The sequence below is a fragment of the Aquirufa sp. genome, from assembly GCF_964796385.1.
In genome coordinates, this window is sequence record NZ_CBAUBA010000009.1 from 1 (window position 1) to 57,671 (window position 57,671).

General features: G+C 38.2%; 37 protein-coding genes (1 of these 37 running past the window's edge). 16 read left to right on the forward strand and 21 right to left on the reverse strand.

The window, feature by feature from the left end:
* A partial coding sequence (locus tag AC1W6K_RS04540; RefSeq protein WP_481946600.1) for a SusC/RagA family TonB-linked outer membrane protein occupies positions 1 to 1,409 on the reverse strand: 1,409 nt, incomplete at its 3' end.
* A 743-nt stretch (positions 1,410 to 2,152) separates the two neighbouring features.
* Between AC1W6K_RS04540 and AC1W6K_RS04545 the strand changes: the two genes are divergently transcribed.
* Positions 2,153 to 3,541, forward strand: a complete 1,389-nt coding sequence (locus tag AC1W6K_RS04545; protein ID WP_481946601.1) for a sulfatase — start codon at positions 2,153 to 2,155, stop codon at positions 3,539 to 3,541.
* A gap of 154 nt (positions 3,542 to 3,695) precedes the next feature.
* Here AC1W6K_RS04545 and AC1W6K_RS04550 read toward each other — a convergent pair whose 3' ends face one another.
* The 13 genes from AC1W6K_RS04550 to AC1W6K_RS04610 all read right to left on the reverse strand — a co-directional run bounded on the left by AC1W6K_RS04550 (position 3,696) and on the right by AC1W6K_RS04610 (position 25,618).
* Positions 3,696 to 4,736 (reverse strand): hypothetical protein, encoded by a 1,041-nt coding sequence (locus AC1W6K_RS04550; RefSeq protein ID WP_481719411.1) that lies wholly within the window; start codon positions 4,734 to 4,736, stop codon positions 3,696 to 3,698.
* 474 nt (positions 4,737 to 5,210) lie between these two features.
* Entirely contained in the window at positions 5,211 to 5,804 is a 594-nt protein-coding gene (locus tag AC1W6K_RS04555) for an SCO family protein (protein ID WP_481946602.1), read from the reverse strand.
* Positions 5,805 to 5,814: 10 nt separating this feature from the next.
* Entirely contained in the window at positions 5,815 to 6,219 is a 405-nt protein-coding gene (locus tag AC1W6K_RS04560) for a toxin-antitoxin system YwqK family antitoxin (protein ID WP_481946603.1), read from the reverse strand.
* Positions 6,219 to 6,983, reverse strand: a complete 765-nt coding sequence (locus AC1W6K_RS04565) for a YHYH protein (RefSeq protein WP_481719414.1) — start codon at positions 6,981 to 6,983, stop codon at positions 6,219 to 6,221. The genes AC1W6K_RS04560 and AC1W6K_RS04565 overlap by 1 nt, the downstream gene beginning before the upstream one ends.
* Before the next feature lie 153 nt (positions 6,984 to 7,136).
* Entirely contained in the window at positions 7,137 to 10,973 is a 3,837-nt protein-coding gene (locus tag AC1W6K_RS04570; RefSeq protein WP_481946604.1) for a PVC-type heme-binding CxxCH protein, read from the reverse strand.
* Positions 10,974 to 11,344: 371 nt separating this feature from the next.
* The gene (locus AC1W6K_RS04575; protein WP_481719415.1) at positions 11,345 to 12,226 is read right to left on the reverse strand and encodes a sugar phosphate isomerase/epimerase family protein; all 882 of its coding nucleotides are present in this window, start codon (positions 12,224 to 12,226) and stop codon (positions 11,345 to 11,347) included.
* 261 nt (positions 12,227 to 12,487) lie between these two features.
* Positions 12,488 to 14,680: a polysaccharide lyase family 8 super-sandwich domain-containing protein gene (locus AC1W6K_RS04580; RefSeq protein ID WP_481946605.1), complete on the reverse strand. Its 2,193-nt coding sequence runs from the start codon at positions 14,678 to 14,680 to the stop codon at positions 12,488 to 12,490.
* A gap of 153 nt (positions 14,681 to 14,833) precedes the next feature.
* Positions 14,834 to 16,270 carry a BNR-4 repeat-containing protein gene (locus tag AC1W6K_RS04585; RefSeq protein WP_481946606.1) on the reverse strand — a complete coding sequence of 479 codons (1,437 nt, stop codon included), beginning with the start codon at positions 16,268 to 16,270 and terminating at the stop codon, positions 14,834 to 14,836.
* A 20-nt stretch (positions 16,271 to 16,290) separates the two neighbouring features.
* The gene (locus AC1W6K_RS04590; protein WP_481719418.1) at positions 16,291 to 18,111 is read right to left on the reverse strand and encodes a heparinase II/III domain-containing protein; all 1,821 of its coding nucleotides are present in this window, start codon (positions 18,109 to 18,111) and stop codon (positions 16,291 to 16,293) included.
* Between the two features lie 36 nt (positions 18,112 to 18,147).
* Positions 18,148 to 19,290 (reverse strand): glycoside hydrolase family 88/105 protein, encoded by a 1,143-nt coding sequence (locus AC1W6K_RS04595; RefSeq protein ID WP_481946607.1) that lies wholly within the window; start codon positions 19,288 to 19,290, stop codon positions 18,148 to 18,150.
* A gap of 20 nt (positions 19,291 to 19,310) precedes the next feature.
* Positions 19,311 to 20,402 (reverse strand): hypothetical protein, encoded by a 1,092-nt coding sequence (locus AC1W6K_RS04600; RefSeq protein ID WP_481946608.1) that lies wholly within the window; start codon positions 20,400 to 20,402, stop codon positions 19,311 to 19,313.
* A 211-nt stretch (positions 20,403 to 20,613) separates the two neighbouring features.
* Positions 20,614 to 22,380: a RagB/SusD family nutrient uptake outer membrane protein gene (locus AC1W6K_RS04605; RefSeq protein ID WP_481946609.1), complete on the reverse strand. Its 1,767-nt coding sequence runs from the start codon at positions 22,378 to 22,380 to the stop codon at positions 20,614 to 20,616.
* 19 nt (positions 22,381 to 22,399) lie between these two features.
* Positions 22,400 to 25,618, reverse strand: coding sequence for a SusC/RagA family TonB-linked outer membrane protein (locus AC1W6K_RS04610; protein WP_481946610.1), 3,219 nt, complete (start codon positions 25,616 to 25,618; stop codon positions 22,400 to 22,402).
* 410 nt (positions 25,619 to 26,028) lie between these two features.
* On the opposite strand from AC1W6K_RS04610, the gene AC1W6K_RS04615 reads away from it, so the two are divergent.
* The gene (locus AC1W6K_RS04615) at positions 26,029 to 27,630 is read left to right on the forward strand and encodes a hypothetical protein (RefSeq protein WP_481719423.1); all 1,602 of its coding nucleotides are present in this window, start codon (positions 26,029 to 26,031) and stop codon (positions 27,628 to 27,630) included.
* A 459-nt stretch (positions 27,631 to 28,089) separates the two neighbouring features.
* Here the strand turns inward: AC1W6K_RS04615 and AC1W6K_RS04620 are convergent, their stop codons facing one another.
* A complete protein-coding gene (locus tag AC1W6K_RS04620) occupies positions 28,090 to 29,385 on the reverse strand; it encodes a carboxypeptidase-like regulatory domain-containing protein (protein WP_481946611.1) in 1,296 nt (431 codons plus the stop codon).
* Positions 29,386 to 29,536: 151 nt separating this feature from the next.
* Here AC1W6K_RS04620 and AC1W6K_RS04625 point away from each other — a divergent pair, with 151 nt between their 5' ends.
* On the forward strand, positions 29,537 to 30,766 hold the full coding sequence (locus tag AC1W6K_RS04625; protein WP_481946612.1) for an AGE family epimerase/isomerase: 1,230 nt from the start codon (positions 29,537 to 29,539) through the stop codon (positions 30,764 to 30,766).
* A gap of 61 nt (positions 30,767 to 30,827) precedes the next feature.
* Here the strand turns inward: AC1W6K_RS04625 and AC1W6K_RS04630 are convergent, their stop codons facing one another.
* The gene (locus AC1W6K_RS04630) at positions 30,828 to 32,219 is read right to left on the reverse strand and encodes a sulfatase family protein (protein WP_481946613.1); all 1,392 of its coding nucleotides are present in this window, start codon (positions 32,217 to 32,219) and stop codon (positions 30,828 to 30,830) included.
* 261 nt (positions 32,220 to 32,480) lie between these two features.
* Complete coding sequence (locus tag AC1W6K_RS04635) at positions 32,481 to 33,725, reverse strand: S8 family peptidase (protein ID WP_481946614.1); 1,245 nt, start codon at positions 33,723 to 33,725, stop codon at positions 32,481 to 32,483.
* Positions 33,726 to 34,255: 530 nt separating this feature from the next.
* Between AC1W6K_RS04635 and AC1W6K_RS04640 the strand changes: the two genes are divergently transcribed.
* The 5 genes from AC1W6K_RS04640 (at position 34,256) to AC1W6K_RS04660 (ending at position 41,699) form a co-directional block, all read left to right on the forward strand.
* Positions 34,256 to 35,893: a M1 family metallopeptidase gene (locus AC1W6K_RS04640; protein ID WP_481946615.1), complete on the forward strand. Its 1,638-nt coding sequence runs from the start codon at positions 34,256 to 34,258 to the stop codon at positions 35,891 to 35,893.
* Positions 35,893 to 37,533 (forward strand): M1 family metallopeptidase, encoded by a 1,641-nt coding sequence (locus tag AC1W6K_RS04645; protein WP_481946616.1) that lies wholly within the window; start codon positions 35,893 to 35,895, stop codon positions 37,531 to 37,533. Before AC1W6K_RS04640 ends, AC1W6K_RS04645 begins: the two co-directional genes overlap by 1 nt.
* Positions 37,534 to 37,641: 108 nt before the next feature.
* Complete coding sequence (locus AC1W6K_RS04650) at positions 37,642 to 39,195, forward strand: sulfatase (protein ID WP_481946617.1); 1,554 nt, start codon at positions 37,642 to 37,644, stop codon at positions 39,193 to 39,195.
* 117 nt (positions 39,196 to 39,312) lie between these two features.
* Positions 39,313 to 40,710 (forward strand): hypothetical protein, encoded by a 1,398-nt coding sequence (locus AC1W6K_RS04655; RefSeq protein ID WP_481719432.1) that lies wholly within the window; start codon positions 39,313 to 39,315, stop codon positions 40,708 to 40,710.
* Between the two features lie 125 nt (positions 40,711 to 40,835).
* Complete coding sequence (locus tag AC1W6K_RS04660; RefSeq protein WP_481719433.1) at positions 40,836 to 41,699, forward strand: bile acid:sodium symporter family protein; 864 nt, start codon at positions 40,836 to 40,838, stop codon at positions 41,697 to 41,699.
* A gap of 33 nt (positions 41,700 to 41,732) precedes the next feature.
* Here AC1W6K_RS04660 and AC1W6K_RS04665 read toward each other — a convergent pair whose 3' ends face one another.
* Both AC1W6K_RS04665 and AC1W6K_RS04670 read right to left on the reverse strand, forming a co-directional pair.
* The gene (locus tag AC1W6K_RS04665) at positions 41,733 to 42,803 is read right to left on the reverse strand and encodes a polysaccharide deacetylase family protein (protein WP_481946618.1); all 1,071 of its coding nucleotides are present in this window, start codon (positions 42,801 to 42,803) and stop codon (positions 41,733 to 41,735) included.
* Positions 42,804 to 42,984: 181 nt separating this feature from the next.
* Entirely contained in the window at positions 42,985 to 45,120 is a 2,136-nt protein-coding gene (locus AC1W6K_RS04670) for a glycoside hydrolase family 31 protein (protein WP_481946619.1), read from the reverse strand.
* Positions 45,121 to 45,163: 43 nt separating this feature from the next.
* On the opposite strand from AC1W6K_RS04670, the gene AC1W6K_RS04675 reads away from it, so the two are divergent.
* The 7 genes from AC1W6K_RS04675 (at position 45,164) to AC1W6K_RS04705 (ending at position 54,558) form a co-directional block, all read left to right on the forward strand.
* Positions 45,164 to 47,314: an outer membrane protein assembly factor BamB family protein gene (locus AC1W6K_RS04675; RefSeq protein WP_481946620.1), complete on the forward strand. Its 2,151-nt coding sequence runs from the start codon at positions 45,164 to 45,166 to the stop codon at positions 47,312 to 47,314.
* A gap of 24 nt (positions 47,315 to 47,338) precedes the next feature.
* Entirely contained in the window at positions 47,339 to 48,514 is a 1,176-nt protein-coding gene (locus tag AC1W6K_RS04680) for a PQQ-dependent sugar dehydrogenase (RefSeq protein WP_481946621.1), read from the forward strand.
* A gap of 138 nt (positions 48,515 to 48,652) precedes the next feature.
* Positions 48,653 to 49,987: an ethanolamine permease gene (gene eat, locus AC1W6K_RS04685; protein ID WP_481946622.1), complete on the forward strand. Its 1,335-nt coding sequence runs from the start codon at positions 48,653 to 48,655 to the stop codon at positions 49,985 to 49,987.
* A 7-nt stretch (positions 49,988 to 49,994) separates the two neighbouring features.
* A complete protein-coding gene (locus AC1W6K_RS04690) occupies positions 49,995 to 51,350 on the forward strand; it encodes a glutamine synthetase family protein (protein ID WP_481946623.1) in 1,356 nt (451 codons plus the stop codon).
* 1 nt (position 51,351) lies between these two features.
* Positions 51,352 to 52,500, forward strand: coding sequence for an iron-containing alcohol dehydrogenase (locus AC1W6K_RS04695; RefSeq protein ID WP_481946624.1), 1,149 nt, complete (start codon positions 51,352 to 51,354; stop codon positions 52,498 to 52,500).
* A 3-nt stretch (positions 52,501 to 52,503) separates the two neighbouring features.
* Positions 52,504 to 53,190 carry a gamma-glutamyl-gamma-aminobutyrate hydrolase family protein gene (locus tag AC1W6K_RS04700; protein ID WP_481946625.1) on the forward strand — a complete coding sequence of 229 codons (687 nt, stop codon included), beginning with the start codon at positions 52,504 to 52,506 and terminating at the stop codon, positions 53,188 to 53,190.
* Positions 53,191 to 53,193: 3 nt separating this feature from the next.
* Positions 53,194 to 54,558 (forward strand): aldehyde dehydrogenase family protein, encoded by a 1,365-nt coding sequence (locus AC1W6K_RS04705; protein WP_481946626.1) that lies wholly within the window; start codon positions 53,194 to 53,196, stop codon positions 54,556 to 54,558.
* Positions 54,559 to 54,586: 28 nt separating this feature from the next.
* Here AC1W6K_RS04705 and AC1W6K_RS04710 read toward each other — a convergent pair whose 3' ends face one another.
* Together AC1W6K_RS04710 and AC1W6K_RS04715 are read right to left on the reverse strand one after the other, a co-directional pair.
* The gene (locus AC1W6K_RS04710) at positions 54,587 to 55,642 is read right to left on the reverse strand and encodes a bile acid:sodium symporter family protein (RefSeq protein ID WP_481946627.1); all 1,056 of its coding nucleotides are present in this window, start codon (positions 55,640 to 55,642) and stop codon (positions 54,587 to 54,589) included.
* Positions 55,639 to 56,523, reverse strand: a complete 885-nt coding sequence (locus AC1W6K_RS04715) for a helix-turn-helix domain-containing protein (RefSeq protein ID WP_481946628.1) — start codon at positions 56,521 to 56,523, stop codon at positions 55,639 to 55,641. Before AC1W6K_RS04715 ends, AC1W6K_RS04710 begins: the two co-directional genes overlap by 4 nt.
* 200 nt (positions 56,524 to 56,723) lie before the next feature.
* Between AC1W6K_RS04715 and AC1W6K_RS04720 the strand changes: the two genes are divergently transcribed.
* Positions 56,724 to 57,671: the beginning of a SusC/RagA family TonB-linked outer membrane protein gene (locus tag AC1W6K_RS04720; protein ID WP_481946629.1), read on the forward strand. 2,226 nt of this gene lie beyond the right edge of the window; only the first 948 of its 3,174 coding nucleotides appear in the window; it begins with the start codon at positions 56,724 to 56,726; its stop codon lies off the right edge, out of view.

The window sequence follows — 57,671 nt, forward strand, 5'->3', positions numbered from 1 at the left end:
CTTCCAAGGTTAAGTTTGGCATCTAATCCTGGTAAGACCGAATAATTAAAGTTCACGTTTCCAAAAGTTCGGTTAGTTTGTCCTTTAGAATCTATCCCAGCAATTAAACTTGCTGGATTCGGGGTAGTTAAATTGGACGAATGGTTAAAACTTCCATCTGCTTTGTAAATTGCCTCTGTAGGATCGTACAAGACAGCTGCATACACGGGCCCTTGAGCTTCATTAGTTTCAGCATTATCCAAAGCGAAATCATCAAACTGCACTGATGTGTTAAGATTTACCCCAATTTTAAATTTGTCATTTACCTGATTGGTCATGTTAAGCCGTCCGCCAAATCTTTTCATACCCGTTTCCTTTACAACTCCTTGCTGATCAAAGTAATTTAGCGATGTAAAAAAAGTGGTTTTAGCAGAACCACCAGAAAAACTAATGTTTTGATTACTAATCGGGGCACTTCGAAATACCTGCGATTGCCAGTCCACGCCCTCACCTATTCTGGCGATTTCAGCAGCTGAAAACACTTCTCTGCCTAATTCTTGTTTACCGATTTCATTCATAACTTGTATATACTCTGACGTGTTTAGGGTTTCGAGCCGTCTGGGTGCCTGTTGGTGCCCATAATATGAATCATATTTTACTTTGGTTTTACCCGCTCCTCCTGTTTTAGTTGTAATCAAAACTACACCGTTTGCACCCCTTGCACCATAAATAGCAGTAGCAGAGGCATCTTTTAAGATTTCTACGGAGGCAATGTCCGCCGGATTCAATGAGCTTAATGGATTTCTACCAACTACAGTTGAACCAGTTGCAGCAGCACCACCACCTTGAATTAAATTGCTATTATCTATCGGAAATCCATCGATTACATAGAGTGGCTCATTCCCGGCAGTAATTGAATTGGCTCCACGAATTCGAATTGAAACACCTCCACCTGGTTCAGAGCTGGTTTGTGAAACTTGTACGCCCGCTGCACGCCCTGTTATCAACTGGTCAATGGAATTGTTTACCCCCTTGTTAAAATCTTTTTCCCTTAAAGAGGAAACTGAACCAGTCAAGTCACTTTTCTTAATCGTTCCATAAGCTATCACAACAACTTCATCAAGGGTCGAAAAGTCTTCCTTTAGCTTAACATTAATTACCTTTTGATTTCCAATGGTTACTTCCTGTTTAATAAAGCCAATATTTGAAAAAATTAGTGTAGTGGCTGATGCTGGTGCATTAATTGAATACTTACCATTCACATCAACAGTTGATCCTGTTGAGGTTCCTTTTACAATTACACTGGCTCCAATGAGTGGTTCTCCATTTAAAATATTAGTCACCTCACCAGTGATTTGGGCATTTGCTATACTACTAAAAAGTGTAACCAATACAAATACCTTCGATAACAAATAGAATTTAATTCTCATACTTTGTTGCGTTTTAGTTTATAGCTTTAAATAATATAATTATTTTTAAAACTTATATGATTATATATATTTGTAATACAATTTTATACTAAATAATTTACAAAGTCAATTTTTTTATTTTTTATCCTTGTATAGTTACATTTTTCAACCTTGTTAGACATCAAACTAATTGGAATTTTATTTAAATAGCCTACTACGTTATATTTAATTTCACTCTAGCATTAATCATTTTATAAATAAAAAAATGATTTTAAACAGTCTAAACAAGAAAAAAACAATTAGCGAAAGATTGCACAGAAAAAAAGTACATTTAAATTCAAGTTTAAATCAATATCAAACACTTGTAAAAAAAATTTCTAAGAGTTTGACGAAGTACTTATGAAACTGTTTTGAAAAAAAGACATTTGACAAATAAAAAATTTATAGTCTGTAATTGAGTTGGCAGGTGGCCTAGAAATAATCTTGAGCTACAGGTAAAAGAATAAAAGCAAAGGTAGCAAGCTGTTGTGATTTGAGTAAATTGTAATCCACACGCAAACAGCGAGTAGAAAAAATAAGTGCAGTTATTGAAATTTTATAAATAAATAAGTGAAGGAGCTAGTGGATTAGTTATTTGGATAATGTAAGATCGCTTCATTGATAGTGGGATAGTACTTTGTTTATTTGATCTTTTTTGAATACCAAATATTATTTTTTAATTGATTGACTTGCTTGTGTGGATTATAAAATTTAAATATTAAACGATGAAAACTACTTTTATTTCGATTCTATTTTTGTTCATAAGTTTAAACCTTGTCGCTCAAAATCTGCAAAACCGCAATGTGCTTTTCATCGCAACAGATGATTTGAATATGGCTATAGGTTGCTATGGAAATGATTTTGTAAAAACACCCAATATTGACAGATTAGCCAAAAGAGGTGTTAAATTCACAAATGCCCATTGTCAAATACCTTTTTGTAGCCCTTCCCGCTCATCTTTATTAACGGGCTTACGTCCTGATTCAGTTAAAATCTTTGACCTTAATACCCATTTTCGTCAAACTGTTCCAAACGTTGTTACCCTCCCTCAGCATTTTAAAAATAATGGTTATCATTCAGCTAGAATTGGAAAAATTTTCCATTATAATAATCCCTCAGGTATTGGAACTAATGGCCTTGACGACTCCCTTTCATGGAATGAAAGGGTCAATCCAATAGGCCAGGGTAGGTTGGAAGAAGACAAAATCATCAACCTAACCCCTAAAAAGAGCCTTGGCAGTGCCTTGGCTTATTGGCCAAGTACTGGCACTGATGAAGAACAAACCGATGGCAAAGTGGCAACTGAGGCCATTCGGATCATGAATGAGCGTAAAAACGAGCCATTTTTTTTAGCAGTTGGTTTTTTTAGTCCTCATGTGCCATTCGTTGCGCCTAAAAAATACTTTGATTTATACGATGCAAACAACATAGTGCTGCCTATAGTAAATCCTGCTGACTCTGTAAAATATCCCAAACCTGCTTTTAACCAAACTCACACTTCTTACCTTTGGCAAGATAGGCCCGATTTGAAAAAAGAAATTATTCATGCCTATTATGCCAGCATAAGTTTTGTTGACGCACAAGTTGGACGCCTTTTAAATGAATTGGATAGATTGGGATTGGCAGAAAATACAGTTATTGTTTTTTGGAGTGACCATGGCTATCAATTATCTGAACATGGTCAGTGGATGAAACAAACTCTTTGGGAAGAAGCCACTAGATCACCCTTGATTGTAGTTGATTCCAAATTGGCTCTTCAGGATCAGGGCTGTTCAAGAACAGTGGAGTTGTTGGATATTTACCCAACCTTGACAGACTTATGCAATCTATCCAAGCCCGATCACTTGATGGGGGTAAGTCTTAAACCACTTATGATAAACCCTTTACAAAAGTGGGATAGAGCAGCTTATACTCAAATTTTACGGATACAAAGCAATGTCATGGGCAGATCTGTACGAACTGAAAAATGGCGCTATACAGAATGGGAAGATGGGGAAAAAGGCATTGAGTTATATGATTTGACCATTGACCCTAAAGAACAAAATAATTTAGCCAATAATGCTGATTTGAAAAAGATCCGAACCGATATGAAAAGTTTATTACATAAAAAATAAGGTCTGAAAAGTACCCGCTTACTTTTAAATCGTTAGTAAAATTAGACCGGTAGAGTCTATTTCTTAGGTTGTGAAAGCAAAATAGGTAACACGAGTGTGGTTTTAGATCAAAACGGGGGTTTGTTAAATTTTAAACGAAGTCAAGAAATAACCTCTATCGGTCCACTTTTTGCTTTCGATTTACAATAACACTGTCAATAAAATTACGGTCCGGTTGTAAATTATCTTGATTTCTCAACATAGTACCATGGAATCCGTCCATCAACAAAATACTTCTACCAGCATTCCAAGCATCTCTCAATCCATTAACTTTAGAATGTAAAGGCCAAGCGTGATCAGTATCAAGGATTTGTGGACCTTTGAATCTAGGTAATTTTTGTGCACCAGCTGGAGCAATCCAGTCAGCATCAATAGTAGTCAACCAATCTTGAGTTCTATTTTTAGATTCTTTCATTCCTGTGGCATAAGATGCCCCAACAGGTTTATCAGTAAAACTTTTTACCCATTCGATAACTTTACCCTGAAACCATTTTGTTGATTCACGATGCAACTCATTTCCTACCTCATACATTACATTATCATACTTTTCAAGTCGAGATGTAACCTCTTTTACATGAGCACGTTGATATTCATTCCATGGTCCTTTACTATGAACTTGCCACGATTCAGTTGGTCCATTCTTAATACCATTGAACGGGTGAAGTTTCCAAGAATCACCACTAGCCCCAAAGTAAGGAACAATACTTCCCTCGAACAAGCAAACACTTACAATAATACCTTTTTTGTTTGCTGCTCGGACAGTTCTTTCCAGAGCAACATAATATCTAGGATTCAAAAGCCCACTTTTATCATTTTTCCATGGCACATTTCGAATCTTTACAACTCCAGGTGAGTTACTTCCCCAAGTAGAACCAGCAAAAACTGCTCCTTTTGTTTCTATAGTCCATAATCGAGTGAAGTTACCTGTAATTTTATTCATACTAATACGTTCACCATTTATATGTTGAACTGTATTCCAAGTATGATTGCCGGCAAGCTGAATTTTCTTGCCATCCACATAAAAATCATCGCCTTTGATTGTAATTCCAGTTGGAACATCTTTTATAAAGTTCTCCTTCGAGTTTTTTACTTGTGAAAAACTATCAAATGTGAAAAAAAATGATGCTATCGAGTAAATCAAAATTATTTTTTTCATTTTATTAGATTAAAAATTATCTCCCTTATTAAAGTCGTCAAACTAATTGGACTTTTCCCTAAGGAGTGTTTCACTTTAACTCCAAATTAGAAATAAATTTATTTTAAATAAATTGTTTATAAAAAAATAGAACAGCAAATAAGCGAGCCATACCACTCTATTTCATCTGATTTTAATGTGTTTCAAAAATCAAAAAATATAGATAGATTAATAAGGTTTGGTTTTGATCCGATTTAGATACGATAGGGTAGGGTTTCCTTAAACCGTATGGACTACTTTGGTAGGCAAAAAACCAGTCAGGCGAGTAGTCTTTTTGTTATCAACATGTTAAGCTCTCCAATTATATTCAATCAATTGATATTGGTCGCTTTGAGTTAATAAACAAAATTTTGCGACTTGAAAATTCCATAACTTATTAATTACTAAGTAGGAACTTTCTTCAAACTAACTGAATTTTTTCGATAAAATAAGCCGCTATTTCTCCAACAGCAACTTCATATCCTCGATGCATTGTTCAGCGTCTAGCGGAATTGTACCATTATAAATACCGCGAATACGCCCTTTTTGATCAACTAGCACGATATGCTCTGTGTGTAAAAACTCTTTGGTATCCTTATTGTAGCCTATAGATTCCTCCGCAAAAAACGACTGACGAGCGAGGGTATAAATGGAGGCTTTGGGGCCAGTTAATAAAGACCAATTCGCTGATGAAATTTGGTATTTTTCTCCAAACTTATGCAGCGTATTTACATCATCTAGCCAAGGTGTAACGGTAAAAGAAAGGAGTTGAACTTGTGAGTTAGAATGAAAGGCTTTCTCGATGCGCTTCATTTGGGCAGTCATGTCTGGACAAATATTACTGCAGCGGGTGAAAATAAAATTCGCCACGTAGACTTTTCCTTGCAGGGATTTGCTATAAAATAAGGTGCTGTCTTGGTTGTAGAAAGCAAAGGCTTTGATGCGGTGCGTAATTTTAGTAGCTGCCTCCAACTCGCTAATAAAGTAGGGGGTAAAATCGGGAGTAGTGTAATAGGGAATTTCAGAAACCGAGGTTTCTGAACATGACATCAAGAAAAGACTAATAATCAAGTAATTTCTCATTGATATTCTTGCAGTTTTTAGTTCCTAATAAGCCGTATCGGCGGCCTTGTATAATGATAAAATTAGAACGGATTTTGCCGTTTGCGTGCCACATTTTTTGAACACCTTCTTCCTGCCCATTTTTGTAATGTGCGAGGTGAAATAACAGCCCATTCTCTGCCCATTCTTTTAGTTCTCCCTCGTAGGCATTATTCACGGCAGTATATTCAAAACGCTTTTTTCCATTTTCCCAAAAAGCTGTTTGCAAACCTTGCCTCACCCCGTTTTGTATATGACGAATTTCTTTGATCTTGCCAGAGGTAAAGTAATTCTTTTCGACCAGGGTTTCTGGCTCTGATTTGGCACAGCTCCATACTAACAAAAAAAGCAACGTATATTTCATTATTGCGAAACCGTTCCCGGGGTGCCATAGTAGCCGTTCCCGTTTAAATAGGGTGCCTCCGTGGTGAAATGGTAATGGTAGATACCATTCGGATAATCTACCGTTGCGTGCGTGTGACCGTGATAGACATCTAAATTTGCGTTCGTCACTGCGGAGCCTGTTTCTTCTTGTGGACCATAAACAGGAAAGCCGTCTAATAAGAATCCCATCAGCCCAGATTTAGTTGACTTAACCGTCGTGAGGTGAAGCGGTTCTACATGGTAATGGTAAACTCCAGACTGCTGTGGATGGCCATAAAACTGATCGAAACTAGCCATTTCTCCCTTCAATTCTTGGTTGTTCGGTCCTGCATATTGATTAAATAAGGGTATACCATTTAACGTAATTCCAATGGCTCCCAAAGGAGTCGCAGGGTGATTTGCTGACGCCTTTGGATTGATGGGTATTTTGAAAGTTGCTGATTGCTCGATAATGGAATTAGGGTTTTTGGCAAAATTTAAACCACCAAACGTCGTACCCGAATACGCTTGATGTAAGGCATTCGTAGTTGGATAATACGGGCTTTTGTGATCAGGTAAATCTTTTGTTTTAATCGTAATAAAGGTGCCATCGCTCGTAACGCTTGTAGCACCATAGATTTTCTTGTAAATGGCTGGGACTTCCGCATTAGGAGCAGGTGTGGGAGTGATGGGCGTTACTGAATCCGTTTTAGAACATGATAGGATTAGGACGCAGCCTACCGCAATGATAAATCGATTTAACATGAAAAAGGAGTTTGTGCTAACAATTTTAATAAATTTTACTCAAAACGTATATTTATCATTTAGTAATTCGCTTTTTTTTTTAAAGTCAATTCCTTCTTTTGATCAACTTATTAGGCAAGAAAACTTTTGAATTATAAGGCATCCTGAAACCAATCAAGGTTTAGGCTTCATCGTTTGCATGTATTTCACTAAATCCAACACTTCATTTTCTTGAATGGTTTCTAAAATACCCACTGGCATTAACGAGCTAGGCATAACTTCCCTCGATTGAATGTCGGACTTATTAATTTTGGAGGATTCTTTGCCCACGATTCGCATGGTGACTTGTCGGTCATTTTCAGCGATCACGTTGCCGGAGTAGGTGCGACCATCACGGGTAGTAATAACGACCAATTTATAATCTTCTTGTATTTCGCCCGATGGGTTTAACACGTTGAATAAAAAATAGTCCAAATTAGCACGGTTTGATCCGGTCAATTCAGGGCCTATATTACCCCCATTTCCATACATTTTATGGCATGATCCACAGCTTTTTTGAAATACGATTTCACCTTTTTTTGCATTCGCTTCTAAAATAGCAGTAGGCGTGAGGATATTACGGTACTTGATGTACGCCTTTTCTAATGATTGTTCTTGTTCGATAGGACCCCAATATTCGATAAATCCACTACCAACGACACGAAGTAGTTGGCGCGCCGTATAAGCCGGAATGTCAGATTTAGGAATTGTTTGGTTTTTGAGGGCTTGTGTTAATTGCCAACCGTATTTTGGTCTAGCAGAAAGTGTTTCTATGGCCCTGCGTTTTTCAGCAACGTTTAAAGCGCGGTAGTTGCTAATAATCAATGCGCCTAAATAATCTTCATTGTAATTGGCAATCGCAGAAATAACATCCATTCGCAATGGAAGTTGACTAAATAAGGTCGGTATTTCATTTTTCAACTCCACCTTTTTTCCAGCAGCAAGGTAATTGATGGCTTCTTTTCGTTGGCTTATCGATGATTTGGTATTCTTTATCAATGCAACGTATTTTTGCGTCGCATCGGTTTCACCAAATCGCTGAGATATCTGCGTCGCCAATGTAGCTACAGTACCTTTTTTTAAGGTCAATTTTTTGAAAACACCACTCCAGTTTTCAGGTGCACTGAGGTCAAATCGTCCTTCTAAACCGTCCCTCATTCCTTCTAAAACGTGGGTCAAATTCGTATTGATATTTCCGATATAACTAACCAACAACTCATGTTCATTGGCATCCACAAGTCTCCTGGCGATGTAATTTGCGATCAAGGGAACTCGACAGTTTTTCAATAATTCTAAGCCTAATTTCGGGTTGGATTTAACGAAGGGTTCAAGCCCAAACCAAATCATTTTAGGTACGTTATGGTCTTCGCTATCCTCTGCGTGCTGGGTTAATTCACGCGCGATTTTCCACGCAGATGCCTCAGAAATTCTTTGTAGCGAAGAGGCCAAATACAAGCGAACCACGGGTGATTTATCTGCTTTGGCCATATTGACAAATGCACTTAGCGCTTCCGCGGATGGCGATTTATCTTCGCATAAGAGCTGTATGGCCCACGATCTGATATACTCGTCTGAATCGGAAAGCAAATTTTCTAATTGGCCCGCAGCCAAACTTTGGGTCACATGCAAGGCCCATAAAGCCCGTAAACGGTAGTCGGAATTTGAGTTAGTTTTTAAGATGTTTTGTAATTCAGAGATTGCATTTTGATCTATTTTACCTTTTGAACTTCTATTTTGAAGAATAACCCGCGCTCTACGTGAATGCCAATCGCTATTATTTGTTTGAAAGGATGCTAATTTCAAATCGCTCAATGCATTTAAATCGTCGAATCGTCCGGCCCAATTTTCAGCTAAATTTTCTGTAGGCATCACGCGGTATACGCGGCCAGTTTCTCCATTTAAAACCTCTTTTCCACATATGTCTGCATCATGCCAATCCAACACATATAAACCTCCATCTGGTCCTACCTCCATGCTAAAGCCAACCCATTGTGCGTTGTTGGCCAGTAGTAATTCATCTCCGTGTTTGGCCACAAACCCTGAACCTGATTTTGCCAAAACATCAGATAAAATAGCATGTTCATGGATATTGGCCATGAAAATTTTTCCTTTTTGGTCAGCAGGAAAAGCGTCGGATTGATATACTCGAGCACCTCCATGGGCAGACCGGTGCGTGTGATCTGCAATGGTTCGAATGTCGCTATACAAATAAGGATTAAAATGCTGGCCTCCTTGGCGATGATATACGCCTCCAGGAACGACATGCCACATGTGAGGAATGACGCAAGCGGAAATGAATAGTTGGCCCTTCGAATCGTAATCGATCCCCCAGGGATTGCTGAAGCCGTGTGCGACGACCTCAAAAATATCTTTGGTGGGATGGTACCTCCACACGCCTCCGTTAATGTCGACTCCTTCTCCTTCTAAAATATTCTCAGGAAAAGGGTCATTTTGCTTGTAAATTTTTCCTTTGCCATTCGGCTTTCTTACTTTAGAGGGAGTGGCAAATCCTTGCAAGCCATAAAGCCAACCATCCGGTCCCCAGTGCAAACTATTTAACGTCTCGTGCCGATCGCGAATTCCCCAGCCCGTTAGTTTCACTTCGATATCTGCCATGTCCGCCACGTCGTCATGGTTCTTGTCTGGGACAAAAAGCAAATTAGGTGGGGCACCTAGATAAAGTCCATCAAAACCAACGGCAATGGCGGAAGGGAAAGCGATTCCCTCTAAAAAAACCTTTTTTGAATCAGCGATACCGTCATGATTTGTATCTTCAATGATTAAAATACGGCTATTTCCCGCTTTTGAAAAACCATATCCTCGTGACTCATAGTCGCGATTTTCAGCAATCCAAAGTCGGCCTTTATCATCCCAACAAAAAGCCATGGGCTGTGTAATCATAGGCTCAGCTGCCCAAGCGTTTACCTTAAAACCAGGCTTTAACGTCATGGCGGCCGTGGCTTCTGCTGGGGTTAAAAACTTAGCATCCCGTCCTTCTTGTTGGGCCACCCCCCAAAGTGCGGGAGAGCCGCCTCCCACATTAAATGACATGTCTTGTCCACTGTAGTTAGCCCAAAGCTTATTGATTTCTGTGTCCGTGAGATTTCCGGTATAGACAAGGATTTCATGCTTGATCGTCTCGATCTTACCCTTTTTTATTTCCCAATTGCCCTTTTTTGCTCGGGCCACCCCGATGCCCAATTGGTTATCTACCCGCCAATGCTGCGGAAATCCATTATTTTCAGGATGATCGAAAACAGCTATGTGGGCGCGGTCTTTTCGGCCTTCTATTTGAATGCCCACATCGACCCAATTTGATCTTTGGCCTTCCGCTTTTTCATTTTTTTGTCTTGCCCCATTTATCACTTCTCCGTCGATGCCTTCCTTCCATGGCATGCGGACAAATAACCCACCATAATCATACATGCCGATGGTGACATCTGTTTTTGCCTCGCCAGTCCAAATCAATTTGAGGAAATATTTGCCATTTTCTTCGCGCATGGACCACGTTTGCGTTTCGGTTAAAACTGCATTTCCTTTCTCGTCTAGTAAATCGTAAACGGTTTCCCACTTCACTTCATTGCCACTGTTTTTAATGACACTGGCTTTGGATTTACGCCAATAGTCACCTTCCGGATGATGGAAATAATCACGGCCGTTTACGCGGGTATATCCCCAGTAAATTCCGGTTTGGTGTTTATGGTGCCCTGGACTGTATTCGGTTAACAGGCCATTGCCATCTGGCGCCACGATGGGATGGAGGAATGGACGGAAATTATCTTTGGCTACTTGCGTTAGGATGGGTGATTTTCCATTTTTTCGAAAAATGGAAATTGAGCTAGATTTTACATCTTGAACGATGTATAAGCTAGTTATTTTCGATTTACTTGATTTTGTATTTAGGTCTTGAGCCAATGTTAATTGATTCAATAGTCCCCAAAGTACCAATAAGTAAAGGATCATTTTTTTCATATAAATCAGATTAATCTCTAGATAAGAATTGGTTGTATGCGAGGTGTTTTGGTTCGAATTTAGTGATTATTTTAATTTATAAGGAGCATTTATTTTGAATATAGTGTACTGAAATTGGTCATTTTTTGGTATCATCTCTAAAGAAAAAAGCTGAATTTAGATAAATAAAAACAACCTAAGATTGCAAAGAAACAAAGAAAGTTTACTTTGTTTAAAAAACGAAATACGCTTCAAGAAGAAATATCACTTATGTTTGACGATGTAAACTATATCTTTCATTTGACTTATTTTAAATTAACAAAAATAAGTAGTCTCTCAAATTTATTTTTTTCAATGCCAATGTAACCTGCGCAAAAAATCCTTGAAGAACCCTAAAAAATATAGGGTTTAATTTGAGCTAAAAACTCAGGAATGATTATTTTAGGGTCATCCTTTCTTAAAGTTTCAATGGGAATATATCCCCTGTAATTAGATTCTTTAATAATATCAAAGGTCTTTTTTAAATCGATGGGAATTTCTGTTTTGCCTAAAAAAACGGTTTCTTTTAATTGCCAGTTTATCGCATACGGAATAGCTTTTTTGATTTCTGCGTATACTTCTTTTTCGCGAAAACTTCCTACATCTAAAATGAGACCACACCATGGGCTGTTGACCCGCTGAATAATATCAATTGCCTGGTCGGCCGTTTTTATAAAATCATTATGATTTTGAATACCAATAATCACTCCTTTTTTTGCTGCGTATTCAGTACATTCTTTGAGCGAATCGACAACCCAGCGAGAAATTTGTTGCCAAGTATATCCTGGTAAATTACTTTTTCCAGCGAACACGCGAAGTACCGGTGCTCCTAATTTTGCGGTGGCATCTACCCAGTTTTTAACTAGTTCGATTTCTCGGTCTCTAGCTATTTGATCCTCAAAAACAAAGTCATTCCGACAACCTGTACCGCTTAATTCCAGACCAATATGATGGCATTTTCTTTTTAGCTTAAACAAATATTCATCTGTAGGGACCAAGGGATAGTCGGGTAAATAGTACGCAGTTAAATCCAATCCTTCAAAACCCTGTTCGGAACAAAAATCCATCATATCCTCCACGCTCATTCTCCCCGCCATTAACGGACCATTGAAGGAGTAGGCATTTAGGCTGGTTTTTAATCTTTTGGATGGTGCTAAGCTGACCTGTTGTGCCGAATGTTTACTAGCAAATAATGGGCTCGTTAGTAAAAAGCCTAGGATATTTCTTCTTTTCATTCGGGGTATGTTTTCATATTAAATGTAATAAAAAAATAAAAAAATTATCTAATAGCTAAATTTTAAAAATAAGTGGTTTCAAACTAATGTGGACTTTTTCGTTAAGAGAGTTTACTATAAACTCAAATTAGGCAATAAATTTAATTTTAATAAATCTTATACGAATTAAAGAGTTTAGTAAACTAGGGAGTAAAAAAAAGTAAATGCAACTCACCCCAATCCAATGGAATGAATAAATCAAAAATCAACATAAATAATGAATTAGAGCTTTATGTGGACACTTTTTCCTGCGAAAACTCCTTGAGGTAGGTCGACAATAAATATGGTATGTTTACTTTTTGCATCGGGAAGGCTTAATACCCTCTCCCTTTTTGAGGTATAAATGCCTGGTAAAGTAATCATGATTTTATTCAAATTTCTGGAAGGATCGGCAAGGGTCAACTCAGCAATTTTTCCATTTTTAATTTTTATTAGCGCCAAACCTTGGCTTTCCATTTTTACTTTTTCTCCCTTATCTATGACTATTTCACCAGCTTTGTAAAAGGCTAATTGCACCTGTCCCAATATGTGGTGCTTGACCACCTGAAGATCCTCAGTATTAGCTAATATTTCGATTCCTCTATTATTTTGGCTAGTTTCTTCCAAATTTTCAACACTTACATTAGGCACCACAATGTACTCATAGGTAGGTCTATTCTTCATTATTCGGCTTCCATGAATATCGGTTTCATTAATTTTATCGCCATGGTTGAACCAAAGTTTGAAAATATCAGTGCTTACTAGCTCTTTACTTATATTTTTTTGGTCGGTAAGGTCTGACCAACGGCCAGTTTCTGTCTGGTTAGAAACATGTATTTTTGTAGATGTAGGAAACAGGTATCCCACATTATCTTGATGGACCCACTTTACATTTTCTGCTAATCTATTGCCATTTGGAAGTATTTTTATCTCCCCATTTTGCTTGATTTTTACATCGCTTTTTAATAAAACTTGGTTTACTGTGGTTGCGACAGGCAGGTTTGATTTTGGTTTTATACCTGCTCCGAGGCAAACATATTCTTTGTCGAAAAAGAACCAAGATTTTTTCGTCTCCAACATATCATGCGGGCTTTTAAAGTCAAATGCCACTGCTCCATATAGGCCGTCGGTCACGGCACCTACAAAATTTGTTAAACCATCTTTTTGAATTTGAGTAGCGTCAGGCAGGGTAGGCTTTTGCATTATGGTGGTGCCGGATATTTTCTGCCAGTCGTAAGACGCCCAAATATTATGGTATTCATCACCTTTCATAACCAAATAGTTGGTGCCATCAGCTCGGTGATGCGTCGTTTTTCCGGGGCCATTGTATGGCTCCTCCATGTTTCGATTTCTAGTTGAAAACATTCTTACGGAGGTATAAAATTCTGGCCTTTGAAATACAAAATGTTCTGTTTGCCAAAAAAACTTGGCGAAAGATTGTGTGGGACTACCTTCGCCTTTTCTTAATTTTATTATTTCCTCAAGTTCTTTTTTACGATAACTTGTGCTAACAAACAACCTTTCGATTTCACGCGTATCTTTGGGTTTAAACAAAGTTTTACCTGCAATACTTCTATTTTTAACAGACACGTCGTCATATACACCATATACTTGCTGTTTGTAAATGCCATCGAGGTAATAGTCTATTAGCATATTTATTTTTTCAATGGGAAATTTATATACTGTTCCAGCTACATACTGCGACCATTCGCCATAGGCATTGGCAAATTTACCGTAACCATACGAGTCGGTATTATTCACCCTGTCTGGCCTATGGTGAAAACTGTAATCGTGCTGAATACCCCTTTGACCCGTTGAAAATTTCATTTCATCAGCTATTATTTTTATTATGTCGTCAAATGCTGCATCTTTCCCTAAAAACAGGCAATTCTTGGCCACTAAGCCAGCTATTACAATTCTATCACCACTGGGCCGGGCACCTGAAGCGCCCATATTGGCCCTATTAATCATCGGCTGTGCCTTGTTTACTAATTCTTTAGGTAAATCATTTCCCATGGCAAGCATCAAATTTACTAGATTGGTTGGGGTAGTTATTTGATTATCATGCCAATTATCACCTACAAAATCATTTTTCACCCAAAACTCTAGGCCTTTTATGACACTACTTTTTACTCTTTCACTTTTATAATACACAGAGGATTTTGTGTTGAAAGCCTTACCCATACTAGCTAAATTGTTGGTATGTTGTCCATGTGGGAAACTTGCTGTTCGGCTGAGGTCAGTATAATTGATACCAGTAAAACTACCATCTTCACTTTGTTTTGACAATATTGTTTCGATAGCTTTATCATCAGGTTTGATTAAAAATAACTCTTCAATGACCCTTTTTTTGATGGTAACAAGGTCGTTAGTTTGAGCTATTCCCACTTGTTGAACAAGTAGAATCAGTAAAAGTGTGATTTTGATTTTTTTCATTTTTTTTAATTTTAAAGAGTCTTTTTAGTCCCCCAAAAGTCAATATTTCATGTATATGTTTTTTTATAATTTGATCAATTTGAAAGGGAAATAAATCTCGTTGTATCTGCTAAAAAACCCATTTAGTAAAAAAGCCAGAAAAAGGTAATTTTTTCATTGCTTCGAAAGTTTAATTGATTGAGTCTTGAATTGATAGGGTAATTGAAAAACTTCTCCTTTGTTATTGGAAATATAAAAAAATGATTTGCTGGCTTTTCTTGGATTTCCATCCGCCCAAAAAGCCTGAAAATCAGCCTGGTAATTAATGGGTTTTCGAGGATACGAATGGTTAGTTTTGCTATTTTTAGTCAATGAATTTGACAGTTCCCATTTAGCTTTTTTTGTGGCATATTTCCATAGTTGAACCTCGCCACCAGTATTATAGGCAAAAGGTACATTTCCTGTCGGGGCCAATAAGCGCCATTGGCCATTAATATAATATAAAGAGCCAAAGTCATAATTATGGTCCACGTCAGTTACTTTTTTATAGAGCCACTCTTGCCCATTAAAATAAGCAGTTTTCAACTCGTAAGGACCATTTTCTGGTCCTGGTTCCGGCCCCAAACTTGAAATATATGAAAACATTGGATTTCCTTTTTCGTCAAAACCAAGATCATTGATATAAGCTAGTTTTTTATCTTTCTGTGTATCGAGAACTAGAGCTGGGTTTAACGCGGCTTTTAAAGGGAGATCCATATTTTCTCCTTTGTAATTTTGCCAACTTTGACCAAAATCTGTGGTTTCTAAGTAGTAGATGTTTGCTCTAAAATCTAAACCGGCACCCTTTTCTGTATCAGGATGATAATTGAATATGGTAACATACCTCACTTGACCATTAGGTAGCTTTGTATAACCACTAGATTGATAGTGCCCTTCTTGTATAGCACCAATATCCTTTATTTCAGACCAAGAAATACCATCTTTACTTGTAATAAAAGCAGAGGTTCTTCTAGGTTTAGATGTGCCATATTTAAGTACACCAACGTCATAATGGGTCATAAAGCCCATAAATCCGTTTTCGTTATCATAATAAATTTGTAAGTAAGAAAAATTATCAAAAGGTCTTTGCTTACCATCTTTATAATAAGTCGCTTTTACCAATTCGAATTTTTCTATATCAAAAGGTTTAACACTTTTGTGGATATATGAGGGGCGATTTACTCCATGAGAGGTCGAAAATAGCCAAATATAGCCGTCCTTATCGATACTAATCACCGGGTTGTCATGGGCATCATCTGTATTTTTATTCAAAACTATGGTAGGGCGGCTTACCGATTTTGTTTTATGATCAAAATAGGCCACCTCATGTAATAAGCTTGGCTTGGTGTCTTTCGAAGCCCCTCCGTAACAAAAAAAGGTTTTGTTCACTTTAGCAGAATATATTGAAAACGGATAATGATTGGCTGGATAGGTTCCTAAGCCACCGCTGTATTTATGAACATACGCGTTGTTAGTTTTACCAATAAAATACCAAATCCCCCTAAAACCATCGTCTTTTTGATTTAAAGTGACCATTTCTTGAGCATTTGACCCAAAAATAATCAAGTTCAAAAACAAAAAGGTTATAGGCCTTATCTCCATTGAATTAAAGGTTTTACTTTCACATTTTTGTTAGTTGATGATATAAGAACGGTAAAATCAACCTTTTGACTTGCTTCCAAGTTGGCCAAAAAACCAATTCTACTAGTACCGGGATTTGGGGCATCAAAAGAATTTACAGCATCCATGTTCCATGTTTTTAGTTCAATTTTAGTATTTGAAACTACTTTCAAGTACATTATTTTGCCATTCTGGGTTAATTGAAAAGTATTAGCATTTAAAATTTTCACGTCGGCTTGTGTTACCATAACCCATTTCATTTGAGTAGGCTTATCTTTATTCGTAATTTCATCTTTAATAACTACAATATTATTATCTAGTATCGCCAGCCCTCTTTTTGCTTCTTTAATTTTGTTTTCATAAATAGGGCTGAGGTCTGTTACTGCACTCATAAAATTGGGTGTTGTGGTACTTTGAATGATATTGGCCTTAGCATCAACCAGTTGTAGTTCATTGTCAAAGCTTAAGGTATTATGGTAATGATTGTTGTATCTCATAATTTCCCAACGCTGTCCATTTTGGGTTTTGTCCCATAACTTTACGCCTTTGGACTCCAGTGATTCATATTCTTGCATACCCAAATCCATGGCCCAACGTTCGCCATATGCATCCATGACGAAAGAACCAATATCCATATGTGCATGATTTACAGCAGCAGATCCTGCTTTTAATCCGGTATAAATGGCATTTTTATCTGTCCAAGAGGTGCGCATCATAGCCACCGGACTTTTCCCTTGGCCCATCCAAGTTTTTTGAGTTGGGACATCATTTTGATTCAATTTCAGGTCTTTCCCCCAAATCATCGCAGCTGGTAAAATTCTGTTTCCACTCATTTTTGAAGCATCATCCAAATATTTTTTTTCGTTGAAAAGCAGGCTATTATTTTTTGCTTGATGAGCAAACCAAAACATGGCCGCGTTAAGGCCTGACCCATTGCCAGCATCTGAATAATTAAAGCTTTTACCAGAAGTACCCAACATATTTTGAAAGTAAGATGCCGTTTTAATTAATCCTGTATCTATTTGGTTATCAATTAATTGTGTGGTTTGTAAGGCGCTTAAAAACAATATATGAAAGCTGGTGCCATAGCCCCAATACCCGTAACCTTCAGGGTATGCGCCATCAGGATGATAGTCTTCCAAAGGTAATTTTATTGATTCCTTGGCTCGATCGATAATTTGTTTTGAAAGGCTTGGGTTTTCCTCATAAATAGCTAAAGCACCATATGTCATTCCAGCATTACAAACTTGATTCCAATTGTGGCTTACCTTGAGCCACGAATTGTATTTTGGATCAAGCGATGGCTCAATACCTTTTTTCTGTATAGCCTCTTTAATTATATTTCTAGATTTTTCTGATAAATCAGCAAAAAGCCAATCATAGCCTATGGCTACGCCCAAAGTCATTTCGGCAACGTCTAGAAAATGACTAGGATTCCAGTCTGAAAATTGGGAAACTTTCAATAATTCGGCTTCACATCGGTCAAAATATTTTTTCTCCTTTGATAAACGATAAGCGTAAGAAAGATAAAATATCCTTCGCAAACACTCTCTCGATTTATCTAATAAACGTCGTCCTATTTGGATACGCTCCAAAGTGGGCAAAAGGATAATCTTATCGCTTTCAGCCAAAATAGTTTGATGCAGTTTTGCCCAGTTTTCATCATTTTTTATGTTAGCTTCAATATTGGCTTCTTCATTTTTTAGCAATAGTATTCTTGGATGGTCGGGTAAAATTTGTGAATGCGCGCTGAAAAAAGTGAATAATGAAAGAATTACAAGTATATTTTTCATGACTTTAAAGGATATTTATTTAGTATTGAAAATAATTTATTTATCTAATTTCATTTTTAGCATCTCACTTCCAGCTAGTAAAAAAGCACCTGTTCCAAAATTAAACCAAGAGTCTTTGTCGGCAGGTTTTGGGTCAAAACCAATAGCTTGCACCCAGCCAATCATACCGTTTTCTTGTTGGCATTTTTCTAATGCTGTCCACGCCTTTAACACACCTGGCAGATAGTTCTCCTTCGATAAAATACCTTGATTAATTCCCCAGGCCAAAGCAAAAGTATGGAATCCACTTCCACTTGCCTCGCCATGCATAAAACTCTCGGGATTAAGCAAGCTAGTACGCCATAATCCATCGTTCGGTTGCAACGCTATTATTCTTGCAGACATCGTTTTAAATAGATTTACGTAGAAAGGACGATGAACATAATTTTTAGGCATGTCGTCAAGAATCAATGCAAGGCCCGCCAAAACCCAACCATTTCCTCTTGACCAAAAAACTTTTTTACCGTTTCGTTCCAGTTTATCTGAGGTATCTCCTTTTATGAAAAAACGATTATCTCGATAAAATAACTTTTCCTCTTTGTCATATAAATACGCATAGGTTTGCATGTAATATTTATGCATTTCGTCCAAATATTTACTATCCTTTTTTAAATTCGAATAATTGACCAATACGGGTGGCGCCATAAAAAGTGCGTCACACCACCACCATAGTATTTTTTGCTCAGCATTTCCTATCCCTGATTTCCACTCATGAGGTTTAGTTAAATGGTCGTATATCCAAGACTCTGTAGCTTCTAAGTTCACTTCACCATTTCCATTTTTTTTGAGATAAATATATGATGCGGCAATGGCGATATCATCAGCATGAAAATATCTACCGTAGGTTTTCCATTCATTTTGACGCCCCATCTTAATCATTGCGTCTTCAAAAACAGTATTTTTTGTGGCTAAATGAGCTCGCATTACTCCTGTATAAAAAGCTCCATTTGTCCAATCTGTTGGTCCTTTACCAAATTTCAAATTTTTCTCTTGCCATTGCATTGCTTTGATCATTGCAGATTCAATCCTCGGTTTTTCAAAGGTCCTTACAGGAGGATTAGTCGCACAAGATTGCAAAATAGTTAAGCAGAATATCATTGCAATGCCGATATTTATTTTAGTTCTAGTTATTATAATCATTTTAAATTTTGATATATCTGTTAATTGCTTTCTGTTATTTCTTTCAATTTGGCAAAAAAAGCTTTTTTTCTTTCAGAGCTTATTCCCCAATTTACAGGAATTGTTTGGTAGCCCTCATTAATCTCTGTTTCGCCTTTAAATCGAAAATCAAAATAGCCCCAAGAAACGTTATTTTTTATGGAAACTATCATGTTATTAGTTTCCTTTTCAAAATCATAATGATCGTCTTCATTATTTATGATGGGTATAGTCCGGTAGGCTTTCGATGCTTTTGTATTATCTATTAAATTTTGAATGTCCGCTGTATTTTTTGCTCCATTTCCATGAATCAGAAGAAAATCTGAAGCTTTAATTACGGGGTCATTAGGCACTTTTCGCCCCGTGAAGCTTGTACTTACCAGTAAACGATTGCCATTTTTCTTTTTATCTTTCACTAGATTAATTAGTTCAGAAATTCGATCTGGCCGAAGAATGGCATGGTCATAATCTTTGTGATCACATTCGTTGGCAATTTCAATCATTACATTTTGATAGCCTTTTTTCAATAGCCAATTTCTTACGCCTCGCACCGCATTTATTACTGCCTTTTCATCCTTTAGGAATTGGTCTTGTCCAAAATAAAAAAGACCTAAAATGACAACCATGTTTAATTCGTCTGCTTTTTTAAGAATATTTTCAAGCCGGTTCATGTAAGGTTCCATTAGGCGACCATCCGAATGAAAACCTGGATTAATACATTTTTTGTTACCGTAGCCATACGGGCTGCCGCCTTGCATATTTAATGTAAAGGCAAGTAGGCCATTGGCTTTCCATTGGGGCATAGCAGCTACAAACTCAGTATTATTTCTTTTGGCATCCCATGTTTGAGTATCGGGGTATTGAAACTCAGGAGAGACCTCGGTGTTGAGATCATCAAATACACCCTGTACCATTCGGGAATTCATTAAAAGACCTTCAATTTTATGGTTTTGCCAATATCTACCTTGGTAGGTTGGTTTTCCATTGATATAGAATTGATCAGCTAAAATACTTACTATGGTTTTTTGTGCAAAAATTTCACCAATCGATACAAGTAAAAGAGTAAGAAGAAATTGGATTTTTTTTGCGTTCATATTTTAGAAATTTTTTATTATTTGGAAAAAGAATTCGAACCCAATTTTAGATGGGAAAGAACAGAATTTGCAATCTTGTTTTTGTAAAGTTTCAATAGAATTTTGGAAAAATTGATTTCAATTCAAGAAACTTGCTTTAAACAGCCATGCCACACTTTTCGAAAGGTGTGGCATGGCTGTAGTTTTAAATTAATTTATAATAAGATAATTATTACCAACCAGGATTTTGCTTAATAGCTGGATTTTGAGCTAAAGTATTGAGCGGAATCGGCCACAGGTAGTGCTTAGCTTCATCAAATACTGGAACGGCAAAATCTGATCCTGCATAAGGTTCTAAATAATCCTTGCCATTAACGGGATCTTTAAATAATCTAACTACCGAGCCTGTGTATCTTGCTTTTTGAGAGGCATTTATCGCCAATCCTAAAGCCTTATTTCTTAATTTGGCACCTTGTTTCCAGCGCCTCAAGTCATCATAACGAAAACCCTCGTTAAATAACTCAATTCTCCTTTCTCTTCTAATTTCAGCTAAAATTGGTGAAATTCCATCTATCGTATATCTTGGATCTACAGGAACTTTATCCAACTTCAAATGCGGCATTTTTACCCGATCTCTTAATTTATTAATTGTTAAATCTAAATCGCCTTGCGTAATTTTACCTAACTCGGCTTGAGCCTCTGCATAGATTAAAAGAGCTTCGGCAAATCTTAGGGTAATAGCTGGAGACTCGGCTGTATTAAATGCTTTACCAATCATATCGTCAGCATTATAATTTTTTATAACATGATATCCAGTATTTGATACTCTACCACCAGCCATTCCATTTAGTCTAGGATATGCTCGCCCATCATTTAAATGAAATTTATAGAAAGCCACATCATTTGGATGAAGGACAGTCTGACGCATGCGGGGGTCTCTGTTTTCAAAGGAATCTTCTATCTTATCGTCTCCTTTATATAGCGGAGAAAGTGTAATTGGAAGTCCATCTGTACATAAATAATCCTCCACAAAATCTCTAGTAGCTCCACCGTGGTATTCAAAGTAAGATTGTACGTGGTTGGTAATGACACCAAGTGTATATTTTCTCCAGTACATTACTTCAGGATTACCAGATAAATTTAATGCCCGCATATAAGAATTGTAATCCGTGGATGGATTTCCTGTATTAAATAGACGGTAAGGTCCTTTTTCGATTAATTCTTTTGATGCACTTGCTGCGGTCTGTAAAAATTTCTCTCCACCGGCTATACCATGATATTTCCGCCAAGTTCCTTCAAATAGACAAACTCTGGCTTGAACTAACAATGCGCACCAACGGTTTAACCGACCAGGCGCTCCTCCATCTCCCCAGTTATCAGGTAAATTCTTAGCTGCAAATGCTAGGTCGTCAAAAATTTTATCCATCGCTTGTACACGAGGCATTCTTGCCGCAAATAGCTCTTCAGATTCGGTGTCAAGCTCTTTCTCAACATATGGTACATCACCGTACTTATTTACTTTATCGGCATAAAACCATCCTCTAAAAAGACGAGCTTCACCGATATATCTGTTACGTATAGCATCTGAAACTTTTGCTTTGCTGTAATTGGCCAAGCCAATATTTAATGCTCTTACAAAATTCCAACCTCTATACCCATAGTTATCAGGATTCACAGTGGCTATATGCCTTCCTGCCCGTATTTGAGCATAGAAATTATGGCGGGGATGAACTGAAGTTGCATTATCACTCATCTCATCTAAATACCATATGCTTAAAAAATTACTATTAAATCCCTCGTCATGTCCTAACATAATAGGTACATTATTGTCATTTCGAGCTAAATTATAAAAACTGTTGTTATAAACAGACAGATCACTTTCCGTATTCCAAAAAGTATCAGACGTGATAGAATCTAAAGGAATTCGCTCCAAAAATTCATCGTTACAACTTGTGCCCACAAAAAGTAGAGCAATAAATATAATTAGTTTATTTTTCATTGATATTACATTTTAAATGTTAGAGGGATATGTTAACTCCGAATGTAAATAACCGCTGCATGGGGTATTCAATTGCTCCACTTTGAATAGATTCGGGATCAAGTGGTTTTCTAAGTTTAGTATACTCCCAAAGGTTAGCTCCTACTACAAATACCTGAACATTATTCATACCAATTTTCTTCGCAACTGTATTGGGCAAATCATATCCAAATCTCAAGTTTTTCAATCTCATATATCCTGCATTTTGTAAGAAACGGGACTGTTGGATTTTATTTTTTCCATCATTTGTAGAAACGTGTGCTGCAGGAAAGTATGCATTTCGATTCTCCTCCGTCCAAGTATCAGTGATATAATAACGTTCCACATGACCTGCGTTGAAAGGGAAAAACCATGTCCAGTTTCCGTCAGATGGCCAAAAATCTTGACTTCCAATTCCTTGGAAAAAAATGTTTGCATTAAAATTTTTCCATCTAATACTGCTGTTTATTCCAAACGTGTACCTCGGTGTGGAATTACCAATAATTTTACGATCCCCTGGATCTGTAATTGTGTTAGCTCCATAACTAATTATTTTGTCTCCGTTCAAATCGGCATACTGAATATCGCCTGCTCTCCAGTTGTTTCCTAATCTTGATTGATTAGCTGCTGAGCTTACTTCAGCTGCTGTTTGAAAAATTCCTACAGTTTCAAAGCCCCAAATTTCACCTAGTTTCTGGCCTACTCTATAGGTGTTATTAATTGCACCTGTTGGATTCATAAACTTAGTGATAGTGGCAGTAGCATCGGATAGAGCGAGCGTCACATCATAGCTAAAGTCTTTTCCTTTGCTGTCTTTCCAAGTTATACTAGCTTCCCAACCCTTAGTACGTAAATCGGCAGCATTTTCTTTGGGAGCATTTGTTCCTAATAAATCTGGGTAAGCCACATTCATTAACATATTTTTTGTGTCCCTCGTATATAAATCAAATGATGCATCTAATTTGTTATTCCAAAGAGAAACGTCTAATCCTATATTTTGTGAAACAACAGTTTCCCAGGTAAGAGCTGGGCTAACTAAACCTGGAGCTGCAACAAACGGAATCATTCCCGATCCAAATTGGTAAGGTGCACGTCCTGCTCCAAAAGTAGCAATGTATGGGTAATATTCTTCCCTTCCTCCGTCTCTTAAATTTTGATTTCCTAATGTACCATAAGAAGCTCTGAGCTTTAAATTAGAAAGCCAAGAAATATCTTTCATGAACGACTCTTCGCTTATTCTCCATCCTGCTGATACGGAAGGAAAAAATCCAAATCTGGATTCCGTAGGAAAACGGGACGAACCGTCATAACGTCCGTTAAATTCTAACAAATAACGCTCATCAAAATTATAAGCTAAGCGATAAAAAACACCTCTTAATGAAAAATGTTCTTCTGAACCAAAAGTTTCTTGGTTGCCTATTGTAGCACCAATATTAGGAATTAATGGAGTAATTAATCCTCTAGCACGTGCTCCTGTATATCTGAAATTGGCTGATTCTTGGTTAAAACCTGCCAATAGGTTTAAACTGTGTTTCTTTGGTAAAAATGGAAACGTATAATCTCCGTAGATATTCACAACGTTGTATCTATTAATTCTACTTTCATTTCTTACCCAATCGTCTCCACTGAATCCGTTACTGATTGGCCTTGGATTTCTCAAATCGGTGGAAACTACATCCACTTTACTTTGAACGTCTTTGTATTCACGTAAAAAAGCATTGTGCGAATAAGAACCAATGATTTTTAAACCGTTTAATGGCGTTAGGGTCAAACCTTGCGTCAGCCAAAGGTCATTATTTGTGAAAGTCTCACGGCCGCCGTCCATTAGATAAGGAAACCAGTTAGTGCCTTCAAAATACTTACCGGCTAACGCTGCATATTGATCTCTGTCTCCTTGCACTTGATAAAAAGGCAAATCAGGGAATTGAATGGGCTGAATAGGATTAACACGCGCCAATGTATTTATATTAACGTCCCAGTTATAAAAGTGAGGTTTATCACTATTTTGTTGATTGAATATAACCTTTTCGTTTAGAGTTAGCCATTTATTTATTTTAAAATCGGCCTTCATCATTAAATTATAGCGCTTAAATTTTTCATTATTTGCAGGTTTAATATAACCGTCTTTACTTAAATGGCCTAAGGAAAGATAATAACTGCTTTTATCCGAACCACCAGAAACCGAAATATCGTGCTGCTGTGTTGGAGAAAAATCAGTCATAATTTGGTCTTGATAATTGTTATACCCATAAAAGCGTAAAGTACCATTATAAACACCCCATGCATTTGCTTCTGTTGGATTCTCCGACCATCTTTTGGTCTTTTCCAAATAATCGGCATCAAAAGCAGGTACACCATTGGTACGTATATTTGCTTTATTTCGAGCGACAACAAATTCGTACGGATCGGTAACCACATCCATATTAAAAATAGGCTTTGCCAATGAAACCTGGGAACTTATATTAACTTGGACTTTACCTGACGAGCCAGACTTGGTCTCAATTAAAATAACACCAAAGGCTGCTCTAGCACCATATACAGCAGCAGCAGCAGCATCTTTTAGTACAGATACGCTTTTAATATCATTCGGGTTAATTCGGTTTATATCCATAGGAACGTTATCAACTAAAATTAGTGGTGAGCCACCATTAATAGACTGAAATCCCCTGATATTAAAAGATGGCGACTGGGAGGGGTCACCATTTCTAACGTTTACATTAAGGTTAGGAATTACCCCTTGTAGACCTTCCCCAGTATTGGCAATAGGTCGACTTTGAAGCCTTTCAGAGGTGGCTACACCCACGGCGCCCGTAAGGTTTACTTTTTGTTGCGTTCCATAACCAACCACTATAACTTCATCCAATGCTTTAGAATCAGGCTCTAACCGGATATTAAGTGTTGATTGCGAACCTATTTTCATTTCTTGAGTTTTATATCCAACAAATGAAAATACAAGTACATCACCTACATTTACTTCGATACTAAATTTTCCATTGGCATCAGAGTTAGTCCCCAAGGAACTTCCTTTTTTTGCAATGCTGACTCCCGGCATTCCGGAATTGTTTTCATCGACAATCGTACCACTAATTTTTTGTGGAGCAACGTTTGAAATAAGCCCAATTTTAGGTGCAATCGAGGCTGCTAGTGGCCAACTTAAACCTAGGCCAATGACCATTCCGATTAGGAATACATGGCTGTAATTAATAAGATTTTTTTTCATAAAACGTCATAATTAAGAATGTTGTTATTATAGGGTTTATTTGCACAAAGTTTTGGTTTAAAAGCCTTTGAACCTTTGATTTTATAAATAATTCTTTAAATAATCAAAAAATAATTTAAATTTTTTTCTTAAACTTCTCCGGTAACGTTTACATGTATTTTTTTCTCTTTGAATTTTTAATTATTGAAATTTTAATTACACCAAATAATTTACATTAAATTAATAATGTTAGTAAGACACTTCGCACATTAATTATTACATAGATTTATTAGATAAATCTTGTGGCAAATTCGCTTACTAGTTCACTTAAATTGCATAAACTACTAATGCCATTTAAAAGTGATTCCACTATATTCTAATAATTGTTTATATTTTTTGTAGATTTTGAAAGTTTCAAAAAAATTGACGCTATGAAATTCTTGCTAATTATATTCCTTATTTTATTGAATAGCCCAGTAAATTCCCAAGTACTTGATCCGGAATTTGATCAGGCTGCATTAAATGGTAATTTGGTAAATGAAGGATTCAACCGCTGCATTAATTATGTAAACGCTTGGATGCGATACGCAGATCCATCTACTGGTCTAATTCCACGGAATATTACTGATTCAAAAGATTATTGGAACGCGTGGGATGCTGGAGCAGATAATTATCCATACATGGTGTTGACTTCTTCAATTTTAATGCCTAATTATTTCAAAGGAACTGCTTTAAAAATGTTAAAAACGGAACAGCAGCTTACTTCAAGAATTGGAAAACTTCCCGATACATATTCTTTTTCAAAAAAAGGATTTAAAAATTCGGTTATTGACACCAATCAAATCATTTTTGGTGCAGCTGAATACATGAAGGACGGCCTAATTCCACTCACGGAATGGTTGGGGAAAAGTGCGTGGTCCAAACGCATGCTGGAAATATTAGATGACCTTCCACGCCTCACTAAAGTTGCCAAAAACATTCATGGCTCTTGGTATGGCAACAGCGCAACCGTGGAAGTTAACGGTGACCTTTTGCAGGTTTTATCACGTATGTATTGGTTCACAGGAAAAAGAAAATACTTGGATTGGGCCGTTGAAATTGCAGACAACTACCTGAATGAAAAAGAGCTACCCACCACTGCATTGGACCACTTACGCATCAGGGATCATGGCTGTGAAATCATTTCAGGCCTATGCGAAGTATATATAGCTACATATTATGCCATACCGGAAAAAAGAAAAACATGGAAGCCGCTTGTGCATGCCATGCTCGATCGTATTCTTGAAATTGGCCGAAATGAGGATGGACTTTTTTACGATGAGGTTAATCCCCAAAACGGACTAATTTTGTCAAAAAGACTTGCCGACAATTTTGGATACACCTTAAATGCGTATTGGTACATTGCAAAAATCGATTCTATACCTGCCTACAGAAACGCCGTCATCAAAGCTTTATCCTCGCTCAATAAAAAATATAGAAACTACCCCTGGGAAGGCACTAGTGCAGATGGATATGCAGATGCTATAGAAGGAACATTAAATCTCTACAACCGCGAAGCAATTCCATCTGTAAAGGAATGGATGGATAATGAAATCAAGGTGATGTGGGCAATTCAAAAAGCCGATGGTATGGTCGAAGGATGGCATGGAGATGGGAATTTTGCCAGAACAACCATCATGTATTGTCTTTGGAAAACACAGGGCATTGTTATTTCTGAATGGCAAAAAGATCTTTATTTTGGCGCTGTCCGAACAGCGAATGGGGTAAAAATTTCAGTTTCAACAGCATCAGGTTGGAAAGGAAAATTAAAATTTGATGTTCCTCGGCACAAAACAATGATGCGTTTTCCCGTCGATTATCCAAGAATTAACCAGTTTCAGGAATGGTTTGTGATAGCGGAAGAAAAATCCTATCAGCTGAAAACAGCCGACAGCGATAAAACTAGAACAATATTAGGTAAATCTCTCTCCAAAGGATTGCCGGTTGAAGTAAAACCAGGACAAACCCTATTCTTAGAAATTAGTGGAATATAGACTTGCCTAAATTATTCGCTTTAACGTAACTTTTAAAACTAATTTTTTTTAGCCGAGGAGTAAATTAGCGAATTAACCTGTTTGAATAGAATCTAAAATATTTCAAAAAAGTAAAAAATCAAATTGGTTTGATCGCAAGAATTGTTTTTTTCACTTTAGAATTTGATAAGGTTCCTAAACTTTCTATTTGCAAGGCATAACAAACTTTTTTACAGTTTTTATTCAACCACTTTTTACACACCGCTCCTCGCTAAAAAATACCAGTTTCGGTCACTAAGTTTAACTTTAAAACTAATCAGCTAAACAAAGGTATTTTAAACTTCATGGTCAAGAAAACAAGCAATTGATTTTGTTCGTATACATAGGATTGTGATCCACGCAAGTATTTCCTAATAAACAGGAAACTTTTCCATCTTAAATCGTTTGATAAAATGGTTTTCTCAATAAAGACCAATTCGCCTAGTCGTTTGAACGGTCATTCCCCGATTTTCGTTGAATTTTTCGGATGGCTGATTCAATGGATTTTTCAGGTTCTATGATATTATATTCACCCCAAAAATCTGGATCAGCTAAACTTAAAACCTTATCTGACATAATTACATTGGAGCTCAATTTCTGCGTTTTTTGATTCTCCTTGATGTCCAATTTTTTCGAATCGGTGACGGCCATTTCAAACGTGGTACTATAGATCGTGTTGAATATCTTTCTGTCCCAATTTAATTTAAAGGTCAAATCCCCTCGAGAATAAGCGAAAATCCATTTGCCATTTTGTTGGCGGTAGTTAATTTGATAGCGGACTTCGGTCGGGTAAATGTCGGCGCCAACAGGCTTTTTGCGGGTAAATTGAAGTCCGGACTTAATTTTATCCTCTACATTTAGTTGGAAGGTTGCGCTTATAACAGCCAAACTTTTTGCATCGATATACATTTTCCCATAATATAATGGGTCTTGGATTGTTGGCTTTTGTTTGAAAGCCAAAACCAATACCTGGTTATTATTTATTTGGGTAATATCCTCTAAACTAAAATCATATAATTCGAAAGCTTTCTCCGAAAATAATAACGTGGGATTTTTAATTAAATCAATATATAAGGCGGAAAAAGGACCTCCTTGTAATTTAAAATTGACGGTATCTAGTTTAGTGTAATCTGTATTTTTCCTACCCTTAAAAAGATTGATTTGGTCTGATGAACTTACGGTAAAGGGCTGCTTTTGAATATTAACGATGGATTCAGAAAGAGATACGTAGGTACGCCGTTTTCGAATTGTTTCACGATAAAAACCAGTCATTTGAATGGGGTCATCTCCATAATTTTGTAATCGTTTATATAATACCCCTGAAAATATGTTTTTTGCATCCATCACTTGTACAACCACTTCCTCAAGTAAGGTATTGCTCGGTTCCAAAAACAATACATTTTTTTCGGGTTCTAATTCCTTAATAGGAACGACTTTGTTATTATAGCCCAAAAATGAAATAGTCAGGTTAGCATTTAATTTTTCTGTTGGAATTTTAATGGAGAATTTTCCCTCACTATTGCTAATGGTAGAAATGCTTGTTCCGGAGACTGAAATACTTGCATAGATGAGTTCATTCTTTGTTTTACTATCCAAAATTGATCCTTTAAATTGTTTGAACGAACTGGAGTCCGCCTTATGGTGGCTTGAGAAGCGGGCTTCTAATTGCAATTGAGCCAGAATGATGAAGAATAATCCAATTAGTCCTCGAAAATAAATATGCAGGTTAGTTTTCATAGTGTCCGTAGTCAAATTAAAATGGACTTTTACCTTAGGAGTTTTGTATTGAATCGAAAGTAGTAAATATTTTAAATAATCATTAAAAATTTAATCACAATCCTTAAATTTAAAAAGAATAAAATACATAGGTCGCCCTAAATCAAGCTCCATGAAAATCTTTAAAATTGTCATTTTCCTGATGTGTGCGCAGGCTATTTATGCACAAAATACAAGCACTTTTAAAAAAGAAATAAAGCTAGAATTGAATGAGATTTTAGCTTACTGGGAAAAATATAGTGTGGATGTTGAAAATGGTGGATTCTATGGGGCCGTTGACGTGAATAATGTGCCCGATAGGCAGGCCGACAAAGGATTAATTTTAAACTGTAGAATCCTTTGGACATTTTCAGCGGCATATCAAATGGACCGCAAACCAGCGTATAAAATTTTGGCCAATCGCGCATTTAATTACTTGAATACCTATTTTTGGGACGTAAAAAACAAAGGGGCATATTGGTCCGTAAAATCAACCGGCACTCCTTCCGACACCCATAAACAAGTTTATGCGGAAGGATTTATGATCTACGCTTTTGCTGAATATTTTAAAATTTCGAAAAATCCGCAAGCTCTAGAAAAAGCAAAAATCATTCACCAGGTCCTACAAGATAAATGCAAGGATCAGAAAAATGGAGGATATTATGAAGCCTACGATGCGACTTGGAAACCGATTGCAGATAACACGATTACACAAGGAAAAGCAGATCAAAAAAAATCCATGAATACGCATCTGCATTTAATTGAGGCCTTTGCCAATTTATATCAAGTGTATCCCGATGAAAAATTAAAGGCTGAAATTGAAACCATGCTTACCATTTTTCATGAAAAAATAATTGCCAACGGCACAACGCAAACTTTGTTTTTTACAGATGATTGGACTCCAAGATCAGAAGCTGTTTCTTTTGGTCATGATATAGAATCGGCATGGCTTTTACTTGAAACTGCGGAGACAATTAAAAATCCAACTTGGATTAAAAAAATGAAAACCTTAGCTATCAATATGGCTATCGAAGCAGAAAAGGGAATTGACCCTAAAGATGGGGGCATGTGGAATGAGAAAAATCAAGGCCATATCAACACCGAGAAACATTGGTGGCCACAAGCAGAAGCGATGGTTGGATACTTCAATGCTTTCCAATTGACAGGAAATAAAAAATTCTATGATTTGAGTCTAGGCTCTTGGTCTTTTATTAAATCGGAACTAAAATCGCCAACAGGCGAATGGTATTGGGGAATAGACGAGGGAAAAGAGCCTATGAAGCGCAACGGAAAAATTGGCCCTTGGAAAGGCCCTTACCACAATGGAAGAGCCTGTTTGGAAATTTTAAAACGTATTCGCTAATCAATAAATGCTTTTTGGTTTTTGCGCATATGGCAGATATACTTTTGTTGGCCGTCAACAACTAATAATACGGATATCTATCCCAAAGGTTTGTAGTAGGATTGGTAAATCGAGGATCACCTGTTCGCTTCATCCAAGCCTCTAAGTCTATTTTTAACTTATTTTTTTGTTTTTCAAATTGCTTTTCACTGGCCAAATTATGCAATTGGTTCGGATCATTTTTTAAATCATATAATTCCTCCGAACCTCTTTTTTTCAAAGTTCGATCCACAAAAAAACTATATTTTAGCGTATCTGATAAAATTAATTGTTTAGTTGGCGAATCATCGATGTCACCATAAGGACCTACGGCCACCCATTTTTGTGGGTCTCCAGCTGGGAATCGATTGGGTTCAAAATTGCGCAGGTACAAAAACTCCTTCGTTCGGATTCCTCTGATAGGATATCCTAAATCTCCTTTTCTTACATTCGCATGCCTTTCTCTTTCGACAAAAACAGCACTCCTACTTGGTAACGAACGACCATTTAGTAAATTAATTAGACTTTTGGAAGGAAGATCTGCGGGTTTTTTGATCCCCATAACGTCCAATATGGTGGGAGCCAAATCAATCAAACTTACTAACTCGCTGGAACGTGCTGGCTTAATTTTTCCTTTCCAATAGATGATAAGAGGCACATTTGTCCCCGAGTCATAACATGTTGCTTTTGCCCTAGGGAACGGCATGCCATTGTCGCTTGTGATAATAATTAGCGTGTTTTCTAACTCGCCTTTTGACGCTAACATAGCAATCAATTTGCCCACATTGCTATCAAATCTTTCCACTTCAAAATAGTAATCCAATATATCTTTTCTAACCACATCCGTGTCGGGGAGGAATCCAGGAACTTGTACGCGTTGTGGATCTAGTCCTGCTTGTTCACCAGTTCCTTTGACATATTCACGATGTGGGTCAATGGACCCAAACCAATAAAAGAAAGGTTTGTCTTTTGGCTTTTCACCCAAAAATGCATCAAAATCCTTAAAATTTTTACCTGCTGGATTTTCTAGATACCCACCAATTTTAAAATTTCCTGGACCCCAGCCTTTTCTTTCGCTGCCAACAAAACCACCTGATTCTTGAATCAGGCTTACAAAATTTGGAATTCGTACGGGTAAACTACCCCATAAATTTCCTCCTTCAGCCATTTGATGCGGATATTTGCCTGTTAAAATACTTGCTCTGGAAGGACTGCACGATGCAGCTGAACAAAATGCTTGGTCAAAAATCAGGCCATCTTTTCCTAATTTGTCAATATTAGGTGTTCGGATTACCCGATCTCCATAAATTCCAGCATGCTTTGACCAATCATCAGCAACGATGAAGAGTATGTTAGGTTTTCGGGCCAAATTCTGACTCAAAACAGGTAGCGTAGATAAGGTAAAAACAAAGCAAAAAAGGTTTTTTCTGAACATTATTTTATTTTTTTGGTTCAAACTCACTTAGTACCGAGTCTGTTGTTCCCAATGAAACAAAAAATATGCAACCCATCTAATGATTAAAATGGAGAAACAATAGATAAATTATTATCAGTTATTTTAGCTGGTAACAACTCAGTCTACTTTCAAAATTAATTTTTTATCGTAATAATCCAACGATTGTTGTTGATTTGTTAAAAATCCAATTCAACTACTAAGAAGTTAACGCTATGAAAGGCGCTATTTAGGTGTCATTTCTTAATGATTCGTAAACAATAAATTATTCGCTGTGCCTTTTGGCAATCCAGCAATTTTATTTTTTGTTGATGTGCTTTTCAAAGCTGTTTCTACCGTAGCTGGGCTATGGCTCGGATTTTTAGATAAATACAAAACAGCCACGCCTGTTACATGTGGGGTGGCCATGGAGGTTCCACTTAAGGTTTTTTCTGCCGTTGTTCCCGTATTCCCGGCCGATACAATACTTGTCCCTGGGGCAAAAATATCAACGATTGATCCAAAATTTGAATACGAGGCATACCTATCAAAATTCGTCCCTGTAAGTGGTGTTGCACCAGTGGCGCCAACCGTAATAGCAGAACTTACTCGCGCAGGAGAATAATTGGATGCATTTCTTCTATCATTTCCGGCTGCCACACACATCACAATACCTGCGTTAATTGCTTTTTTTACCGCATCATCTAATGCTCTTGATGCGCCCCCACCAAGTGACATATTGGCCACAGCTGGTCGAGTAGTACGCTGAGAAATTACCCAGTTTATTCCTGCAATAACCCCAGCCGTTGTTCCAGACCCATCTGCACCTAATACCTTTACAGCGATTAATTTTGTATTTTTAGCTACTCCATAGGTGGATCCACCTACTGTTCCGGCTACATGGGTTCCGTGCCCTTGTTCATCAAGCCAAGGACTAGAATTAGATATTGCAGAATATCCGCCAACTGCTCGGCCTCCAAATTCCTGATGGTTCGTAAAAATACCCGTATCAATAATGTACGCATCCACCTCCACACCGGTGGCTGTATAGGAATAGAGATTCGTTAATGGCAAAGATGCTTGGTCAATTCGGTCAATACCCCATAAATTCACGGTAAGTGTTTGAACTGCATTAATTGACATAACCTGATTTTTTTCGATATAGTCTACTTTTATGTTCTTTTTTAATTTTGCTAAAGCCGATGGGCTTAGACTTGCAGTAAATCCTTTAATTGCTTTCTTGTAAACAAATTCCGGTTTAATGCCCTCTGATTTATCTATATCTTCAATATCAATATTTAATTCATCATCGGATGTTTCAACTTTATAAATGACAATGTATTCGTCTTCTGGTATAATCGACCTAGATTGGTTAGAATCTTTTGAAAAATCACTATTTGCTATTTTCTGATTGGGCTGAAGATTTGAATCATTGAGTAATTCGTTACAGCTGAAAAAAATGGTTGACATGGCGAAAACTAGACCAATAGTAAGTATGTTGCGTTTCATTAATTGTTGGTTTTTACTTCAAAATCAAAATAAGTCAACTGTTAACTTTGTCGCAAATTAGATTTGTACCAAAATTCTAAATCGCGATTTTATTTTGTACTAGAATCTTAATAAAATTTAATTTTTCATGTCATTAAAGTCAGCAAAAGTGCTAATCCAATTGTTAAATAGTTCTTATGCGCACAAATGAGATTCAAATTTTTATTGATAAACATGGATCAAAAAATAGATGTTGTATTTATTTGATTTAACAAATTATAGGTGCGCTTACGTTTCCAAATGTTTGGCGCTGATATTGAATAAGCGAATTCTATTTTATTTAAATGTGGGTATCGAACTAGTCTTCCAAACTAATTTTAATGAATGTTTCAAAAATTAACTTAGTCTAGTATGATTTCAAGTAATGTGGCTCTATAATAATCCTAAGAAAATCAATACATTAGCGAAAATTTAACACATGGTTTTCACGAATGTGCCCCAACAAGTTAATAACGATTCAAATGTTTCAAAATCAAACTAATAGACGTGCTATGAAACTACATACTATTTTAACGATTGCTTTTTTACTCGTAATTGGTGTTAACGTACAAAGTCAAAATGATGATAAGATAACAAGTAGAGACATTTTGTACCTAACGAGTGGAGGTAAATTACACCCCTTGCAAGCCCTAATGGATATAAGGCATTATACCATCAAATTAGATGTGGATTTGGTTAAACAATCCATTCATGGGTCCACTGAAATTAGTCTAAATTTAGCTGCTAAGACAGATACTATTTTACTTGATTTAATCCATTTATATGCTGTGACAAAAATCAAGGTTAACAATGCAACAGCATCCTATTATCAACACGACGATAAAATATTTATAACCTCCGCTAAAGGTTTTGAATCCGGTAACCAAAAAGTATATGTGGAGTATAATGGGATACCTCCCGTTGCCATAAGACCTCCTTGGGACGGTGGTTTTACGTGGAAAAAAGATAGTGCGGGTTTTGATTGGGTATCTATAAATATTCAAGGCGAAGGCGGAAAAATGTATTTTCCATGTAAAGATCATCCAAGTGATGAACCAAATGAGGGGGCAGATGTGATTATAACCGTGCCCTCCCATTTAGTTGTCGCCGGTCCTGGATTATTGACGAACGTAGTTAAAAAGAAAAATAAGGCTACCTACCATTGGAAAACGAATTACACCATTAGTAACTATTGTATTTTATTTAACATTGGTAAATACAAAGTAGTCAAAGACGAATTAACCACTATTGCTGGGAATAAAGTCCCCATCGAATTCTATGTCTTAGAAGTGGACACCATGCATGCCAAAAAAGTAATTGAAACGAGGAAACGAGATACAAAAATTCTGGAAAAATATTTTGGTGAATACCCATGGGCTAAAGAGAAAATTGGCATTGCCGAAGTGCCTAATTCAGGAATGGAGCATCAGACAATGATTACCTTCGACAATAAATTTATCTATAAAACGATCGGTGGACAGGAATATTCCGCTAATTTATTTCATGAATATGCGCATGAATGGTTTGCAAATAAGGTGACTAATAAAGATTGGGGACACATGTGGTTACAAGAGGGAATAAGTACCTATGCTGAGGCCCTGGCCATGTTTGAACTCGGAGGAGAAGCAGCCTACGATGAGATTATTGCTGGCCATAGACGTAATTCAAAAAATAAGAAAGCCATTGTACCTGACGGCGATGGAATTACCGAAGAGGAAGTTTATTCAGGAGGTGACATTTACGGTAAGGGGTCGTTTTTTATGCATAGTTTGAGATACGTAGTAGGGGACCAGCTATTTTTTCCTACATTATATAAACTGGCAACCAGTCCCCAATACACGTATGACAACTTTATTACAACCGAGGACATAGAAAAATTATTTAGTAACGCCTCGGGGAAAGATTTAAAGCCATTTTTTGATTTTTATTTAAAAACAACGAACGTTTTAGATATTTCTATCAAGGAAGTTGGTTTTCAAAAATTTCAAATTAAAGTGAATAATTTATTCATGACCCTGCCTTTTGAAATTACTGCCAACGGTAAAACCACACGAACAAATATTTCAAGTGAAGGGATCATCATTCAAAGTGCATTACCCCCTCAAGTAGATGCGAAAGGGTTCTACTTGAAAAAAACAACGATACTGTGATGAATAAATTAAGTAGATTTTTGGCGATAACTTTTTTATTTTTTTCCTTAATCTCCCATGCAGATACGTACCCAATTAATAAAAGTATCGATGTTAAACATTATACTTTTGAACTGGGCTTGAGCGATAGCACCGATGAAATTATTGGCAAAACACAAATTACTATCAATTTTAAGCAAGCAGGTGTATTGAATTTTCGCTTAGATCTTGTCACTAAATCAGTAGAAAAGAATGGGAAAGGAATGGTTGTTGACGCCGTTTTTATGAATGCCAATGCCGTCGCTTTTACACACCAAAATGACGCACTCATTATTCATTTACCTCAAGCTTCTATCCTAAATCAAACAGTTATTTATACGATTAAATACCATGGAATTCCATTTGATGGTTTAAGAATTGGGGCCACAAAATTTGGTGATCGTAGTTTTTTTAATGAAAATTGGCCCAACAGAGGAAGACATTGGTTGCCACTCATTGATCATCCTTCCGATAAAGCTACTTCTGAATTTATAGTAAAGGCACCTTCACATTATAAGGTAGTCTCCAATGGTTTGCTACTCGAAGAATCTGATTTGGGAAATAATGAAAAACGAACGCATTGGAAACAATCTGTACCCGTTTCGTCCTGGTTATACGTGTTAGGTGTAGCCGATTTTGCTGTTAAATATGTGGACACCTTTAGGGGCAAATCCATACAAACGTGGGTATATCCAAAAAACAGAGAGGCAGGTTTTTATGATTTTGATGAGCCAACAAAAAAGGCGTTAACATTTTACAGTGACTATGTTGGGCCCTATGCCTACGAGAAATTAGCAAATATTCAAACGCCGAGCGTCAATGGCGGAATGGAGACATCCTCAGCGATTTTTTATGGAGAAAATTTAGTGAATGGAAAAAGAGATGATCGTATTAGAAACGTCGTGATTCATGAAATTGCACATCAGTGGTTTGGCAATGCAATTACGGAGGCTAATTGGGATGACGCCTGGCTAAGCGAAGGTTTCGCCACATTCTTTACCTTATTATTTATAGAGCATGAATATGGGAAAAAAGAATATACGAAAGGCTTACTGAAAGCTAAGCAGACTATTTATGATTTGGCAGCTAAAATGCCCAATTTCAGTATTGTGAGTCCTAGGTCCGCCGAGGTTGAGCAAGTTACTAGTGGATTAACCTATCAAAAAGGGGCTTGGGTGATTCATATGCTCCGAGATTTACTTGGAGAAACTAACTTCAAAAAAGGAATTCGAAACTATTATGCCAGGTATTTTAATGCTAATACAACTACGAATGAATTTAGAATTGAAATGGAAAAAGTATCTGGAAAAGACTTGAAGTTATTTTTTAATCAATGGTTATATCAGCCTGTTAATCCAACGATTGATGCTTCTTGGAACTATAATTCCAAAACAAAAAAAATGACAGTTCAATTGAACCAAGTTCAATCGGGTAATTTTTTGTTTAATACTCCAGTTGAAATTGGATATTATACGTTGGGGAAAAGTACCCCAACTATCTTGAAAATGAAGCTTTCGGCTAAATCACAGTTTTATAGTTTTTCAGTAGGTTCTTTACCTTTACAAGTTGAATTAGACCCCAGGAATGTTTTATTAAATAATGGTAGTTTGAGGCGGGAGTAAAATAGTGCGTCAAAACGCATGAATTATTGGTGACTGTAAAACTGTTGATTTCCAAGCTTAGATACCATTACGTTATATTTATTTTCGTCATTCTTAAACTTATTTTATATGTTTTCGAGCTTATCAAGAATTTGTCTTTTAGCTAGTTTTTATTTTTTGGCTATCCCTACTTCATTTTCCCAAAGCCCCCCAAAGCCCAATATCATTATCTTTTTGGTAGATGATATGGGGCTAATGGATACTTCTGTCCCATTTCTTTTGGATGCCAAGGGAAAACCTCAACGCCATCCACTTAATAATTGGTATCAAACACCTAATATGAAAAGATTGGCCGATTTAGGTATGCGATTTTCCACTTTTTACGCACAAAGTGTTTGTTCGCCTTCGCGTGCAAGTCTAATCACTGGACAAAATGCCGCGCGCCACAAAACGACACAGTGGATTAATCCGGATGAAAATAACCGCGGCAACTTAGGTCCTAAAGAATGGAATTGGAAAGGAATCCCTAAAACGGATACAACGATTTTGCCTCTAATACTTCAAAAGCAAGGTTATGAAACAATATATGTGGGTAAAGCACACTTTGGGCCATTTGGGTCTTTTGCAGAAAATCCTCTGAATTTAGGATATCATATTAATATTGGGGGCACTGCAATTGGTCATCCAGGTAGCTATTTAGGTACAGAAAATTATGCCCAAAAAATGAATAATGGAAGTATAAGGCAACAAGTACCCCATTTAGAAAATTACCATCAAACGTCTACTTTTTTGACGGATGCCTTAACGAATGAAGCCAAAAAGGAAATAAATAAGGCGGCAGCAAACAAAAAGCCTTTTTTCTTACAAATAGCACATTATGCAGTACACACGCCGTTTACGTTTGATCCATCATTTAAGGCACATTATATGAAGGATACCTTACGGGGCGTGGAAGCTCAAAAGTTCGCGAGTATGGTTGAAGGGATGGATAATTCATTGGGTCAAATTTTGAATGAATTAGAAAAATTAAGCCTTTCTGAAAATACCATTATCTTTTTTTTAGGAGATAATGGTTCAGACGCACCGCTTGGACCTACACATGAAGTTTCAAGTTCTGCTCCGCTCAGGGGAAAAAAGGGAACACATTACGAGGGTGGAATGCGAATACCATTTATTGCCTCTTGGGCTAAACCTGAACGCACGAATACGTGGCAGAAAAAAATGCCTATAAAGCAAGGTGCCATACAAACTCAATTAGGAACAATTATGGATATCTATCCGACTATTTTAGATTTATTAGATATAAAAAATCCAATCGGACATTCTCTTGACGGCACTTCATTAGCGGTCAATCTGATGGGAAATTCGAATTCGTTAAAATCTGAGACGTTTTTAATGCACTTTCCGCATGATCACCGAAGTAAGTATTTTACAAGCTATCGAAATGGCGATTGGAAGATTGTCTATCATTATTTTCCAGCATTAAACCCTGCTAATACAAGATTTGAACTATTTAACCTTTTATTGGATCCGTATGAAACGAATAACTTGGCTACTAAAATGCCTCAAAAATTGAAACAATTAGTTAATCAAATGCGTGAACAGCTAGAGAAGGAGGGCGCATTATACCCAATTGATGAAAACGGAAATATCACAAAGCCTTCATTTTCCAATAAACTTTAATACCCCGGCGCTTCATGGGTGATTGGTTTCAATTTAACTTGAGCATCTTTTGAAAAGCATAGCAAAAGTAATCCACACATTTAGTTATTTTTGCCTTCTTCGTATCTCTGATTTACTATGAAAAAAATTGGTTTGATTATTGGAACCGTGCTTTCTGGCACAATCTTTTTACTGTCTTTTTTGATTTCTTGCCGCGTTGATCAAACACCTTATTTTAAAACGGCCTACTACCAACAAACGAAAACGCGTTTAGACAGTCTAAAGAAAGTGCTGAAAAGCAATGACGATCTTCTCGAGGCCGGTTTCTCCAAAGTGAGCATTACGCCAAGTGTGGGTCATAATCAAGATAGTCCAGAAATGGGCAAGTTTGTCGAAGTTCCATTGGCTGGTTTTGGTGCCCGAAAAGGGAAAAGCGCCAAAGGTACACATGATAGTATTTTTGTAAAAGCCGCAGCGATCAAAGTGGGCAATCAATTGGTCGTTATAGTGGGTGCTGATATGCTCATTATGCCTCCCAACATCATTGATGAAGTTAGTTTAACACTTCAAAAAAAGGGTATCCAACGAAATCAAGTATTTTATTCAGCCTCGCACACGCATTCCAGCGTAGGAGCTTGGGGGCCAGGTTTTATCGGGGAACAATTTGCAGGGAAAGCCAATGTAGCCATTCAAAAATGGTTGGTTAATCAAATATCAACAGCGGTCACTAAAGCAATTGCCGACTTAAAACCTGCCCGATTTGGGAATGGGTATTTTAATGCGGCGCCTTATGTCAAAAATCGATTGATCGGTGAGACAGGAACCATCAATGGCCAGTTTAATTATATATCCATTCAACAAAAAACAGGGTTCAAAGCGGTAATTGGATCATTTGGCGCACATGCAACGACCATTGGTGCCGATAATTTTGAATTTAGTGCAGATTATCCCGGTTATTGGCAACGAAAAATGGAACAGGGTTCTGTTGACCTAGCTATTTTCTGCGGTGGCTCTGTGGGAAGTCAAAGCCCAGTAGGAGAGGGCAACGAATTTGAAAAGTCGAAGCACATAGGAGAGGCGCTCGCTGACAGTCTCGAAAAGCATTTAACACAGGTGCAACTCAAAGATCGAATTAATTTGTCCTCGATTAGCTTAAAAATGGACTTACCCGCTTACCACATTCGTTTGACAAATCATTTACATTTCACGAGCTGGCTAAGTGAAAAATTAATGCCTTTGCCCCAAAATGTTTACTTGCAAGTCATTAAAATGGATAATCTTATGTGGTTTACGACACCATCCGACTTCAGTGGGGAGTTTGCGCTTCAAATCAAAGATGCGTTGGCCAACAAAGGTTATCATGCCAACATTACAAGTTTTAATGGTAGTTACGTGGGTTATATCATTCCGGGAAAATATTTTTATTTTGATTCCTATGAGCCTAAAACTATGGGATGGTTTGGTCCGAATATGGGGGAATATACGTTTGAAATGTTGCGTCATTTGTCAAATGCAGTGAACCAACCCACGCATTAAGCATATAATCACTTCTGAATATATGGAAAATGAATGTTGGTTTGACTCAAGGTGAAATGCATTTGTTTGTTTAAGGTATTTCGATTTTATTTGCCACCGACATTACATCTAAACCTACACGAATTATGCAAGCAAATTTTTTAGCTGTCGTACTCCTACCTCTCGCATTGGCTATTATCATGATGGGCTTGGGCCTTTCATTGCGCGTAGAAGATTTTAAGCGTGTACTTATTTTCCCAAAAGCCGTTCTGATTGGTTTAGTCTGTCAAATGATTCTCTTGCCTACTATTTGTTATTTTATTGCGGTCGGATTTAATCTTTCGCCTGAATTAGCCGTAGGTCTCATGCTTTTATCGGCTTCCCCTGGTGGTCCCACCGCTAATCTATATTCACATATTGCCAAAGGTGACGTGGCACTCAATGTGACGCTTACGGCCTTGAATAGCTTGATTTCCGTTTTTTCGATTACCATTATTGTGAATTTTGCTATGGCTAGTTTTATGCAAACGGATCAAGTGGTCCCTTTGCAATTCAAAAAAGTATTCGAGGTTTGTTTAGTTGTTTTAGGACCTGTCTCGATTGGCATGCTAATACGTTCCAAAGCAAGCTCCCTGGCGGAACGACTGAGTAGTCCTGTTAAAATTATTTCTGCTCTTTTTCTGGTTTTAGTCATTGTCATGACGATTCTGAAAGAAAAGGCCCATATCGTTCAAGATTTTAAATTAGTTGGGATCCCCACGTTACTATTGAACGTTCTTAGCATGGGTATTGGTTATTTTGTACCACGTTTGTTCCAATTAGGCAAGGCGCAGGCTATTGCGATTGGTATGGAAATAGGTATTCACAATGGCACCTTGGCCATATTTATTGCATTAACGGTGATTGGGAATAGTGCGATGAGTACGCCAGCCGTGATTTACAGCTTGATTATGTTTTTTACAGCAGCGCTTTTTGGCTACCTGGTGAATTTGAAAAAAGAAAATAACTAAGGTTTTTTGACCGTGACTACCTCTAAATTAGAATTAATGAACCTTTTTGCGGCGCTCCAGTAATTCGCGGAAAGTAGTTAATATAATTCCCTCTTTTTCGATGTAGGCTTTTAGTTCAGGATTCATCATGGAATTCATGTCGGCTAAACGCGATCCCCCTGAACCAGATATAAACTTAAATTCCTCTGTAATGTCACTGCTATGTACGATCATCATGGCTACGCCTGGATTCATATTTTTGATTGTTTCAATCCATTGTTGGGCCTTATATTTCCCCCATTCTTCAGCGCTTGGGTTTCCGGCAGGTTTCCAATCGCCGCTAAATGTATGTAAATCGTCTAAAACGGGAAGTCCTGCATTCCAAAGTTTTTCACCCATTTTACTCGCTTCACCAAACAAATCGGTCAACCCATATCTTTTAGCTTCTAATTTGGTGCCCTCTTTCCATGTCCCATCTGCTTTCATCTTTTTAATAAGTGGTAAGTTCATGGATTCAATCATCATTTTATTATTTCCTCCGGGAAACATCACAGGAATGCCTAACTCAATACCTACCTTAACATACCGCTCCAAAAATGGGGGATAGGCAAATAGCGTTCCCATGTGTGAGTCGATGTGCGTAGGTGCCCATCCCAAACGCTTTGCGCGTTCTACTTGAGCTCTAATTTCTCTTTCCACTTCATCCGGACTCGCATTTTTAATAACCTGTTCGACGCTCCGGTGCAGACATCCATCTCCATCACTTAATCCGGGAACTTGCTGGAACCCCGCAAGTGCTGGCCAGCGGTAATCATTCCATTCTGAAGTTAATGTCAGGTGTAAACCCGCATCAGCCTTTGGATTATTTTTCTGTAAATAGTGAATGAAACTTGCGGCCCAAGGGCAGGGCATCATGATACTACATGAAGTAGCTACTCCCTGCTCCATTGATTTATAAGCACCTTGATTGGAAGAATAGGACATTCCGCAATCGTCAACATGGAAAATAAGGACTTTTTTGCCTTTAGGAAATCCAAGCTTTTCGGCATAGGTCTGCTGTGTCTGCGCAACTATTTGGGAAGATATAACCGAAATAAGGGCGAAAATTTTTAGGCAATTAGTCATAGTAGAAAATTGGTTTAGCTATATGTATGGTCATTAAATGAATTAAATAATTTGAGGAGCGAGTTTTATAACTTGCCAAACTTAAAAATTATTTCAATTATATAAAACTGATTTTTTTACAGCTGACTTGGTTTTTATTCAAATGGATTTATAAAAATCGAACGGTCAATTTGTTAATCCTTTATTTCGTCATAAATACCCACCTTACCTCCGGCAAATAGCTCATAGGTGCCTGAATAGCTTGATTTCCCACCAATTTCCCTTGTGGATTTCGTTGAACCGAATACTTCGATAAGGTGAATTTTCCTTTTTCATAATCAAACGATTTACCATCATCATCATACAAGGTAAATGCCCCTGGATTTTGTCCATAATGTTGCAACGTTAGTAGCCATTTCTCACCTTGTTTAGGTGCTTGTCGGTGCACAGGTACCATCGGTATAATACCACCATCTCGGACAAACAAGGGGATTTTTTCCAAAGGAGGTTCAATCTGTATCAATTGGTTTTCTCCCACAAATTCTCCTGTATAAAAATCATACCACTTTCCTTTAGGTAAAATTACCAGCCTGCTTTTTTCCCCTGCAAACATGGGAGCAACCAAGATTTCATCACCCATCATGTACTGGTCTTTGATATCTTTCCGAATCGTCATTTGATATGGATTTGTGGTTGCATCTAGTAGGCCACGCTCTTGGATGTTTTGGTCACTAAATTCGTCTACTAATTGCATGGCGCGAAAGGGCGGTTTTCCCTCCCGGTAATAAGCCGCAAATGTTGTATAAAGGTAGGGTAATAATTGCATCCGTAAATTGGCCACCTCTTTTACCGCTTCGGCTACTTCGGGGAAAGTCCACGGTTTTGTCCCGTCGGCCCACGCATTGATCATGGCCATTGGTGAAAAACAGGCGGATTGCATTCTTCGTATCCACTCTTCCGCTGTTTTGGATGCACGCACTTCTGGAGTCCAGAGGACGCCAATAAAACTACTATTGACCAATGCAGTGATGAAATCCTTGTGATTGTAATAGTCATTGTAAATTATGTAAGGCAAATGGCTACTCCCTGCATTAGAGGCCCTAACTAAACCATAGGTTCGCTTGTTGATTTCTTTGTACCAATCAGCGGTCATTTTTTGTACCAATGATCCATATATTTGCCGCATCTCCTCCGCACTTGTGCCCGATGGGAATGTTGCTACATCCGGCCACACCCAATTGTCATAGCCATCGACCTCGTCTATTTTATAACCACCCACGCCAATGTCTAAATGATTTTTTTTGAAATGATTCTTGTATAACTGACGGGTTTGGGCCAAGGTAAAATCGGGCACCAAACCATTCCAAACTGTATGCGAGCCCGTCAGGTTTTTAACCAAGGGATAGAGGGACGACTTCGGTGAAACATAGGGATTAAGCCATAGATTAGCTGAAACACCCTTTTCCGCTAATTTTGCCAAGAATAATTTGGGTGTCGGGAATCGCGTCGTATCCCATTCAAAGGTGCATGGGTAGGACATGCTTTGCCAACCAGGCTCTACGCCAATAAAATCCAATGGAAAATCATGTTCCTCAAAACTGGCGACTTCTTTCAAGATGTCTTCTTGGGAATAAAGTGTGGGTACGCGTTGCGTAAATCCCAATCCCCATTTGGGAGGTAAATAGCCACCGCCATTGAGTAAATTATAGCGCTGTACAGCTTGCATAGGTGATGGCCCCGCAAATACATACAGGCTAGTTCCATTCGCTGGGACCAATACTTCTACGGCATCCGAATAAGGTTGTGCACTCCATTTTTTATTGGTATTTCGGTCCTGAAGTTCAGGTGGGTTTTTGGAATCGACACGCACACCGGTTCCAGCATAAACGGTGATGTATTGAGCAGCATCGATCAACACGCCATAGCCTTTTGAGGAAACATAAAAAGGAACAGGCGCATGCGTTCGGCCATTATCCTTCCCACCAAAATGATCCATGTGAAGGTTTAAAATACGACCTCGTTGGTTTACCGTTTGAAAATTAAGCCCCAAACCGAACAACTGCTCTCCTTGTTGGAGCGGCAATTTTAGGTAGGTTTTCCCTTGTATGATTTTGATTTCAATGGTCCCTTTATCTAGTGGAAATGCGGTTTTAGGAAGTTGATTTAGCGCGGACAAATTCACCTTGCCACCGGCTGCTTGAAGGAGACTGTGTTTTTGTTTTTGACCAATATCCGCTTTCCAAATACCCGGATAGCTTTCCTTCCAAACAATAGACTTTTGGGCCTTCAAGATGGTTTGGCTTAAAAATAGGAGAATGATTAGTTGGTAAATTCTCATCAGTTGGTTTTTGCTAAATGGTGTATTTTTTTCACTAAGTAAAATGAAAAATTCTCCTCGAAAAACCAAAAAATATTTTTTATCTTCCCGCGTGAGATTTTTGGCATCAATATTTTTAATTGGCTTTTTTAGCTTTTTTACCTCTCCTGAATTTACGGATTGGGAAGGATATCATGGAGGTGATACTCGAAATCACTATTCACCGCTTGCGCAAATTACGCCCGCTAATGTTAAGAATTTAAAGCTTGCATGGGTCTATGCCTCCGGTGGGGCAGATACAATTCACCATACCACCCAAATGCAATGTAATCCCATTATCATAAAAGGGATTTTATACGGGGTTTCTGCGGGATCACAAGCCTTCGCTATAGATGCCCAAAGTGGTCGAGAAATTTGGAAAACAACAATTCGGGAAAATACGCCTGCCATGTCTAGTCGGGGTGTGGCATATTATGCACCAACAAATCATTCACCTGTAGTATTCTTTGGATTTGGATCTTTTCTATTTGCATTAGATGCCTCTACGGGAGAACCGGTTAAGACGTTTGGTGATAAAGGAAAAATAAATTTAGTGGATGGATTAAAACGTCCCGGAGCTGATGAATATGCAGTGCTAAATACGCCAATTTCCATTTATAAAAATACATTGATCGTAGGCACACGTGTCTCTGAGTCAGCTTCTGCCTTACTTGGTGATGTTCGGGCTTTTGACGCATCCTCTGGTCGATTAATTTGGACGTTTCACACCATTCCAAAACCCGGAGAATTTGGATACAAAACGTGGGAAAAGTCGAATTATGTGCATGTGGGCGGGGCAAATAGTTGGATGGGGATGGCCGTAGACTCCAAGCGAGGTATTGTGTATGTGCCAACTGGTTCTGCTGCGTTTGATTTTTATGGAGGAAATCGAAAGGGGGATAATTTATTTGCCAACTGCCTTTTGGCTTTGGATATTCGAACTGGAAAGCGCCTTTGGCATTTTCAAACGGTACATCATGATATTTGGGATCGAGATATTCCCGCACCCCCTAATTTATTCACGATCTTGCATGCGGGTAAAAAGCGTGATGTAGTTTCTATTTTGAGCAAACAAGGATTTATGTTTGTGTTTGACCGGGTTACGGGTAAGCCTATTTTTCCAATAGAGGAAAGACCATTTCCTGCATCTGATGTAATCGGTGAAAAAACATCAAAAACACAGCCAATTCCTCTTTGGCCCTTACCGTTTGCAAAACAAACGTTCACTGAAAAAGATGTAAATGAATGGGCCTCAAATAAAGCTGAAATCATCACGATGCTTCGTGCTTCCCAGACGGGTCAGCCCTTTATTCCAATGAGTTTAACCAAGAAAACTGTTTTTTTTCCGGGTACTGATGGAGGCGCGCAGTGGGGTGGCGCCGCTGTTGACGAAAAACAGGTGATGTATATCCCTTCCAAACAAAATCCGGTATATAGTTCGCTTGTACCCGTTGATAAAACGATTGAAAACTCTGGAAAATCTTTATACGTTCAGCATTGCCAAAGTTGCCACGGTGTAAACCGGGAAGGAAACGAAGATGGAACAATACCTGGCGTTCGAGAAGCTCATAAAAAATATTCGGAACAACTTTTGACACAAATTTTAAGTAAGGGTCGAGGTAGAATGCCTGCATTTAATTTTCTCTCCACTGCAGAAAAAAAAGCGGTTTTGGCTTATGTTCAAGGATTAAATGTAGCGGTTGAAGGGCCATTTAAAAAGTCAAGTTTGGATTTTTCCCCATTTACTAGCTCTGGGTATACGCGCTGGTATGATAGTCGAGGATATCCGGTAAGCAGACCCCCGTGGGGAACTTTAACCGCAATCGAAATGAATACGGGGAAGCACCTTTGGCAGGTTCCTTTGGGCGAATATCCCGAATTGACGTTAAAAGGTATTGCGCCTACGGGTACTGATTTATATGGTGGACCAGCAGTAACGGCAGGCGGGTTGATTTTTATCGCAGCGACAAAAGATGAAATGTTTCGTGCTTTTGATCGACAAACCGGAAAAATTGTGTGGGAGGCTAAATTACCCGCTGCGGGGTATTCCTCTCCAAGCATCTATGCCGTTGGCGGAGTTCAATATGTAGTCATCGCCTGTGGAGGAGGGAAACTAAAAACTAAATCAGGTGATCGATATGTTGCTTTTTCTTTGGGAAATAACACAAGAAAATAAGCTGTAAATTGAAGCTAATTTAAAATGAACCTAAGCAGATTTTTCTATTTTCTCAAGGCATGCCTCGTACAGATTTCCGTGCTATTTTTATTGCTCATGTTTTCCTGTTCAAAAGAGATAGAATCTCCTTTGGCGAGTACTTCACCAACGGGCATACCGGAAATTAAAATTACGACCTTACTCAATAACCAAGGCATCATTTGGGGTTTTGATATTTTGCCTGATGGCAATCTACTTTACACCCAAAAATCAGGGACAATTCAGTTGTTTGATAACCTCACTCGAAGTACCACGCGGATTACGGGATTACCTACTAATATTTCGGCAGTAGGGCAGGGTGGATTATTAGATTTGGCTATTGCGCCTGATTTTGGTACTAGCAAGTCGGTGTTCGTTACTTACAGCATCACTGGCGGTTTTCTTTCCCTAGCCCGCTTTACCTTAAGTGGAAATGTAGCCACTGATTGGCGCTTGTTGCACACGACGGAATCTGCCTCCACGTGGAATGGGCACTTTGGAAGTCGAATTGCTTTTGGTCCCGATGGGAAATTATATTGGAGTGTTGGGGAAGGGGGAGGAGGTAGTTTGGGTGGAGCCTCAAGTCCACATCAAAATAGCCAACGAATCACTACATTCTGGGGCAAAATACATCGAATGAATATTGATGGAAGTGTGCCCAGCGATAATCCGATCCTTCCTGGCCAAACACAACGCAGTACCCTATATAGTTATGGACATCGAAATCCGCAGGGAATGGCTTTTGAACCGAAGTCAGGACGGCTTTTTGTTAATGAACATGGGCCAAGTGGTGGCTGTGAGCTTAATCGAGTCGAAGCGGGAAATAATTTCGGTTGGCCTTTGTATAGCGTTGGCATAAATTACAATGGAACGACAATTAGTAATGGACACACGGCGCCTGGGATTGTTGCGCCCTTAAAGACATGGACACCGGCTCTTGCTCCTTCCGGACTTACTTTTATCAATCATACTTCGTTTAAAGATTGGAATGGCAATTTATTGATGGGAAGTTTGACACGAAAGCATTTACTTAATATAAAAATGACAAATGGTATTCCTGGAATTGAAACCATTTTACTCCCAGATTTTGGCCGCATACGGAATGTGAAAATGGGGCCTGCAGGTAAAATTTATGTGAGTGTGGAGGATGGAGGAAGGTTACTTGAGCTGACGGCTAAGTAATTTTATTGATTGTAAAAGTGGTTTAGTTTCTTTGAGAACACATTCAATTCAGGTAATATTTTCCTACATTCGTTTGAGTAAAATTTAAGTAGATAATTTAATCAGGTATTACTTTATCTAATGTCAAATGCCAATTAAATGCAACTTAATTCAAGCGATAGTGAGCATCAAGCTCACATGAAAAAAGTCCTAAGCCCCTTGATGTTATGGGGCCTGGGTGTTGGTTATGTCATTTCTGGGATGTATTTCGGATGGAATTTAGGGCTAAAAGAAGGAGGAACACTTGGGTTGGCCCTCGCGACGATCCTCGTTATTTTGCTCTATACGTGTTTTAGTTTTTCTTACGCGGAATTAGCTTGTGCTATTCCGAAGGCTGGCGGTGTTTTCGATTATGCAACGAAAGCCTTTGGGAATCAAATTGGATTTATTGCTGGTTTAGCCCAAATGATCGAATTTATTTTTGCTCCACCCGCAATTGCTTTTGGTATTGGCGCTTACTTTAATCTATTTTTCCCAGATATACCAATTCTTTGGATTTCATTATCGGCCTATTTCATATTCACAGCGCTCAACATTTACGGCATTAAAGCCGCCGCAACCTTTGAATTATGGATCACGATTATTGCGGTGGTTGAAATTTTGATTTTCGCCGGGGTTACATTGCCTCATTTTAAATGGGCGAATATGCAGCAAAACGCCTGGCCGAATGGTTGGTATGGAGTTGTTGCCTCTTTGCCCTTTGCGATTTGGTTTTTCTTAGGCATTGAGGGTTTGGCAAATGTAGCCGAAGAGGCGAAAAATCCGCAGAAAGATATTCAACGCGGTTTTGGTTCCGCACTATTCACGCTCGTTATTTTATGTGTGCTCGTATTTTTTGCCGCGATTGGTGTAGGTGGTTGGGAAGCCATTGTTTTTAAGAATGGGCTTTCTGGTGAAACCTCTGACTCCCCACTTCCCCTAGCGATGGGTCAAATTGTGGGAACGAATTCCTTGTTATTTCACTTACTTCTGACGGTGGGGCTTTTTGGCTTAATTGCTTCTTTTCATGGGTTAATTTTAGCAGCGGGTCGTTCAACGTACGAATTTGGATTGAAAGGTTTTGCTCCCCAATTTTTAGGAAAATTACATCCTAAATTTTTAACGCCTGCCAATGCACTTTTCGTCAATATGGGGATCGGAATCGCTGCATTATTGACAAATAAGACGGCTGAAATAATAACGGTTTCCGTAATGGGTGCCTTGACACTGTATTTTATTGCCATGCTTTCATTACTTCAATTACGCAGGAATGCCCCTAATTTAGCAAGGCCATTTTCAGTTCCTGGGTACCCGTGGTCACCCTTAATTGCCCTCGTACTCTCTGGTGCTTCTTTCCTTTTAATTGCATACAATAATTCAAATTTGTTTTTTATTTATGCTGGGATCATCCTAATTTGCTTGCTGTTTTTTAAGTTGTTTTTTCCAAAAAAATAAGGTCATCATGACGGAGAATCAAATTTTTGATTACGTGCGGGAACATCCAGACCAACGAGTAAAAGTCGCTTTGGTAGATATTGATGGGGTTTTACGTGGGAAGTACATTAGTACTGAGAAATTTTTCTCTGTTATCCATTCAGAAATGGGTTTCTGTAATGTGGTTTTTGGTTGGGACATGGCCGATGTGGCGTATGAAAATTCTCAGTATACGGGTTGGCATTCTGGCTATCCTGACGCCCCTGCGCGCATTTATCTTTCTTCCTTTAGAATGATCCCTTGGGAAAACAATATTCCTTTTTTTCTGTGTGAATTGATTGATTCCCCACAACATAGTGCTGCTGTTTGTCCACGAAATTTACTCGAAAAAGTTATAGATGTGGCGCAAAAATCCGGATTTACCCCTTTCTTTAGTCAAGAATTTGAGTGGTTTAATTTTGAGGAAACACCTGCTTCCGTGCATGAAAAGAATTTCCAAAATTTAAAACCCTTAAGTCCTGGAATGTTTGGTTATTCAGTTTTACGAAGCACTTTACGCAATGATTTTTTCAAATCACTATTTTCGGATTTAGGATCTTTCGGAATTCCATTAGAAGGTTTACACACTGAAACAGGTCCGGGCGTTTATGAAGCTGCGATAACTTATTCAGGTATATTAGAAGCTGCCGACCGGGCTGTTTTGTTTAAATCATCAGTAAAAGAATTAGCCTATAAGCAGGGTATTATGGCCACATTTATGGCCAAATGGGATGAACGTTTACCAGGTTGTAGTGGGCATGTGCATCAAAGTCTTTGGGATGCAGGCGCCTCTAAAAATTTGTTTTTTGACGAAATGGATGAGCAAAGAATGAGTGCAACCATGCGGCATTATATTGCGGGCCAACTCCATTGTTTGCCATTTATTTTACCCATGTTTGCGCCTACGATCAATTCGTATAAGCGTTTAGTGGAAGGAGCTTGGGCTCCCACAACGCTTACTTGGGCAGTGGACAACCGGACGGTTGCTTTGCGTGCTCTTCCTGGAAGTAAGAAATCAACACGGCTTGAAACGCGGGTGGTAGGCTCAGATGTGAATCCATATTTGGCCATGGCCGCCTGTTTAGCGAGTGGTTTGTATGGCATTCAACATCAATTAGCTTTGCAAGAACCTACTATAGGAAATGGTTACGCTGATGTTTCATATGGACGTTTGCCGGGCAGTTTGCATCAGGCAACGGAGGCAATGAAACATTCACCCATTGCCATTGAATTATTTGGTGAAACGTTTGTAAAGCATTTTGTAGCTTCCCGGGAGTGGGAATGTCAGCAATATGGCCGCGTAGTGAACGATTGGGAAAAAAGAAGGTATTTTGAAATAATTTAAGATGGATTTTAATCAAGTAAGACAATTTAATTTCCCGACTATTATTCGGTTTGGGGCTGGAGCGGTAAAAGAATTAGCCCCCTATTTAAAAAACCATGGTTTTTCTAGGCCTCTGCTCGTGACCGATCCGGTGATTGCAGAACTTGGATTTTTTAAAAATATTTGTGCTGATTTAGCTCATGCAGGTATATCTGTAGAAGTTTTTTCGTCCATCCATAAAAATCCGGTTAAGTCGGACGTATATGCAGGAACGGCTGTTTGGGATGCAACAAACCGAGATTGTTTAGTAGGAATCGGTGGAGGTGCAGCTTTGGATGTTGCGCGTGCCATCGTACTTCAGGTAAACCATCGGGAGGATTTGTTTGTCTATGATGATTTAATTGGGGGTGATGTATATGTGACCAACGATGTTCCGCATTTTGTCACCATTCCGACCACCTCGGGTACGGGTAGTGAGGTGGGTAGATCTGCCATTATTGCAGATGATGAATCACATCAAAAAAAGATTTTATTCTCCCCGAAACTTTTGGCCAAAATTGTTTTTGCTGACCCGCTTTTAACCATGGAATTACCCGCTTTTGTTACTGCGGCCACAGGTATGGATGCATTGACTCATAACATGGAGGCATATTTAGCCAAAAATTTTCATCCTATGTGTGATGGAATTGCCTTGGAGGGGATGCGTTTAGTGGCGGAATCGCTGGTGGATGCGGTACGACAACCCGATTTAAATGCGCGATCAAAAATGTTGCTTGCCTCCATGATGGGTGCAATTGCGTTTCAAAAAGGATTGGGTGTTGTTCACTCCTTAGCGCACCCGCTTTCATCTCTTTTAGATACACATCACGGGTTGGCGAATGCAATTAATATCCCTTATGGAATGCGTTTTAACATCGCGGGTTTTGAGGATCGATTTGCCCGGATGGCTCAGGCCTTAGGTTTGAAATCGGAGTTAGGGGAATCGGTAGTTCAATATCTTTTTGACTTAAATTCAAAGGTTGGGATTCCCCATCGCTTACGTGAAATTCAAGTCAAAGAGTCTCATTTAGATACGTTATCAGCTTTGGCTTTTGCAGATTTTGCACATCCCAATAATCCAAAACCCGTATCTCAATCTGATTTTAGGGCACTTTATCAGGAAGCATTATAAGGTATGTGCACCATTGGAATAACTTCATCAGCGACCAATTTTCAAAATTATCCAACATGGATTTCGGGTGAAGATATCGAGGTTATTATCTTAGCATATCAAGATCAAAATACACATGATTTCGAGCGTTGTGATGGTTTTTTGCTGACTGGTGGAATCGATTTACATCCTCAATTTTACCAAAATCAACGAACTAATTACCCTAATTCTACGGATTTTAACGAATCACGGGATCATTTTGAAATAGCTGTTTTCAACTATGCTCAAAAGCAAAATAAACCGTTATTGGCAATTTGCCGGGGCCTTCAATTAGTTAATGTGGCCTTAGGCGGAACCTTATTCCAGGATCTTCAAGAAAGTGATTTTTTGAATCACCGAAAGACCGCTACAGGTGATTTTGAACATCAAATTGAGGTCGATTCAGATACCTTATTAGCAAAAATTTGTGGACTTACTTCTGGAATGGTCAACTCAGCTCATCACCAAGGCATAGATAAGTTGGGAAGCGGACTTAAAGTTGCTGCGCGTTCCACTGATGGGGTGGTGGAAGCCATTGAATATGCAGATCAGGAATTACCTTTTTTTTTAGGAGTACAGTGGCATCCAGAGCGGATGCAGATTCCTGCTTTTAACCTAGCTTTTTCACAAAACATTCGTTTTGCTTTTATCGAAGCGATGCAAAAAAAATAATATATGCATATCATTAATCCTGCTACTGAAGAAATAATTGCTACTATTCAAGAAGATTCAATGGATAGTTTGGCAATAAAATTTACCCGTTTACAACATGCAGCCTCTGCGTGGTCAGCAATTCCACTTCAGAATCGTATCGATATTATTGAGAAATTTGTGTTTTTGATTAAGGAAAACAGCGAAGAATTAGCGGCTATTTTAACGTCTGAGATGGGTAAGCCTTTGCAACAAAGTAGAAATGAAATTAATGGAGCCGGTGCAAAGGCTAGTTGGCTTGCCCAACATGCCACCCAATATTTAACAGATGAGATCATGTCGCTTTCAGATCAATTGACAGAAAAGATTGTATATGAGCCTCTAGGAGTCATTTGTAATATTTCAGCGTGGAATTATCCCTACAATGTGGGCGTCAATATTTTTGTGCCAGCCTTGTTGGCCGGTAACGCAGTCATGTACAAACCATCTGAATACGCGTCGTTGACAGGTCTGCAAATTGCCAACTACCTAATTGAGGCAGGCGTGCCGGAGGATGTTTTTCAAGTGGCTATCGGGGAGGGGGATGTTGGTAAGGCGCTTTTAGACCTGCCTTTTAATGGTTTTTACTTTACGGGATCGTATCAAACGGGTCAAATAATTTATACGCATGTGGCTACCAAGATGGTTCCATGCGTACTTGAACTAGGCGGAAAGGATCCCGTTTATGTGGCGGATGATGTGGTGGATGTGGTGGCTGTAGCTGCTGGAATTGCTGATGGAGCATTTTACAACAATGGACAAAGTTGTTGTTCTGTTGAACGTATTTATGTGCAATCGGCTGTATATGAGGAGTTTGTGCAGGCCTTTGTGGAAGAGGTTAACTCATGGAAAGTAGGTTTGCCCACGGAGGATGGCGTATATATTTCGGTTTTGAGCCGAAAGGCGCAATTGGATGTTTTGACTTCCCAAGTGGAGGATGCGGTAGCGAAGGGAGCTCGGGTTCTAGTGGGAGGGAAACGCATGGAGGGGAAGGGGAATTATTTTGAGCCAACGGTCATAGTGGATGTGACAAATGATATGGTGTTAATGCGTGAGGAAAGTTTTGGTCCCATTATTGGTATTATGCGTGTTGAGCATGATGCAGATGCCATTCGTTTGATGAATGATACAAATTATGGGTTAACGGCTGGGGTGTATTCGGTTGACCAAAATAGGGCAGAGGCCATTTTAGCTAAAGTAGATTCAGGTTCTGGTTATTGGAATTGTTGTGATCGGGTGAGTGCGGCACTACCATGGAGCGGTAGGGGGCATTCGGGTTTTGGCTCAACACTCTCCCATGTGGGTTTAAGGGTTTTTACGAAACCGAAAGCTTACCATTTGAGGAAGTAAGTGAGTTTGTCAACGAGTAGTTTAAGGGTTATTTATTTTTCCAATAATTAGCTAGGCTAGAACCATTAATGTTCATAACAGGTCCAAAAATGGCGGCTGGTAGTCCCACTGTGGCGACTTTTCCCATGGCCATAGCTAGACCAGAGGCTAATCCTGCATTTTGTAAGCCAACTTCGATGGCGATGGTTCTACAATCTTTTTCAGGTAAGCGGGTAAGTTTTCCGCCCCAATAGCCTAAAATAAAGCCAATAATATTGTGCATAAAACAAGCGATAACGAGTAGAGGTCCCACGGATATTAATGCATCCCTGCCATTAGCGGTAATAATAATGATGATTAATCCGATACTAATCATGGAGATTAGGGGTAATTGCTCTTGAAACCAGGCCCATCTATTCCCAATAACTCGATTGTAAATAACGCCTAAAATAATAGGAATTAAAATCAATTTACTGATTTCCCAAATCATGGCAATTAGATCAATTTCAATCAATTGGCCTGCCAAATTTTTCATCAATACGGGCGTTAAAATAGGGGCTATGATCGTGGCGATGGACGTTAATGTTAGTGAGAGAGCTACATTGGCCTTGGCTAAATAAGACATGACGTTCGAGGCTAATCCGCAAGGCATGCAACCAACTAATATGATGCCGGCTGATATTTCTGATGGGAAATCGAAGACTTTTGTGAGGCTCCATCCGACAAGTGGCATGATGGAAAATTGAAAAAATACGCCTAAAGCTACTGCTTTTGGAGACTTTAGCACCTCTTGGAAATCTGAAATCTGCATGGTAGATCCCATTCCAAACATAATTAACTGGAGCAATGGGATAATCAATATTTTAAATTTTACATCTCCATACCCAATGAATGGCGTGGGGAATTGCAAGGTTAAAACTACCGCAGTGACGATCCATAAGGTAAATGAAAATCCTTTAAGCGACTCTTTGGTGTGTGTTGATAAGGCAATGAGGGCAACGCCCACAATCCATAAAATTCCTGACCAAGATGAATCTGAAAGCAAAAGACCCAAAATGATTAGGCTGGCACCTGAAATAGCCAAAAATTTGAAATTGTTTTTCATGGTTGTAGGTTTTTCCGGTATTTATTTGGGCTAACGCCCATCATCTTTTTAAATGTCAGCGAAAAATGTTGGGGAGAGTAAAACCCTGTTTCATAGGCTATGTCAGCCAATTTAGTAGGCTTATGTATCATCAAATTCATTGCAATATTAATGCGAATTTTAATTAAAAAATTGATTGGACTTAAACCCGTTTCCATTTTCAATCGTTCACTAAATGCCGTTATTCCAAGTAGGCCTAACTGTGACATTTCGGCTACGGTCCAGTGATGTAAGGGGTTAGCTCTAATATTTTGTTCTATAATTTGGCTTATTTCTGCCTTGAAATTCAACTTAAGATTTGATTTTTGAGCCTCTCGAGCAAATAAGATGACAATTTGATCGATTATGTGGATAACCATTTCATTTTGACTCATTTCATGGACAAAAATTTCATTCGTTAATTGAACAAATAGTTTGGCTAAAAAGTCTGTTTTTGCAATTTTGAATTTTTGGAAATTTTTAAAGATATCTCCAATGTCCATTTGGTCATATTTTGATATTTTTGTCCAAGGGCCAAATTCAAGATCCTGATCTGTTCCAAAAAATCGGGTACGAATTACTAAATAAAAAAAAGTTGAACGTCTAATTTGATTTTGAATAATTTCCACATTTTCCCAAGGACAAACGACTAAGCAGTCTCCAGGAAGCATCGTATTCCTCCTTCCATCGATACTAATTTCAAAAATACCATCTTTAAAATAGAACATTCGGACACCATCGCCTTTGGGTAGGTAAACAGGCTTTGACTTTATTGCGTCTACTGTTTGAAAACTAAAGTGTTCAATAAAAGGGAAATGAGCACTACAATCATTAAAAGGAAATGTTAAAGCAAAATTTTTCATGTATTTAACGTTTAATCAAAACAGAAAATATTTTTATCAATCAAAAAAGTACTATTTTTTTTTGAAAAATGCGTAATTATTCAACTTTTGTTGGTAGGCAAAATATTGTTAGGTTAAAAAATTACACATTTCTAATTCGTTGATTTATATAATTTTTTCTTACAATTATTATGAAAATTCGTAACATAAACTTAATAACTATGCAAAAAAATTACAAAAAGAAACTGTTTAAGCTTTTGTTGGGGCTAGCTATCTTGTTGCCTAGCCTGGTTTTTGGCCAATCTAAAATTACCGGTTCGGTTAGTTCTGCAAAGGGAAATGAACCTATTGTTGGTGTTTCTGTTGCGGTAAAAGGCACAACGCAGGGTACGACCACCGATGCTAATGGTAAGTATTCTATTACTGCCTCGAATAATGCAACGCTCGTTTTTTCGTTTGTTGGCTTTGTTAAGAAAGAAATGAGTGTGGGTACAAAATCTATTATTAACGTAACGTTAACTGAGGAGACTACCTCCTTAGATGAGGTTGTTGTTACAGCTCTTGGGATTAAGAAAGAATCTAAAAAACTCGGTTACGCGACTACAACGATTACGCCGGAGGTAATTACGGAAAACAGATCTCCCAACTTCATGAATGCGCTTCAAGGAAAAATTGCCGGTGTAAATATTTCTTCTTTGGGAACTGGACCTGCTGGTACCTCCAAAATACGAATTCGTGGTCAATCTTCTTTTTCTGGACAAAACTCGCCCTTGATTGTTATTAATGGTGTGCCTATTGACAATACTAATTTTGGTACGAATCCAGGTAATTCAGCTTCTGATAATTCAATTGGAGTTCGCGGGGGTGGAAATACATCTGATGGTGGTGATGGTTTGTCTAGTATAAACCCAGATGATATCGAGTCGATGACAGTCTTAAAAGGTGCAACTGCTGCTGCATTGTATGGTTCTCGTGCTAAAGACGGAGTTTTGATGATAACGACAAAAACGAGGGGAAAAACGAAGGGTATTGGGGTTTCGTATAATATGAATTACACGAATGAGACACCATTAGATTTTACGGATTACCAATATGAATATGGCCAAGGGGAGAGTGGTGTTCGTCCTACTTCTGCAAATCCAACATCAGGTCAGTGGTCATTTGGTGAA

Excerpts from the sequence above, each read along its gene's own strand:
- AC1W6K_RS04545 (WP_481946601.1), top strand. The coding sequence starts at position 2,153 with ATGAAAACTACTTTTATTTCGATTCTATTTTTGTTCATAAGTTTAAAC.
- AC1W6K_RS04550 (WP_481719411.1), bottom strand. The coding sequence starts at position 4,736 with ATGAAAAAAATAATTTTGATTTACTCGATAGCATCATTTTTTTTCACA.
- AC1W6K_RS04555 (WP_481946602.1), bottom strand. The coding sequence starts at position 5,804 with ATGTCATGTTCAGAAACCTCGGTTTCTGAAATTCCCTATTACACTACT.
- AC1W6K_RS04560 (WP_481946603.1), bottom strand. The coding sequence starts at position 6,219 with ATGAAATATACGTTGCTTTTTTTGTTAGTATGGAGCTGTGCCAAATCA.
- AC1W6K_RS04565 (WP_481719414.1), bottom strand. The coding sequence starts at position 6,983 with ATGTTAAATCGATTTATCATTGCGGTAGGCTGCGTCCTAATCCTATCA.
- AC1W6K_RS04570 (WP_481946604.1), bottom strand. The coding sequence starts at position 10,973 with ATGAAAAAAATGATCCTTTACTTATTGGTACTTTGGGGACTATTGAAT.
- AC1W6K_RS04575 (WP_481719415.1), bottom strand. The coding sequence starts at position 12,226 with ATGAAAAGAAGAAATATCCTAGGCTTTTTACTAACGAGCCCATTATTT.
- AC1W6K_RS04580 (WP_481946605.1), bottom strand. The coding sequence starts at position 14,680 with ATGAAAAAAATCAAAATCACACTTTTACTGATTCTACTTGTTCAACAA.
- AC1W6K_RS04590 (WP_481719418.1), bottom strand. The coding sequence starts at position 18,111 with ATGAAAAATATACTTGTAATTCTTTCATTATTCACTTTTTTCAGCGCG.
- AC1W6K_RS04595 (WP_481946607.1), bottom strand. The coding sequence starts at position 19,290 with ATGATTATAATAACTAGAACTAAAATAAATATCGGCATTGCAATGATA.
- AC1W6K_RS04600 (WP_481946608.1), bottom strand. The coding sequence starts at position 20,402 with ATGAACGCAAAAAAAATCCAATTTCTTCTTACTCTTTTACTTGTATCG.
- AC1W6K_RS04605 (WP_481946609.1), bottom strand. The coding sequence starts at position 22,380 with ATGAAAAATAAACTAATTATATTTATTGCTCTACTTTTTGTGGGCACA.
- AC1W6K_RS04610 (WP_481946610.1), bottom strand. The coding sequence starts at position 25,618 with ATGAAAAAAAATCTTATTAATTACAGCCATGTATTCCTAATCGGAATG.
- AC1W6K_RS04615 (WP_481719423.1), top strand. The coding sequence starts at position 26,029 with ATGAAATTCTTGCTAATTATATTCCTTATTTTATTGAATAGCCCAGTA.
- AC1W6K_RS04620 (WP_481946611.1), bottom strand. The coding sequence starts at position 29,385 with ATGAAAACTAACCTGCATATTTATTTTCGAGGACTAATTGGATTATTC.
- AC1W6K_RS04625 (WP_481946612.1), top strand. The coding sequence starts at position 29,537 with ATGAAAATCTTTAAAATTGTCATTTTCCTGATGTGTGCGCAGGCTATT.
- AC1W6K_RS04630 (WP_481946613.1), bottom strand. The coding sequence starts at position 32,219 with ATGTTCAGAAAAAACCTTTTTTGCTTTGTTTTTACCTTATCTACGCTA.
- AC1W6K_RS04635 (WP_481946614.1), bottom strand. The coding sequence starts at position 33,725 with ATGAAACGCAACATACTTACTATTGGTCTAGTTTTCGCCATGTCAACC.
- AC1W6K_RS04640 (WP_481946615.1), top strand. The coding sequence starts at position 34,256 with ATGAAACTACATACTATTTTAACGATTGCTTTTTTACTCGTAATTGGT.
- AC1W6K_RS04645 (WP_481946616.1), top strand. The coding sequence starts at position 35,893 with ATGAATAAATTAAGTAGATTTTTGGCGATAACTTTTTTATTTTTTTCC.
- AC1W6K_RS04650 (WP_481946617.1), top strand. The coding sequence starts at position 37,642 with ATGTTTTCGAGCTTATCAAGAATTTGTCTTTTAGCTAGTTTTTATTTT.
- AC1W6K_RS04655 (WP_481719432.1), top strand. The coding sequence starts at position 39,313 with ATGAAAAAAATTGGTTTGATTATTGGAACCGTGCTTTCTGGCACAATC.
- AC1W6K_RS04660 (WP_481719433.1), top strand. The coding sequence starts at position 40,836 with ATGCAAGCAAATTTTTTAGCTGTCGTACTCCTACCTCTCGCATTGGCT.
- AC1W6K_RS04665 (WP_481946618.1), bottom strand. The coding sequence starts at position 42,803 with ATGACTAATTGCCTAAAAATTTTCGCCCTTATTTCGGTTATATCTTCC.
- AC1W6K_RS04670 (WP_481946619.1), bottom strand. The coding sequence starts at position 45,120 with ATGAGAATTTACCAACTAATCATTCTCCTATTTTTAAGCCAAACCATC.
- AC1W6K_RS04675 (WP_481946620.1), top strand. The coding sequence starts at position 45,164 with ATGAAAAATTCTCCTCGAAAAACCAAAAAATATTTTTTATCTTCCCGC.
- AC1W6K_RS04680 (WP_481946621.1), top strand. The coding sequence starts at position 47,339 with ATGAACCTAAGCAGATTTTTCTATTTTCTCAAGGCATGCCTCGTACAG.
- eat (WP_481946622.1), top strand. The coding sequence starts at position 48,653 with ATGCAACTTAATTCAAGCGATAGTGAGCATCAAGCTCACATGAAAAAA.
- AC1W6K_RS04690 (WP_481946623.1), top strand. The coding sequence starts at position 49,995 with ATGACGGAGAATCAAATTTTTGATTACGTGCGGGAACATCCAGACCAA.
- AC1W6K_RS04695 (WP_481946624.1), top strand. The coding sequence starts at position 51,352 with ATGGATTTTAATCAAGTAAGACAATTTAATTTCCCGACTATTATTCGG.
- AC1W6K_RS04700 (WP_481946625.1), top strand. The coding sequence starts at position 52,504 with ATGTGCACCATTGGAATAACTTCATCAGCGACCAATTTTCAAAATTAT.
- AC1W6K_RS04705 (WP_481946626.1), top strand. The coding sequence starts at position 53,194 with ATGCATATCATTAATCCTGCTACTGAAGAAATAATTGCTACTATTCAA.
- AC1W6K_RS04710 (WP_481946627.1), bottom strand. The coding sequence starts at position 55,642 with ATGAAAAACAATTTCAAATTTTTGGCTATTTCAGGTGCCAGCCTAATC.
- AC1W6K_RS04715 (WP_481946628.1), bottom strand. The coding sequence starts at position 56,523 with ATGAAAAATTTTGCTTTAACATTTCCTTTTAATGATTGTAGTGCTCAT.